Source organism: Nitrosospira sp. Nsp14, from assembly GCF_900113575.1.
Lineage (GTDB): Bacteria > Pseudomonadota > Gammaproteobacteria > Burkholderiales > Nitrosomonadaceae > Nitrosospira.
Window position 1 is genome coordinate 57,672 of sequence record NZ_FOPV01000004.1, and the last position, 57,671, is coordinate 115,342.

Annotated in this window: 49 protein-coding genes (2 of these 49 cut by a window edge); 32 read left to right on the forward strand and 17 right to left on the reverse strand. The window is 53.8% G+C overall.

What is annotated here, in order from left to right; translation table 11 throughout:
* The 12 genes from BM022_RS03700 to ccmI all read left to right on the forward strand — a co-directional run.
* Positions 1-462, forward strand: the final stretch of a protein-coding gene (locus tag BM022_RS03700; RefSeq protein WP_256208893.1) for a DUF5996 family protein. The gene continues 480 nt to the left of window position 1, outside the view; the window shows 462 of its 942 coding nt (coding positions 481-942); its start codon lies off the left edge, out of view; its stop codon occupies positions 460-462.
* A 180-nt stretch (positions 463-642) separates the two neighbouring features.
* Positions 643-1,083: a VOC family protein gene (locus tag BM022_RS03705; RefSeq protein WP_218146822.1), complete on the forward strand. Its 441-nt coding sequence runs from the start codon at positions 643-645 to the stop codon at positions 1,081-1,083.
* 78 nt (positions 1,084-1,161) lie between these two features.
* Positions 1,162-1,347 carry a hypothetical protein gene (locus BM022_RS15050; RefSeq protein WP_143079514.1) on the forward strand — a complete coding sequence of 62 codons (186 nt, stop codon included), beginning with the start codon at positions 1,162-1,164 and terminating at the stop codon, positions 1,345-1,347.
* A 24-nt stretch (positions 1,348-1,371) separates the two neighbouring features.
* Entirely contained in the window at positions 1,372-1,992 is a 621-nt protein-coding gene (ccmA, locus tag BM022_RS03710) for a cytochrome c biogenesis heme-transporting ATPase CcmA (RefSeq protein WP_091136990.1), read from the forward strand.
* Position 1,993: 1 nt separating this feature from the next.
* Complete coding sequence (gene ccmB / locus BM022_RS03715; protein ID WP_091136991.1) at positions 1,994-2,653, forward strand: heme exporter protein CcmB; 660 nt, start codon at positions 1,994-1,996, stop codon at positions 2,651-2,653.
* 189 nt (positions 2,654-2,842) lie between these two features.
* Positions 2,843-3,583 carry a heme ABC transporter permease CcmC gene (ccmC, locus tag BM022_RS03720; RefSeq protein ID WP_091136993.1) on the forward strand — a complete coding sequence of 247 codons (741 nt, stop codon included), beginning with the start codon at positions 2,843-2,845 and terminating at the stop codon, positions 3,581-3,583.
* The gene (gene ccmD / locus BM022_RS03725; protein ID WP_256208896.1) at positions 3,583-3,774 is read left to right on the forward strand and encodes a heme exporter protein CcmD; all 192 of its coding nucleotides are present in this window, start codon (positions 3,583-3,585) and stop codon (positions 3,772-3,774) included. The genes ccmC and ccmD overlap by 1 nt, the downstream gene beginning before the upstream one ends.
* Positions 3,761-4,210, forward strand: coding sequence for a cytochrome c maturation protein CcmE (gene ccmE, locus BM022_RS03730; RefSeq protein WP_091136996.1), 450 nt, complete (start codon positions 3,761-3,763; stop codon positions 4,208-4,210). The genes ccmD and ccmE overlap by 14 nt, the downstream gene beginning before the upstream one ends.
* Positions 4,211-4,323: 113 nt before the next feature.
* Positions 4,324-6,363, forward strand: coding sequence for a heme lyase CcmF/NrfE family subunit (locus tag BM022_RS03735; RefSeq protein ID WP_091136998.1), 2,040 nt, complete (start codon positions 4,324-4,326; stop codon positions 6,361-6,363).
* Positions 6,360-6,890 (forward strand): DsbE family thiol:disulfide interchange protein, encoded by a 531-nt coding sequence (locus BM022_RS03740; RefSeq protein WP_091136999.1) that lies wholly within the window; start codon positions 6,360-6,362, stop codon positions 6,888-6,890. Before BM022_RS03735 ends, BM022_RS03740 begins: the two co-directional genes overlap by 4 nt.
* 56 nt (positions 6,891-6,946) lie before the next feature.
* Positions 6,947-7,438: a cytochrome c-type biogenesis protein gene (locus BM022_RS03745; RefSeq protein WP_091137207.1), complete on the forward strand. Its 492-nt coding sequence runs from the start codon at positions 6,947-6,949 to the stop codon at positions 7,436-7,438.
* The gene (gene ccmI, locus BM022_RS03750; protein WP_091137001.1) at positions 7,435-8,763 is read left to right on the forward strand and encodes a c-type cytochrome biogenesis protein CcmI; all 1,329 of its coding nucleotides are present in this window, start codon (positions 7,435-7,437) and stop codon (positions 8,761-8,763) included. Before BM022_RS03745 ends, ccmI begins: the two co-directional genes overlap by 4 nt.
* Before the next feature lie 286 nt (positions 8,764-9,049).
* Here the strand turns inward: ccmI and BM022_RS03755 are convergent, their stop codons facing one another.
* Positions 9,050-10,075, reverse strand: a complete 1,026-nt coding sequence (locus BM022_RS03755; protein ID WP_091137002.1) for a COX15/CtaA family protein — start codon at positions 10,073-10,075, stop codon at positions 9,050-9,052.
* 67 nt (positions 10,076-10,142) lie between these two features.
* Entirely contained in the window at positions 10,143-10,586 is a 444-nt protein-coding gene (smpB, locus tag BM022_RS03760) for an SsrA-binding protein SmpB (protein WP_091137004.1), read from the reverse strand.
* A gap of 361 nt (positions 10,587-10,947) precedes the next feature.
* Between smpB and BM022_RS03765 the strand changes: the two genes are divergently transcribed.
* The 4 genes from BM022_RS03765 to guaA all read left to right on the forward strand — a co-directional run bounded on the left by BM022_RS03765 (position 10,948) and on the right by guaA (position 15,171).
* On the forward strand, positions 10,948-11,385 hold the full coding sequence (locus BM022_RS03765) for a type II toxin-antitoxin system RatA family toxin (RefSeq protein ID WP_091137005.1): 438 nt from the start codon (positions 10,948-10,950) through the stop codon (positions 11,383-11,385).
* A complete protein-coding gene (locus BM022_RS03770; protein WP_091137007.1) occupies positions 11,372-11,680 on the forward strand; it encodes an RnfH family protein in 309 nt (102 codons plus the stop codon). The genes BM022_RS03765 and BM022_RS03770 overlap by 14 nt, the downstream gene beginning before the upstream one ends.
* 305 nt (positions 11,681-11,985) lie before the next feature.
* On the forward strand, positions 11,986-13,446 hold the full coding sequence (guaB, locus tag BM022_RS03775; protein ID WP_091137008.1) for an IMP dehydrogenase: 1,461 nt from the start codon (positions 11,986-11,988) through the stop codon (positions 13,444-13,446).
* Positions 13,447-13,608: 162 nt separating this feature from the next.
* Entirely contained in the window at positions 13,609-15,171 is a 1,563-nt protein-coding gene (gene guaA / locus BM022_RS03780; RefSeq protein ID WP_091137010.1) for a glutamine-hydrolyzing GMP synthase, read from the forward strand.
* 62 nt (positions 15,172-15,233) lie between these two features.
* Here guaA and BM022_RS03785 read toward each other — a convergent pair whose 3' ends face one another.
* The 5 genes from BM022_RS03785 to BM022_RS03800 form a co-directional block, all read right to left on the reverse strand.
* Positions 15,234-15,653, reverse strand: coding sequence for a CBS domain-containing protein (locus tag BM022_RS03785; protein ID WP_091137012.1), 420 nt, complete (start codon positions 15,651-15,653; stop codon positions 15,234-15,236).
* 232 nt (positions 15,654-15,885) lie between these two features.
* Positions 15,886-16,197 carry a lmo0937 family membrane protein gene (locus BM022_RS16340; protein ID WP_371264290.1) on the reverse strand — a complete coding sequence of 104 codons (312 nt, stop codon included), beginning with the start codon at positions 16,195-16,197 and terminating at the stop codon, positions 15,886-15,888.
* Between the two features lie 81 nt (positions 16,198-16,278).
* On the reverse strand, positions 16,279-16,482 hold the full coding sequence (locus BM022_RS03790; protein WP_091137013.1) for a CsbD family protein: 204 nt from the start codon (positions 16,480-16,482) through the stop codon (positions 16,279-16,281).
* 48 nt (positions 16,483-16,530) lie between these two features.
* Positions 16,531-17,127 carry a BON domain-containing protein gene (locus BM022_RS03795; protein WP_091137015.1) on the reverse strand — a complete coding sequence of 199 codons (597 nt, stop codon included), beginning with the start codon at positions 17,125-17,127 and terminating at the stop codon, positions 16,531-16,533.
* A gap of 273 nt (positions 17,128-17,400) precedes the next feature.
* Positions 17,401-18,417 (reverse strand): sulfate ABC transporter substrate-binding protein, encoded by a 1,017-nt coding sequence (locus BM022_RS03800; RefSeq protein ID WP_091137017.1) that lies wholly within the window; start codon positions 18,415-18,417, stop codon positions 17,401-17,403.
* 198 nt (positions 18,418-18,615) lie between these two features.
* Between BM022_RS03800 and BM022_RS03805 the strand changes: the two genes are divergently transcribed.
* The 4 genes from BM022_RS03805 to BM022_RS03820 all read left to right on the forward strand — a co-directional run bounded on the left by BM022_RS03805 (position 18,616) and on the right by BM022_RS03820 (position 24,880).
* Positions 18,616-20,694 (forward strand): ATP-binding response regulator, encoded by a 2,079-nt coding sequence (locus BM022_RS03805; protein ID WP_091137019.1) that lies wholly within the window; start codon positions 18,616-18,618, stop codon positions 20,692-20,694.
* A gap of 479 nt (positions 20,695-21,173) precedes the next feature.
* Entirely contained in the window at positions 21,174-21,971 is a 798-nt protein-coding gene (locus BM022_RS03810; RefSeq protein ID WP_091137021.1) for a PEP-CTERM sorting domain-containing protein, read from the forward strand.
* Between the two features lie 75 nt (positions 21,972-22,046).
* A complete protein-coding gene (locus BM022_RS15895; protein WP_091137023.1) occupies positions 22,047-22,694 on the forward strand; it encodes a PEP-CTERM sorting domain-containing protein in 648 nt (215 codons plus the stop codon).
* Between the two features lie 254 nt (positions 22,695-22,948).
* Entirely contained in the window at positions 22,949-24,880 is a 1,932-nt protein-coding gene (locus BM022_RS03820; RefSeq protein WP_177191617.1) for a TonB-dependent receptor domain-containing protein, read from the forward strand.
* Positions 24,881-25,049: 169 nt separating this feature from the next.
* Here the strand turns inward: BM022_RS03820 and BM022_RS03825 are convergent, their stop codons facing one another.
* The 3 genes from BM022_RS03825 to BM022_RS03835 form a co-directional block, all read right to left on the reverse strand.
* On the reverse strand, positions 25,050-25,373 hold the full coding sequence (locus BM022_RS03825) for a DUF1840 domain-containing protein (RefSeq protein WP_091137026.1): 324 nt from the start codon (positions 25,371-25,373) through the stop codon (positions 25,050-25,052).
* Positions 25,373-26,380 carry an SGNH/GDSL hydrolase family protein gene (locus BM022_RS03830; RefSeq protein WP_091137027.1) on the reverse strand — a complete coding sequence of 336 codons (1,008 nt, stop codon included), beginning with the start codon at positions 26,378-26,380 and terminating at the stop codon, positions 25,373-25,375. Before BM022_RS03830 ends, BM022_RS03825 begins: the two co-directional genes overlap by 1 nt.
* A gap of 139 nt (positions 26,381-26,519) precedes the next feature.
* Positions 26,520-26,834 carry an ElaB/YgaM/YqjD family protein gene (locus BM022_RS03835; protein ID WP_091137029.1) on the reverse strand — a complete coding sequence of 105 codons (315 nt, stop codon included), beginning with the start codon at positions 26,832-26,834 and terminating at the stop codon, positions 26,520-26,522.
* A gap of 425 nt (positions 26,835-27,259) precedes the next feature.
* Between BM022_RS03835 and BM022_RS03840 the strand changes: the two genes are divergently transcribed.
* Complete coding sequence (locus BM022_RS03840) at positions 27,260-27,754, forward strand: cyclic nucleotide-binding domain-containing protein (protein WP_177191618.1); 495 nt, start codon at positions 27,260-27,262, stop codon at positions 27,752-27,754.
* Positions 27,755-28,002: 248 nt separating this feature from the next.
* Here BM022_RS03840 and BM022_RS03845 read toward each other — a convergent pair whose 3' ends face one another.
* Positions 28,003-36,711 (reverse strand): GH36-type glycosyl hydrolase domain-containing protein, encoded by an 8,709-nt coding sequence (locus BM022_RS03845; protein WP_091137030.1) that lies wholly within the window; start codon positions 36,709-36,711, stop codon positions 28,003-28,005.
* 685 nt (positions 36,712-37,396) lie between these two features.
* Here BM022_RS03845 and BM022_RS03855 point away from each other — a divergent pair.
* The 7 genes from BM022_RS03855 to smbP all read left to right on the forward strand — a co-directional run bounded on the left by BM022_RS03855 (position 37,397) and on the right by smbP (position 44,701).
* Positions 37,397-38,125 carry a Crp/Fnr family transcriptional regulator gene (locus BM022_RS03855; protein ID WP_091137034.1) on the forward strand — a complete coding sequence of 243 codons (729 nt, stop codon included), beginning with the start codon at positions 37,397-37,399 and terminating at the stop codon, positions 38,123-38,125.
* Positions 38,126-38,514: 389 nt separating this feature from the next.
* On the forward strand, positions 38,515-40,500 hold the full coding sequence (locus BM022_RS03860) for an AsmA family protein (RefSeq protein ID WP_091137208.1): 1,986 nt from the start codon (positions 38,515-38,517) through the stop codon (positions 40,498-40,500).
* A gap of 420 nt (positions 40,501-40,920) precedes the next feature.
* On the forward strand, positions 40,921-41,778 hold the full coding sequence (locus BM022_RS03870; RefSeq protein WP_091137036.1) for an SDR family oxidoreductase: 858 nt from the start codon (positions 40,921-40,923) through the stop codon (positions 41,776-41,778).
* 355 nt (positions 41,779-42,133) lie between these two features.
* Complete coding sequence (locus BM022_RS03880; protein WP_091137039.1) at positions 42,134-42,628, forward strand: SRPBCC family protein; 495 nt, start codon at positions 42,134-42,136, stop codon at positions 42,626-42,628.
* A gap of 17 nt (positions 42,629-42,645) precedes the next feature.
* Positions 42,646-43,119: a PAS domain-containing protein gene (locus tag BM022_RS03885; RefSeq protein WP_091137041.1), complete on the forward strand. Its 474-nt coding sequence runs from the start codon at positions 42,646-42,648 to the stop codon at positions 43,117-43,119.
* Between the two features lie 96 nt (positions 43,120-43,215).
* Positions 43,216-44,250, forward strand: coding sequence for a methyltransferase (locus BM022_RS03890; RefSeq protein ID WP_091137043.1), 1,035 nt, complete (start codon positions 43,216-43,218; stop codon positions 44,248-44,250).
* A 64-nt stretch (positions 44,251-44,314) separates the two neighbouring features.
* Positions 44,315-44,701: a small metal-binding protein SmbP gene (gene smbP, locus BM022_RS03895; RefSeq protein WP_177191619.1), complete on the forward strand. Its 387-nt coding sequence runs from the start codon at positions 44,315-44,317 to the stop codon at positions 44,699-44,701.
* A gap of 93 nt (positions 44,702-44,794) precedes the next feature.
* Here smbP and ligD read toward each other — a convergent pair whose 3' ends face one another.
* The gene (gene ligD / locus BM022_RS03900; RefSeq protein ID WP_091137046.1) at positions 44,795-47,335 is read right to left on the reverse strand and encodes a DNA ligase D; all 2,541 of its coding nucleotides are present in this window, start codon (positions 47,333-47,335) and stop codon (positions 44,795-44,797) included.
* 176 nt (positions 47,336-47,511) lie between these two features.
* A complete protein-coding gene (locus tag BM022_RS03905; protein WP_091137048.1) occupies positions 47,512-48,429 on the reverse strand; it encodes a non-homologous end joining protein Ku in 918 nt (305 codons plus the stop codon).
* Between the two features lie 197 nt (positions 48,430-48,626).
* Between BM022_RS03905 and BM022_RS03910 the strand changes: the two genes are divergently transcribed.
* Positions 48,627-48,959 carry a hypothetical protein gene (locus tag BM022_RS03910; RefSeq protein ID WP_256208901.1) on the forward strand — a complete coding sequence of 111 codons (333 nt, stop codon included), beginning with the start codon at positions 48,627-48,629 and terminating at the stop codon, positions 48,957-48,959.
* 443 nt (positions 48,960-49,402) lie between these two features.
* A complete protein-coding gene (locus BM022_RS03915; RefSeq protein WP_091137049.1) occupies positions 49,403-51,157 on the forward strand; it encodes an ABC transporter ATP-binding protein in 1,755 nt (584 codons plus the stop codon).
* 55 nt (positions 51,158-51,212) lie between these two features.
* On the opposite strand, the gene BM022_RS03920 is transcribed toward BM022_RS03915, so the two are convergent.
* Positions 51,213-51,629 (reverse strand): winged helix-turn-helix transcriptional regulator, encoded by a 417-nt coding sequence (locus BM022_RS03920; RefSeq protein WP_091137051.1) that lies wholly within the window; start codon positions 51,627-51,629, stop codon positions 51,213-51,215.
* Positions 51,630-52,133: 504 nt separating this feature from the next.
* On the opposite strand from BM022_RS03920, the gene gshA reads away from it, so the two are divergent.
* A complete protein-coding gene (gene gshA, locus BM022_RS03925; protein WP_091137053.1) occupies positions 52,134-53,798 on the forward strand; it encodes a glutamate--cysteine ligase in 1,665 nt (554 codons plus the stop codon).
* Positions 53,799-54,174: 376 nt separating this feature from the next.
* Positions 54,175-54,912 (forward strand): glutathione S-transferase family protein, encoded by a 738-nt coding sequence (locus BM022_RS03930; protein WP_091137054.1) that lies wholly within the window; start codon positions 54,175-54,177, stop codon positions 54,910-54,912.
* Between the two features lie 237 nt (positions 54,913-55,149).
* On the opposite strand, the gene BM022_RS03935 is transcribed toward BM022_RS03930, so the two are convergent.
* The 3 genes from BM022_RS03935 to BM022_RS03945 all read right to left on the reverse strand — a co-directional run.
* A complete protein-coding gene (locus tag BM022_RS03935) occupies positions 55,150-55,917 on the reverse strand; it encodes an FkbM family methyltransferase (RefSeq protein ID WP_091137056.1) in 768 nt (255 codons plus the stop codon).
* Between the two features lie 329 nt (positions 55,918-56,246).
* On the reverse strand, positions 56,247-57,227 hold the full coding sequence (locus BM022_RS03940; protein WP_256208902.1) for a rhamnan synthesis F family protein: 981 nt from the start codon (positions 57,225-57,227) through the stop codon (positions 56,247-56,249).
* Positions 57,227-57,671, reverse strand: the 3' portion of a protein-coding gene (locus BM022_RS03945; protein ID WP_091137215.1) for an alternate F1F0 ATPase, F1 subunit alpha. It continues 1,154 nt past the right edge of the window; the window shows 445 of its 1,599 coding nt (coding positions 1,155-1,599); its start codon lies off the right edge, out of view; its stop codon occupies positions 57,227-57,229. The genes BM022_RS03940 and BM022_RS03945 overlap by 1 nt, the downstream gene beginning before the upstream one ends.

Below are 57,671 nucleotides of genomic sequence, written 5' to 3' on the forward strand. Positions count from 1 at the left end.
GTGGACCAGCTTTTCAAGGAATTCCGTGCCCGCTTCATAGGGAAAGTCAGCCCCGTGCATTTTTTCTGGGGCGGATTCGATCTCGCCGTTACCCGTTTTTCCGGGCGAATCGCGCCCAAGCATCCGGGTGGCGCGCCTAATGTGGCGGCCCGAATAATGGAGGAAGCGTATTCTCACGAGGTATCCAGCGGAGGTTTTTGGCCTGGGACCGGTCTGGGTGAAGCTGCCTTCTATGCCTACGCCTACCCCGCCCCTGCGGGTTTCAACACCTATCCTGTTCAGCCCGAGGCCGCGTACTATCACGAGAAGCTCGGTGAATTCATTCTGCCTTATGAAGCGGTGCGCAAGGCGGATGATCCGGCACAGGCACTCCTCTCATTCCTTCAGACAACCTATGATGCCGCGGCCAACCTGGCGAAGTGGGATCGTGCGGCACTGGAGCGAAAACCCCTACAGAGCTAAAATTTGGCGTCGGAAATAACGGAAGTTGTGCGCCGAATGCAATTCAACCGGCAGCGATCCCGCAACCTCTTTCAGTGGCTCAACAATCACTTCAAACCATAACTTTCAACAATCACGGGCAGGAGCAGATATGAGCGTCCGACCAATACCCGAGGGCTACCATTCCATCACCCCTACCTCATGATTAATGGCGCGGCAGAGGCGATCGAATTTTACCGTCGCGCCTTTGGCGCGACGGAATCGTTTAAACTGGATGCGCCCGGAGGCAAGGTTGGACATGCGGAAATCCAAATCGGCGATTCCCGCATCATGATGGCCGATGACTGCGGAGGAGAAAGCCCATTTCGTAACCCGCAAACATCAGGTGGTTCGCCAGTCGGTCTGCACTTGTACGTCGAAGATGTGGACGCCGTCTTTGATCGGGCTGTCAGTGCGGGCGCAACAGTCATCAAACCGATGCAAGACCAGTTTTACGGCGACAGAACCGGCGCATTGAAAGACCCGTTCGGACACATCTGGTTTCTTGCAACCCAAAAGGAAGAACTGTCGCCCGATAAGATAAAACAACGCGCCGAGACCATGTTCAAGCAACATCACCCTGATACTGCGCCTGCTTCCTGATACAGGCCATACGCCCGTGAAGCGGCTACATTGCGGGCTCATACTGCCTCGGCTCTCGCGGTAATGACGGGTTGAGAGATGCCGAACCATCTGGTTCCCTGCCGCGCGGCCCCCCACGCAATTAGTCTGCGTGACGCCGTACATCTCCATGCCCCTGCCCGGACACAGGCTTATCCAACCGGCCGCATCCCCTTCCCTTCCCTTCCATTTGAGCATATCTCAAGCGCCACATCTGCGGGCATGGGCGATGCCGATACGCTATAATGCCGATTTTTTTGCGCCCCAAAAATGCCAACGCTGCAAGGAATCGACCTGACCTGCATTCGGGGCGACCGCAAGTTATTCAGCGGCATTCATTTTTCCCTCGACGCCGGCGGGCTCATGCAAGTGGGGGGGCCCAATGGCAGCGGTAAAACGAGCCTGTTGCGCATGCTGTGCGGGCTTGCAATCCCCGCTCATGGTGAAATTCGCTGGGGCGGGTCCGAAATTCGCTCTTTGGGAGGAGCCTACTACGCCGACATGACGTATCTTGGCCATTTGAGCGGCGTTAAGGATGATCTGACCGCACTGGAGAACCTGCGCATTTCCAGCGCGCTCGCCGGGACCGAAGTCGATGCTAGTAAGGCCCACGATGCGCTGCAGCTAATGGGACTGGGCGGCCGGGATTTATTGCCGGCCAAAGTATTGTCGCAAGGGCAGCGACGACGGGTAAACCTGGCGCGCCTGTTAGTATGCAACACCGTGCTATGGATATTGGATGAGCCATTGACAGCGCTCGACGCCGCCGCGGTGAAACTGATGCAAGGCGTAATGGAACGGCACCTGGAAAAGGGCGGCATGATCGTGATGACTACCCATCAGGAAATCGAGATAGCTGCCGCCGCGACTCAGCGGTTGCAACTCGCCTGAAATGTTTTTCCGCATAACCCAGCGTGACCTTTTGCTCGCCATGCGGCGGCGGTCGGATGTCCTCACTACGCTGTTCTTCTTCGTGATTGTCGTAAGTCTGTTCCCTCTCGGGGTGGGCCCGGAGATGAGCATGCTGCGCACCATGGCTCCAGGTGTGGTGTGGGTGGCCGCTCTGCTGGCCTCCATGCTGTCGCTGGGGCGGATGTTTTCCAGTGACCACGTGGACGGCACGCTGGAGCAGATGCTGCTCTCGCCTCAATCACTGTCACTGCTGGTGCTGGGCAAGGCACTGGCTCACTGGCTGGTAACCGGTGTTCCACTGGTGCTGATGGCGCCAGTGTTGGGCATCCAGTATGACTTGTCGGCGGATTCGCTTCTGGTGCTTACCGCCTCTCTGTTGCTGGGCACCCCGGTTCTGAGCCTGATCGGAGCAATCGGCGCCGCGCTGACGCTCGGATTGCGCGGCGGCGGCGTGCTCGTCTCGCTGCTCGTATTGCCGCTTTACATCCCGATATTGATTTTTGGCGCCGGTGCGGTGGAAGCAAGCGCTGCGGGCCTGGGGGCCGCAGCGCATCTGTCGCTGCTGGGCGCCTTCCTGCTCGCAGCGGTCGTACTGGCGCCGTGGACAACGGCGGTATCGCTACGAATCTCCATGGAGTAACGAAACGTCTGCTGGTTCTCGTCGCATGCCAGCGCGCAGGGAGTGGCCACAGGCCGTAACCGCGATTCTCATGTCGCAGCCACGCGGAGCTTCGAAAGAAACCAATTCTGAATTTGAGGTTTTTAGGTTAAAATTTGAGGTTACGCGCGCTTGGGGCGCAAAACCTCACAAGGAACTCAGTATTTAGATATGGCGATTAACTGGTTCAAGTATTCTTCCCCGGCAAGCTTCTACTTTCTCGCCGGCAAAATGATTCCGCTGTTTTCTGTCGCTGCTGTCCTGTTCTGCGTGGTCGGGCTTTATATTGGTTTTTTTGTCGCTCCCACCGATTTTCAGCAAGGCGAGGCTTATCGCATCATTTTCATCCATGTGCCGGCCGCGTGGATGTCCATGTTTCTCTATGTCGTAATGGCGGTATGGGCTGGTATCGGCCTGGCGTTCAATACCCGCCTTTCCTCCATGGTCGCGACGGCCATCGCCCCCACCGGCGCGATGTTCACGTTCTTGGCGTTATGGACAGGGGCGCTTTGGGGCAAGCCCATGTGGGGAACCTGGTGGGTATGGGATGCGCGACTCACATCCGAGTTGATTCTTCTGTTTCTCTATATCGGCTTCATGTCGCTGCAGGCGGCAATCGACGATCCGCGCCGCGCCGATAAGGCGGGGGCGATGATTGCGCTGGTGGGGGTCGTAAACGCACCCATTATCTACTTCTCGGTAAAGTGGTGGAACACGCTTCATCAGGGCGCCACGGTCAGTCTCACGCAATCGCCGAAAATGGCCACCACCATGCTCACCGGCATGCTGATCATGTCAATTGCATGCTGGATGTATGCAATTGCGGTCATCTTGATACGTACGAGAGCCATAATTCTGGAGCGGGAGCGCCATACCTCCTGGGTAGGAGAGCTACAAGGAGCAAAAAGCTGATGTGGACCAGCGTATCGCAATTCCTGGACATGGGTGGCTACGGGTTCTACGTATGGGGCTCTTATCTGGTTACGCTGATTTGCATTGCCGGCGAGCTGGTTCTGGTTTTTAACCGCAAGCGAACTTTGCTTAAACATCTCAGTCTCATTCATCAGTCAAACAAACAAGAGAAGAGAAATGAAACCGCGTAATAAAAAATTGGCCATTATCGCTTCGAGCGTGACTGCGCTGGGCGTCGCTTCCATACTCGTATTGAACGCATTCCAGAGCAACCTGGTATTTTTCTTCAGCCCCACCCAGGTAGCCAATAAGGAAGCGCCCCTGGGCAAGAGCTTCCGGATCGGCGGCTTGGTGGAAGAAGGCAGCGTCAAGCGCCAGACCGATGGCGTCACGGTAAATTTCGTTGTGACCGATACCGCAAAGGTCATCCCGGTTGTATATACGGGGATTCTTCCTGACCTGTTCAAGGAAGGCAAAGGAGTCGTGGCCCAGGGCAAGCTGTCGAATGATGGCATCTTCCGCGCCGACGAGGTACTTGCCAAACACGACGAGAATTATATGCCCCCGGAAGCGGCCGACGCCCTGAATCAAGCGGATAAGGCGCGCCAAACCGTACTGGTGCAATAGCGTCAATACTGCCGGCCTGGAGTTCAGGAGAACGTCTTCAATACCCGAACCGCCCTACTATGGCAGCCAGCAGTCAGCCCATTTCATTTCATCATCCATAGGCTTTAATCACCATGATTCCAGAACTTGGTAATTTTGCTTTGATCCTCGCCTTGCTGCTGGCGCTTATACAAGGTACCCTGCCCATCATCGGCGCAGCCCGTGGCATCCCCTCATGGATTGCCCTCGCCCGCCCGGTCGTGCAGGGACAGTTTGTGTTTATCGTCATCGCATTCTTCTGTCTTGCCTACTCGTTTGTTACCAGCGATTTCTCGGTAATCAATGTAGCGCAAAACTCGAATTCCAAATTGCCCCTGGAGTATCGCTTTGCCGCCACGTGGGGGTCGCATGAAGGTTCCCTACTGCTGTGGACTTTCATGCTGGCGTCCTGGTCGGTCGCGGTAAGCGTTTTCAGCCGCCATCTTCCCAATGATATGGTGGCCCGAGTCCTGGGCGTCATGGGGCTGGTGAGCGTCGGCTTTCTGCTATTCATGCTGTTCACTTCCAACCCCTTCGACCGCATGCTGCCCGGAGCGGCGGAGGGCAGCGACCTCAACCCCTTGCTGCAGGATCCGGGAATGGTTTTTCACCCGCCCATGCTGTATATGGGTTATGTGGGCTTTTCGGTCGCATTTGCTTTTGCCATTGCTGCGCTACTCAGCGGCCAGTTGGACGCAACCTGGGCACGGTGGTCGCGCCCGTGGACTACGATCGCCTGGATGTTCCTCACGATCGGCATCATGATGGGAAGCTGGTGGGCTTATTATGAGCTCGGGTGGGGCGGCTGGTGGTTTTGGGATCCGGTTGAAAACGCGTCTTTTATGCCCTGGCTGGTAGGCACCGCCCTGATACACTCGCTTGCAGTAACGGAAAAACGCGGTGGTTTCAAGAGCTGGACCGTGCTGCTGGCGATCTGCGCATTTTCCCTGAGCCTGCTTGGGACCTTCCTGGTGCGCTCCGGTGTGCTGACCTCGGTACACGCATTTGCAACCGATCCCAAGCGCGGCATTTTCATCCTGGCTTTCCTGGTCATCATTACCGGCGGCTCCCTCCTGCTGTTTGCCTTGCGCGCGCCGAAAATCGGGTTAGGCGGCAAATTTGAGGTGGTATCGAGAGAGTCGATGCTGCTTGCCAACAATCTTTTATTGATGGTCGCTGCCGGAAGCATTCTGTTGGGCACGCTTTATCCGTTAATCATGGATTCGCTTGAACTGGGCAAGCTATCGGTAGGCGCGCCCTACTTCCAGGCCGTATTCGTACCCTTGATGACACCGGCAATCTTCCTGATAGGACTTGGCCCGCTCGCGCGCTGGAAACAGGCAAGTCTGCCTGAACTCGCGGTGCGCTTGCGCTGGGCCTTCGGCGTCAGCGTCATCACCGCCCTGGTAGTCCCGTTCTTCATGGGTGAATGGAAACCATTCGTCAGCTTCGGTTTACTGATGGCGTTCTGGGTCATTGCCAGCGTCGTCGCCAGTCTGATCCATCGCCTTCGCAGCAGCGGCAAGCAAGGGCTGTTCGCAAAACTTGCGGCGCAATCGCGCAGCTATTACGGCATGCATGCCGCCCACCTGGGGATCGCGGTGTTCATTATCGGTGTCGCACTGGTCGGCGGTTATGAGACCGAAAAAGACGTACGCATGGACATTGGCGATACGGTCGAAGTGGGCGGCTACACATTCCGTTTCAACGGCGTGAAGAAGGGACCCGGACCGAACTACGTGGCGGATATCGGTAACGTGGACGTGTTGCGTAACGGTGAAAAAATGCGGGTGCTCGAACCCGAGAAACGCGTTTATAACGCCTCTGGAATGGCAATGACCGAAGCGGCAATCGATACCGGTATTTTTCGCGATCTCTACGTCGCCCTGGGCGAGCCGCTGGAGAATGGGGCATGGATCGTGCGTGTTTACCATAAGCCTTTCGTTGACTGGATATGGTTCGGGTGTATGTTAATGGCATTGGGCGGGGGTCTTGCCATTACTGATCGTCGTTATCGTCTCTCGGCAGGCAAAGAACGCGAGTTGGCCGATGACGAGAACGTTTCAGCCAAACCCGGCAAGGTCGGCAAGAAAGCCCCAGCGGCGCCCCTCATCGCAAGGAGCAAAAAGGCATGACGCGTTTCTTGCTGCCGCTGGGAATTTTTGTAGTGCTGGTAGGGTTTTTACTCGTGGGATTGAATCTCAATCCCCGGCAGGTGCCCTCGCCTCTGATCGGGAAACCTGCCCCTGAATTCCAGTTGCAGCAATTGCACCAGGCGGAGCAAACGCTGACATCCAAGGATAATCTCGGCAAAGTATGGCTGTTGAACGTGTGGGCCTCCTGGTGCGTCTCGTGCCGGGAGGAGCACCCCCTCCTGGTTGAGCTGGCAAAGTCCGGCATCGTTCCTGTTTATGGTCTCAACTATAAGGATCAGCGCGATGATGCACTGAGATGGCTAAAACAGTTTGGAGATCCTTACACTGTCAGCATCGTTGATCCGGAAGGCAGGACGGGGATAGATTATGGCGTGTACGGCGTTCCTGAAACTTACGTTATCGATAAGAAAGGTGTTATCCGGTACAAGCAAATAGGACCTGTGACAGTGGAAGCGCTGCAAACAAAAATCCTGCCGCTGGTTAAGGAATTGGAATTACAGGGATGAGTCTGAGGCTTTTATTTCCATCACTCAAAGATGACGGCACTCATAAGGGTGACAGCATGACGAAGGCGTTCTTCGGCGCAACGGGATTTGCATTTCTGCTCGCATTCCTCCTTGCGCTGACTCCGGTCTGGGCCAAGGAGGCCGCACCCGTAGCTGAGGACCCGGAGATCGAGAAACGCATGACTACTTTGTCCGAGGATTTGCGTTGCCTCGTGTGCCAGAACGAAACGATCGCGGCTTCGCGCGCGGATTTTGCCAACGATCTTCGGCGGGAAATTCGGGAACAAATGCAGGCCAAGAAATCGGACAAGGAGATTGTTGATTTTCTCGTCGCGCGGTATGGAGATTTCGTGCTTTATCGTCCGCCGGTTAAATCCACAACCTTACTCCTATGGTTTGGACCTTTCATTTTTCTTCTGGGCGGCGCCATCGCACTGCTCGTTTATCTCAAGCAGCGCCGCAAGCAGATCCAGGAACCACAGCTATCCGACCAGGAACTCAAACACACTGAAGACCTGCTGAAGGAACGCAAGGGTAACAACGCATGACATCATTCTGGGTAGTTGCCGGCGTATTTATCGTCGGCGCTTTAATGTTCGTCCTCCCTACATTGTGGAGCAAAAGGAATCGCGACGGCGGCGTGGCTCGCGACGCGACCAATATAGATGTCTATCGCGATCAGCTGGCTGAACTAGATAGCGATTTGCGCAGTGACATCCTCACACTGGAGCAATACGAGCAAAGCAAACGGGAGTTGCAGCAACGGATGCTGGAGGATATTCCTCAGGGAGAAACCATGGCAGCCACGCTTATGAGCGGTAATCGAAATGTTGCCACCATAACGCTGACGACCCTGGCCGTGCCATTACTGGCCGTTTCACTCTATCTTTGGCTTGGCAATACCAAAGCATTGTTGCCGCAACCCCAGGCGACGGAACATCCCGCCATGTCGTCAGCAGGATCAGCAGAAGGCGGTCATCCTGATTTTTCGTCCGTACTTGAAAACCTTATCGCCCGGCTCAGGGATCAGCCTGATGATATCGAAGGCTGGCTCATGCTGGGACGCACCTATGCCATGATGCAGCGTTTCAACGAGGCAAAAGAGGCGTATGAAAAAGTGCTGGCCTTGTCGCCGGACAACCCTGAAGTACTCACCGACTATGCCGATATTGTAGCGATGACGCACGACGGCAGCCTTGTGGGAGAGCCCTATGAGCTGATCAAGAAAGCCCTGCGCCTGGATGCAAGAAATCCGAAGGCGCTTGCGCTTGCGGGTACGGCTGAATTTGAGCAGAAAAAATACAAGGAGGCTGCCGCGTCCTGGGAAAAACTGCTCGCGCTTATTCCGCCCTCCGAAGCCGAATTGACGCAATCGGTCAAGGCCAGTATCGATGAGGCGAAATCGCTTGCCTCAGGCGGCAAAGGCGGCATGATTGCAAGAGCAATGGAACAGCCCGGTAGTCAGACTCCTCCTCCCGCAGAGAACAAGCCGGCGGGAGCCGCCGGTGCGGGGGCGGCGACGGCCACATCAGGCACACTTTCCGGCAAGGTCGCGTTGAGCCCCGCCATGGCCACAAAAACCTCTGCCAACGACAGCGTTTATATTTTTGCGCGCGCCAAGGCTGGTCCGCGGGCGCCATTGGCAACGCTGCGTCTGCAAGTCAAGGATTTGCCTGCAAGCTTTACGCTGAATGACTCAATGGCGAGGTCCGGCGTGCAGCTGTCGACTTTTCCCGATGAAGTGGTGGTAGGCGCCAGAATCTCGAAATCGGGCTCCCCGATGCCTCAAAGCGGTGACCTGCAGGGGCTCAGCCAACCAACCAGGGTCGGCGACAAGAATATCGACGTCGTCATTGATCAACAACTGCCCTAGATACCGCAAGAATCTCTGAACAAGCTCTCATGGAGGACTTGTTCAGACGTCCCCCTGATCGGGCACCTCCTCTCCTGAAGAATCTCGACGCATGGTTGGACCGCCCTGGTTAGCGTAGCCCAACCCGTATCTCAACCCTATCAGGATCGCAGTTTCCCGGCTTGTAGCAAACCCGTCCTCAAGTCATTCGTGCGTAGCCCCTGGCTGAACGGATCCTGCGCGGGGCAACAATGGTGTGCGACGCTGCGATCCGGCACCCAAGCAGCCTCAGGATTTAACCTGCGGATTATTGAGCGCGCAACTGGTGATTAACCCAGAGCGCTGCGGTGAACAGCAGCAGCGCACCAGCCTGGTGCGCCGCCGCCAGCGGTAGCGGCACCACCAGCAACAGGGTGGAAATGCCCAGACTTATCTGCACTGCCAGCATGACCAGTAACAGGGTGCATGCAAGGCGTGCCGATCCGGAAAGCGGTACGCTTCTGGATTTGAGCCAGAAAATCGGAATCAGAATAGCGAGTATCCAAGCGATCATACGGTGGTCAAATTGAACCGTCGCCATGTTATCGAAGAAATTCCGATACCACGGCTCCAGCATGAAGATTTCCGGCGGAACAAAATGACCGTTCATTAGCGGAAAAGTATTGTAGGCCAGCCCGGCCCGAATGCCGGCAACGAATCCTCCTGACAGGACCATGACGAATATGAGCACGGTCAGCGCGATGGAAAACTGGCGCAAACCTCTCAACCTGCTGTTTGAAAGCGCCGCGCCGGTTGCACCGGCGGGCTGCAACAACCCCAGCGCGACCCAGAACATGGCGGCATAGATCACGAAAGCGAGTCCCAAATGGGCGGTAAGCCGATACTGACTCACGTGGGGATTGTCCACCAGACCGCTCTTGACCATATACCATCCCATCGCACCCTGCAGACCGCCCAGCAAAAAGATTCCGGCAAGCTTAAGACCAAGAGGCCCATCGATTGCCTTTCTGATAATAAAGTAAAGGAAAGGGACAAAAAATGCTAATCCGATAACACGCCCCAACAGGCGATGGAAATACTCCCACCAGAAGATACCTTTGAATTCGTCCAGACTCATGCCAACATTTACTTTTTGATACTGTGGCGTCTGGTGATACTTTTCAAAAAGCTCTTCCCAATCGTTCTGGCCAAGCGGAGGAATGGTGCCGACCAGTGGTTGCCATTCGACGATAGAGAGCCCGGAATCGGTCAACCGGGTAACGCCGCCGACAACCACCATGGCAAACACCAGGGCACAGCAGCCTAATAACCAGGCGGCAATGGATTTATGCATGATGGGGTTGGGTTAACGAATTACCTGAACCAAAAAACAGCATGATTTCTCGCAGGTCGCCGACCTGTTATTTTCCTCTCATTAAACGTTGCTTATCGCGCGCCCATTCTTTCTGTTTCTCCGACTCGCGCTTGTCGTGCTGCTTCTTACCTTTGGCCAAGCCGATTTCAAGCTTGATTTTGCCGGCCTTATAATGCATATCCAGGGGAACCAGCGTGTATCCCGCGCGTTCCACCTTACCGATCAGACACTTTATTTCCTCCGCATGCAACAGCAATTTGCGCGTGCGAACCGGGTCCGGCACGATATGCGAAGAAGCGGTCAATAAAGGGCTGATATGGCAGCCGATCAGAAACAACTCACTTTTACGAATGATGACGTAAGCTTCCTTTAACTGCACTCTACCGGCGCGAATCGCCTTCACTTCCCAGCCTTCGAGCGTCACGCCCGCCTCGTATTTCTCCTCGATGAAGTAGTCGTGAAAGGCCTTCTTGTTCTGAACAATACTCATTTAAGGCACTCCCGAACAGGTCCTCGCATAACACTTTACTGCTAAAATAGGGATTGAAATACAAGGGGGGCCCCGCGGTGCCGTTCGTAACCAAGTCTATGATGCCAGGGCAGCGCGACTCAGCAAGCGTGACATTTTACCATAACCGCATCGGAGCGACGTTTCGGGTCTGGGTCCGCAAGGCTGACGCAGCATCAGCCATTCCCATTATGGCATTTCGCGCATTCCGTCCCGCAAGTCGCCGCGCCCGCGCAACTTGTCCAGGGAGGTCTCAAGGGGAGAAAAAGGGTGAGTTCCATGCGGGTTTCGTGTATTTTAACAACTTTCATTACTGCCTCGTCCGGTCGGGGCAGTTAATCTTATGGCTGACATCGAAAAATCGGTTCTGATCGGATATTCCGCGAGCCGGATGTTTGCGCTGGTGGACAAAGTCGAAGACTATCCCAAGTTTTTGCCATGGTGCGGCGGCTCATCAGTCGTTGCGCAGAACGAGATTGTGACGCATGCCACAATCGTGATCGACTATCACCATATCAAGCACAGCTTTACCACCGAAAACGTTCGAAAAAAGCCGGAACTGATCGAAATGACGCTGCTCAATGGACCCTTTCAAAATCTGGATGGCCACTGGCGCTTCATACCGTTAGCCGAAAACGCATGCAAAATAGAGTTTCGGCTGCATTACACCTTTGCGCACATTTTTCTGGAAAAGCTGGTAGGGCCAGTATTTTTCATGATCGCCAACAGCTTCGTGGAAGCCTTCATTCAACGCGCCGAAGAAGTTTATGGAAACTCATGAGCAAGGAATCGACATCGAGGTGGTCTATGCGTTACCGCAGCGCCAGGTGCTCAAGCGCTTACGGGTTGGCCCTCAAACCACGGCGGAGCAAGCCGTAGAGCTTTCCGGAATAAGGAGCCTGTTTCCCGAGATCGACCATTCAGTCAACAAACTGGGGATATTTGGCAAGGTCGTCAATCGGGATACAGTCTTGCGGGATCTCGACCGCGTCGAAATATATCGGCCCTTGATTAACGATCCTAAGGAGAGTCGGCGGCGACGGGCGGAAAAATTCCGGAATACGCAAAAGCGCTGATCTCGCGAGTCGCGAGATGGGATAGGCAAAAGGCGAAGACGTGATGGTCTGACCCATAGCTGATCCCTTTCCCAGAGCATGAGCACCCGACGATGCGCGCAAAGTACGTCGCTAGCGACGCAAGATCCAGCGGTAACATCTGTGCGCTCCGTGGTCCCATGTACACAGGCTAAGACCTGGGCAAGACGAAGAGCGCCTTATGATCATCTGCTTTTGCCAGCAAAGCGCTCGGTGGTGGCCTTGTTCACAGACTCCCCGTAAGTCCCGCGTTTGGCTATAATGCGGCTTTGTTAAGGATCGATATCATGCGAATGGTTGAGAAAGCTTTAACCTTTGACGACGTGTTGCTGCTTCCCGCCCACTCCGTGGTACTGCCGCGCAATGTTAGTTTGTCCACGCGACTCACCCGCAGCATCTCTCTCAACATTCCGCTGGTGTCGGCGGCCATGGATACGGTCACCGAAGCCCGCCTCGCCATTGCGCTTGCACAAGAAGGCGGCATCGGCATTATTCACAAAAACATGCCGGTGGAAGCCCAAGCCGCCCATGTAGCCAACGTTAAGCGTTTCGAAAGCGGTGTGGTTAAAGACCCCATCACTATTCCTCCCGACATGACGGTGCGGGATGTCCTCAGCCTCATCCGCAAGTACAAAATATCCGGCCTGCCGGTGGTCGAAGGCGCAAAAGTCGTCGGCATCGTCACCAATCGGGACCTTCGTTTCGAAACCAATCTGGATCAGCCGATCAAGAATATCATGACGCTGAAAGACCGTTTGGTTACCGTCAATGAAGGTGCTACACGCGAGGAAGCGATGGGACTATTGCACAAACATCGCCTGGAGCGTGTACTGGTGGTGAATAGCGACTTCGAGTTGCGAGGCCTGATTACGGTAAAGGATATTATCAAAACATCTGAACACCCCAGCGCGTGCAAGGACGATCTGGGGCGATTGCGGGTGGGCGCAGCGATGGGCGTCGGTGAAGGTAGCCACGAACGGGCTGAGGCCTTAGCCGAAGCGGGGGTGGACGTAATTGTGGTGGATACCGCGCATGGCCACTCGCAGAGCGTGCTGGACAGTATCAACTGGGTGAAGAAACGGTTCCCCGGTATCCAGGTGATTGGAGGAAATATAGCCACCGCCGCAGCGGCCAAGGCTATGGCAGACCAGGGCGCGGACGCGGTAAAGGTCGGGATAGGCCCCGGCTCCATCTGCACGACACGAATTGTTGCAGGAGTTGGGGTCCCTCAAATTACGGCTATTAAAAATGTATCCGATGCGCTGGAGAATACGGGAGTACCTTTGATCGCCGACGGGGGCATCCGCTATTCCGGGGATATTGCCAAGGCGATCGCTGCTGGGGCCAGTTCGGTGATGTTGGGTGGGTTGTTTGCTGGAACAGAGGAGTCGCCCGGTGAAATCGAGCTTTTCCAGGGCCGTTCCTATAAGATCTATCGCGGCATGGGTTCCCTTTCAGCGATGCAGCAAGGTTCGAGCGACCGTTACTTCCAGCAGGCGGAGCAGGATGCAAAGAAGCTGGTACCGGAAGGTGTAGAGGGCCGCGTTCCGTTCAAGGGCAGTGCAATCGCGGTCATCCATCAGCTCATTGGCGGCGTGCGCTCAGGCATGGGTTATCTCGGCTGCGCAACGATCGAAGAGATGCACGCCAAAGCGGAGTTTATCGAAATCACATCCGCGGGAATTCGCGAATCCCATGTGCATAACGTGCAGATAACCAAGGAAGCGCCCAATTATCACGTGGAATAGACGCATCGCTGGAGCTCATGGCGATGATAAGGCTCTCCTGGATCCGCCCCTGTCCGTCCTATCCAAGCTGCGGATTGTTCTCGTTGCTGGCAGAACAGCGGGGTCTCAACCCACGCTCGCGCTTGCCGCTGCCACGCAATAATAATTCCTGGTATCTGAAACATGCACCAAAAAATACTCATCCTCGACTTCGGCTCCCAGTACACCCAATTAATAGCCCGCCGCGTGCGGGAAACCTATGTGTACTGCGAGATTCATCCGTATGATATTAGCCCCCAGTTCGTCAAAGAGTTCGCGCCCAAAGGCATCATTCTTTCCGGCGGGCCAGCGTCCGTAGCAGAGGATGAAACGCCGCGGGCTCCACAAAATGTATTCGAGCTCGGGGTCCCCGTATTGGGCATTTGCTACGGAATGCAGACCATGGCCGCCCAGTTGGGCGGCGCAGTGGAGAACGCAACCGTGCGGGAGTTCGGCTATGCCGAAGTATGGGCACGAGGTGAAGTAGATTTGTTGCGGGATATTCGCGACCGTATCGATACGGAAAGAAACCAGGTCCTCGATGTATGGATGAGCCATGGCGATAATGTAACGGCCCTGCCCGCCGGCTTCGAAGTCATGGCAAGCAATGCCTCTACGCCGTTCGCTGCCATTGTGGATAAGGAGCGTAAATTCTACGGCATGCAATTTCACCCCGAAGTTACCCACACGCTGCAAGGCAAGGCGATTATCGAGCGCTTCGTGCACGAGATCTGTAGCGCCGGTTATGATTGGAACATGCCCGATTACCTGGAAGAAGCGGTCGGGAGAATCCGTTCTGAAGTAGGCACGGACGAAGTCATTCTTGGGCTGTCAGGCGGCGTCGATTCGTCCGTAGCCGCGGCGCTTATTCATCGTGCCATCGGCCAGCAGCTCACCTGTGTATTTGTGGACAACGGCCTTCTGCGGCTGAATGAGGCAAAACAGGTGATGGAAACCTTCAGCCGTAATCTGGGTGTGAAAATCCTTCACATCGATGCAAGTGCAGAGTTCCTCAAACACTTGCAAGGTGTCACCGACCCCGAAACAAAGCGCCGAATCATCGGACGGGAATTTGTCGAGGTATTTCAGCGCGAGGCCGCCAAAATCTCAAGAGCGCGCTGGCTGGCGCAGGGAACTATCTACCCCGATGTAATAGAGTCGGCTTGCGGTAAAACAAAAAAAGCGCATACCATCAAATCGCACCACAACGTCGGCGGCCTGCCGGATACGTTGCATCTGAAGCTCCTGGAGCCCTTGCGTGAATTGTTCAAGGACGAAGTGCGCGAACTCGGGCTGGCATTAGGTTTGCCGCACGACATGGTTTTCCGGCACCCTTTCCCCGGCCCCGGTCTAGGCGTCCGAATTCTCGGCGAGGTGAAGTACGAATACGCTGAACTGCTGCGCCGGGCCGACGCGATCTTTATTGAGGAGTTGCGTATCTCGGGCTGGTACGAAAAAACGTCGCAGGCTTTTACCGTCTTTCTACCAGTGAAATCCGTCGGCGTGATGGGTGATGGACGTACATACGAATACGTCGTAGCATTGAGGGCGGTTCAAACTGAGGATTTCATGACAGCTCATTGGGCCGAACTTCCCTTCACCCTGCTGGCAAAAATCTCCAACCGCATCGTCAATGAGGTGCGCGGTATCAACCGCGTAGTGTATGACATTTCCGGAAAACCCCCCGCTACCATCGAGTGGGAGTGAAAGCATCAGGAGATAAGGATAAAAAGGCATCCCAACCCGGGATGCTTTTCATGAGCACTTGCTCAGGATGGTCTTGAAATGTCAGAGAGCGCCTCGACGACGAGCTGAATATCCGCACTGTCCACTGCAAAATCGCCTAGCGATACAATTCCTACCAGACGCTGCTCCGCATCTACAACAGGCAATCGACGGATTTGATGATCGCTCATGATCCTGGCCGCATCTTCTACGGAATCGTCCTCGCTCGCCCATACTACCTCTTCTGACATGATTTCCCGGACCAGGGTGCTTGGATCCCTACCTTCTGCCACCGCCCTGATTGCTATGTCGCGATCGGTTATTACTCCCAGCAACTCTTCATCTTCCGCCACCGGCACCAGTCCGAAATCGCCATCTCGCATCTCCTGTGCCGCTTCTTCAATCGTAGCGTCGGGGCTGATTGTCTGCACATCCGAACTCATTACTTCGCTGATTTTTTGCATGCTAATCTCCTTGTAAATAAAATATCCGGATTGGACAAGCTGCAAACGAATTCTGTATGTCGTGTGAGAGATTGCGGGAAAATCACAGAACGCCGGACCGGCGAGATGAAAATGATGCTGTCTTGAAATGAATTCGATGCTAGCCCGCAAGGAATCTATTACGCCTGGGGGCTAGCATCGTGGAATCTTTATTCGCTACCGGGGGTTCGCGCCTGACTGATTCCCCCGCAGGCTATAGCGGCCTACGCCCGCTAATGATTCGAAGCAGGACCATCACGATGGCAATGACCAAAAGCACATGTATGAAGCCACCTATGGTGTAGGAACTTACCAGCCCCAATAGCCATAAGACGATTAAGATAACAGCAATTGTATAAAGCATGATATTCCTCTCTCTATGGCAGGTCTGAACATACACATTTCCCGCAAATGCTCCATCACGGGTAGCGTTATACTGGACACCATGAGCTGCTTTTGCTGGTCGTTCTCTCTCCTGGCTGATACGTCTTCTGAGTGGAGGGTTTCGAGGCGCGCTGCCTCGCATTCTTATCCCCGGTTCTGCCTGGGTCGGAAGGGGGCCGCATTGCGCGGCTTAGCCCCGCTTACCTAGGTAAAAGGATATACATCATCCTCTCTGGTTTCTCTCCCAGTTGCTGATCTGCTCCTCCGCTTCTTCTTTAGTAATGCCGTATTGCTCCTGGATCTGGCCCGCAAGCTGATCCCGCCGGCCTGCAATGGTGTCAAGATGATCGTCGGTAAGCTTGCCCCACTGCTCTTTCACTTTTCCCTTGAATTGCTTCCAGTTTCCTTCTATCTGATCCCAGTTCATTTGCATACTCCTTATAGATTGAACAAGTAAGTAACGGAACTATTTGTATTATTTCTTCACGCTCAGTTCATTCATGACATCCTTGACCCCTTCGGCGCTTCGTGCGACCTGTACTGCGCGGTCAATCTGCGCCTGATCCTTTACGAAGCCGCTGAGTTGGACTACGCCATCGCGAGTGACAACCGCAATATCGCCGCTATCGACATTCGACTCGGCAACTAGTGCACCTTTTACCTTGGTCGTAATGATTCCGTCATCTATTTTCTCGCCTACCGTGGTCGGGGTTTTTAGACTCATTTTGTTATCCACGTTCTTGACGCCCTCTACTCCCTTAGCTACGGAAACGGCGCGGTCAATTTGAGCCTGAGTGTCAACAAAACCGCTTAGTTGAACCTCACCTTTATTCGTCTCGACCTTTATATCCAGACCTTTGACTTCCGCGTCGGCAAGCAGCGCGGACTTCACTTTTGTCGTGATAGCGCTATCGTCGATTGTCGTCCCTACCGTGGTTTTGGCCTCAGGGGCTCCGGCCTGAGGGGCCTCCCCCGGTGCCCGCGCCTTTTCCTCGGATTTACCGCAAGCCGCGAGAGACAGCGCACTGGCGAGCGTTATGGCCACAACGAGTGATTTATTTTGAATATTCATGCTTTTTTTCTCCAGAGTAGATTGAATAAGAGTTGCCAATGGAGTTGCCAATGGCACGCAGCTAAAGGCGTATTCATGCTCTGCTCCACATCGACTGCCTACGGTTACAATAATCCCTCTTCTTGCGCAATGGCTCAGTGCGCTGGCGCACATAAATGGGAATGGGCTGGATTGGACGATGCCGTTCGCAAATCGGCCGTCCTCAAATGACAACGGCGCGGAACGGGCCCGAAACTTTAGCCCGATCTGCGCCGCGAGTATTACAAACGATTATTAGAGATTCGAGATTCGATTTACCTGTATCTGATCGACAATGCCGCCATCATCAAAATGGGTGGCTTGCGCTGCCTTCCAGCCCCCGGAGATTTCATCAATCGTGTACAACTCTATCGGCGGAAATTGCCCCGCGTACTTGGCAGCCATTTTTTCATCACGGGGACGGTAATAATGTCTTCCCGCGATGTCTTGAGCCTTGGTGCTGTAGAGGTAGTCTATATATGCCTTGGCCACCTCCCGCGTCCCGGGCTTTTCAAGCATGCCGTTCACCACGCTAATCGTCGGTTCGGCCAGAATCGACATCGAGGGAACAACCACCTCGAATTTATCTCCGCCCTTTGCATGAACTACTTGATGAGCCTCATATTCCCATGCCAGTAGTACATCGCCCGCATCACGTGTGACGAAGGACGAAAGCGACTCATGGGTGTCGGAATTGAGCACGTTGGCATTAGCAAGCAGTTTCCTGACGAATTCATATGCGTGGCTTTGGCTGCCACCGGACCGCTTGAGGGCATAACCCCATGCAGCCATATAACTCCAGCGAGCACCATCCGACATCTTCGGATTCGCCGTAACCACCTCGACGCCGGGAAGCGTGAGATCACTCCAGTCCCGCAAATTCTTGGGATTCCCTTTACGCACCAGGAACACGATAGTAGACGTAAAGGGGGTATTGTGTGGAAGGAGATTCTGCCAGTGAGGTAATGTGAACCTAGTGCTTGCCTGAAGTGCCTCAGCATCGTACGACACAGCGAGCGCAACCACTTTTAGCCCATCGACGGACACCCGCACGGGCACACCGGATGTCATTTTAGCTTGCTTGACGGTAACGTCGACACCCGTGCGTGCCCGCCAGTGTCGTTCGAACGCGTCATTCAAGTCTTGAAACATTTTGGACGTAGGGTCCGAATTGCTGCCTTCGGAGAGACTGTGCAACGCAGCAACAGCGCCACCCAGACTGAGCAGCATAACGATAACTGCAACAGCAAGACGTAAGCGATATGAATGCATGTGTATGTCCTCCAACTCTGACAAAGACAGGAGCACAATTTAACACTCGATTATTTCATCGGTATTGCGTAAAAATGAAGAAATCACGTTCGCCCGCAACCCAGCTCGGCAGTTAGAAATACATGGCGCTTACGCAGGGGCGGCGTATAAAATTTAATAGCCACCTGTTAATGGAATAGCAAATCGAGGAAGCGCGCTGTGAACATAAAAAAGGTCACTAATTTTTCCACTATTGCCCTCATATTGCTGTTGACCAGTATCGGCATGCTTGTATTTCACTCCTTGAGCATCCGCGAAGATATCTATCAAAGCGCGCGCCATCGTTTCGAAGCGCTGCTGGTGGCTGAAGAGATGCTGCATAGCTCGAATGATCTGACCCGCATGGCGCGAACCTACGTCACGACAGGCGATCGCATCTATAAGCGTTATTTCATGGAAATACTTGAAATTCGCGCTGGCATACGACCGCGACCGCTGAATTACTCTCCCGCGTACTGGCATCTGATGGCGGCCGGGAAACTGAATGCCGTCCAGCACGGGCCGGCTGTCTCCCTGCTGGAGCTGTTTCGTCGCGCGCGGCTGAAAGATGAGGAATTTGCTTTGCTGGAGGAAGCCCTGCGGAGGTCAGATGAATTGGTAAACCTGGAAAAGCGCGCCTTTGCAGCGTTCGAAGGGTTGTATGAAGACAGTGCGGGCAATTTTACCGTGCGGGGAAAACCCGACCGGGACCTTGCAATCGAGATAATGTTTGGCAGCGAGTACCTTGCCGAGAAGGCAGGGGTTATCGAACCCGTGCAACAGTTTATGGATTTATTTAGCGGACGAATGCAGACTCAGGCCGATTCAGGGCTGGCGCGGCTTGAGCAACAGATCATGACCGAGATGATCCTCATCTTTATCGCGCTGCTTGCGACCATGGGCATCATATTCTACACCCGACTGGGCATCCTGCAGCCTCTGGCTGAACTTGGCAGTCAAGTAGCAGGCGTCACCCGGGGGATTCTCCCGAGTCGCTATGGCAAAGCAACAAGTAATGAACTGGAGAAGCTGAGCGAAGCATTAGCTTTGGCGGACGCGGAGAAACAGCAACTTCTTGAGAAAGAACGTATTGCCAAAAACGAGGCTGAGCGCGCCAGTCAGCTTAAGGACGAGTTTCTGGCCACCCTCTCACATGAATTGCGTACCCCGCTGAATGCGATTCTGGGTTGGTCGCAACTCATCCTGAGCGGGAGCATGAAAGAGGACGACGTCCGCCGCGGGCTCGAAACCATCGAGCGCAATGCCCGTTCTCAGAACAAGCTCATCGAAGATCTATTGGAGATGAGCAGCATTATTTCTGGAAAAGTCAGGCTTGATATGCAGCAACTTGATGTTGCCAGCCTGGTGGATACGGCAGTGGAGTCGGTCAGGCCGACGGCGCAGGCAAAAGGTGTAAGCCTGCAAAAGACCATCGCTCCACACGTCGGAACGATAACAGGTGACCCGAACAGGCTCCAGCAGGTGTTCTGGAACCTGCTTTCAAACTCGATAAAATTTACTCCCAAAGGGGGAAAAATCACCGTCCTCGTGGGTTGGTCGGGCCCCATGCTGGAAATCAGGATTAACGACTCGGGCCTGGGCATCTCGCCGGAATTCATACCTTATGTCTTCGATCGCTTCAGACAGGGAGACGCCTCGCTTACTCGACAGTATGGCGGGCTTGGCCTGGGGCTCGCCATTGTCAAGCAGCTGGTGGAACTGCACGGTGGAACAGTTCGAGCGGAAAGTTCAGGCGTCGGCAAGGGATCTTCCTTTATCGTCAATCTTCCGCTCGTTATTAGCGACGATGCAAGAAACGACCCTATACCTCGGTTGAAAGAATTGGGCAGTGACAAAAAAACCGAGTTATCAGGCAAAAAAGTTCTTGTGATCGACGACGAGGCGGACGCACGGGAACTGATCGGCAGGATACTGACCTACTGCAAGGCCAGGGTGATTACGGCGGCCACGGCGAGGGAAGGACTGGAGCTTCTGAAGAGGGAAAAACCGGACGTGATAATAAGCGACGTCAGCATGCCCGACCAGGATGGTTATGAGTTCATCAGCGAGGTAAGAAAGCTATCCCCGGAGAATGGGGGCAGCACTCCCGCCGTCGCCCTTACTGCATTCGCGCGCGCTGATGATATGGCAAAGGCCATAAGTGCCGGATATCAAAAACACCTATGCAAGCCGGTTGATTCGCATGAGCTGATCATTGCCATCAATCAGCTGGTGGAGGCTACAAAAACTCAGGATTAACCTGGTCCCCAACCAAAACCGGAACTGCACAGTAATAGCCCAGTAACCACTTGCCGGCTCCAATCCGCAAGCCGTGCCCTTCAGAAAACCGGCACAAGTCACTTTGTGTCACTTGTGTCACATGTCGCAGCTGATCCGGCACCAACCATCAGAACATATTCCGTCTAAGTCCATCTCGAAATCTAACAATCCAGCTGTCGCCAGATCACAGGGCGCGCATGTTGCCCGGCCATGTGCCCTCTTGTTACCTTTCGCTCAACCCTGACACTTCTGCCATGTTACTTATGTGTCATTTTTTATCGTGTGAAACTGCGACAATCTGTCACATGCGACAAATTGTCGCATGCGGCAATATGCCGCATTGATCAATTACCATGATTCATGAATACTCTCCGTCGGCCTTACGAGTCGCTCAATATCATCTATGCGACGGTGTTATTTCCTATTTAATTCCAATCGACGGGAGTTTAACGAACAGCATGAAAAAAACTTTAAGATATGCATTGCTTCTCGCTGGTATGACTTCATTGCCCGTGATGGCCCACGTGGGCTATAGCGGGCGCAACTTCGGAACATTCAGCGATGCGTCTGCAACATCTACCTTATCCGGGCAAGGGGTTACCGGCAATTACGGCTGGATAGACGGCACGGACGCCGACTATGGTGACGCTCACAAAACACTGGCCTACCGATTTACGCTGCTAAACCCGACTAATGTAACACTCACGTTTCATCAAGCAACATCTCAAGTGACGGACCACAGCGGAAACGTTTCCACGTCCATACTGGGGCTGATGCCCGGGTTTTCTCTTTATCAAGGGCTTGCGCATTTGGCTCCGATGGGAGCCGATTACGACTCTTCCGATATCTCGAAGGCACACCGCCCCGCTAATACCGAAGGTGCATTCAGGGCGCTTAACGACTGGAAGATCGGAAATGAGCCCGACGCCGTCAACGGCGTACCGGCCGCGCTGAGCTTTTTCAAGTATATCGGTCACGCCTATGACGGCACAGGCTCCGGTTCAGATGGCGTCGCCGACGGCAAGGTTTCCCACACTTTCACTAACCTTGCAGCCGGGGACTATTCGGTATTCATGGGTGGTTCTGATTATTCCGCTCAGGAACTCTCGAACCCCAATCTCCTGAGCAAGTACGGGGTCACTGCAACCCTGGTGGCGGGCGTCGTACCGGAGCCGGAGACCTATGCTATGCTGATAGCGGGCCTAGGCCTGATGGGCGCTGTCATCCGGCGGCGCAAATTGACAACCGCAATTTAACGCTTAGACGATAGGGCATTTTGTTTTCTTCCCGATGATCGAAGATCGGGAATTTATTTCAAGGAGAGAGTTACCATGACTAGATACGATAGAACGCTCGGACTTGCTGCGCTCGGTTCCTTGGCATTGAGCCTGACGTTCGCAACAGTACCTTCGGCTCATGCGCAGGTTAACGTTTTTGACGGCAAGAATTTTGCGATCGATTATGGCGTTTCAAGCGGCGGTCCCGACAGCTTTTATTCGCTTTCCCACGCCGACGCCACCGGCAGCGCCACGGGTGTAGAGGTAGCGAACCTTTCGGGCTGGAAAATCGACACCATGGGCGATAAGGTCACGCTCACCTGGAACAAGGGTGACGATTTCATGAATGCGGGCACTCCTGCGTTTCTAGGATTCAAGATTTCCGACACCGCCAACCAGCTGCCAGACTTTCTCGGCGCCTCGGTCACGAATACCGCTTACACGCCCTCAACATATGGCAACCTGATAGAGGGATTTACGCCATCGCAGGTGACTTTCGATGCGAACAATATCTACGTCAACCTGAATACGTCCATGTGGCATGAAACGCCCATGGCCAGTATGGGTGATCCCTATCGCGATACAATAGCCCTGTCTGTGACCGCTGTTCCCGAACCGGAAACCTATGCAATGCTGCTTGCCGGTCTGGGCCTCATCGGCGCAATGGCTAAGCGCCGCGCTCGCAAGAACTTATCGGCGTAAGCTCTTCCCTCCGGCACGAGAGCCCCTCCCGGCGGTAAGGGGGGCTCTCTCGCGTCATTCATCAAGGCAGCCGCCTCAAACCACCTGATATGCAGGTTCGCGATTTTCCGTCCACACGTCCCTTGTGCGCTCCCACCTCTCGACATCCACTTATACATTCTTGCATAGCGCTCGCCCTATTAAGCGGTTCGGCTGCCGGGCAAGAAACTCTGCGTGAGGTAAATGTATCTGCCACTCGGGTAAAGGAACCGCTGGTGGAAAGCGAATCGCTCAAGTGGAACCCCCGTCCCTCGAGCGATGCGGCTGAGTATCTCCGCCAGAAACCCGAATTCTCGGCGGCCAAAATTGGCGGTACCGCCGGAACCATTTATCTGCGTGGACTAGGTGGACCCCGCCTTGGCATCGTTATGAACGATAGCCTGGAAGTATCCGGGGCTAATCACGGAACCGATCCCGCCACATCCTATATCCAGCCGGATGCCCACGATCACGTGACTGTGGTAAAGGGGCCAAACAGCGTACTCTACGGCTCCAGTATGGGTGGTCTCGTGATTTTTAACGAAACCCCGAAAAAGTTCGAGAAACCCGGCGCGCAAGCCCGGCTGGTTGGCGGCCTGGGAAGTTTCGGGCGTCGCGATTTGACAGCCGATGCAACGGTAGGAAGCCCCCTGGCTCAGTTACGGGGAGTCGTGAACTTTACGCGGGGCGATAACTATAAGGACGGTTCAGGCCAGGAATTCTTCTCTTTTTTCAAACGGGACTCAGGACGGGTAATCGCTACGTTTACGCCAACCAAAAATATCAGTGCTGAATTCAGCGCGGAGCAGGGTGACGCGCAAGTCGCTTTCCCGGCCTTTTCGCTAATGGGAGATGGGATTCAGTTCAAGCGGGAAATACTGGGGTCCCGCTTCGTGATAAAAGATATCACAAGCAAGTTCCGGAAGCTGGAGGCACAGTTTTACGACCGGAACCTCGACCACCACATGGACAATTTTACCCTCAGGCCCGTCACGGTCCAAATTCTGAATCCCGACCCGCCCGGGCCATTAATTACAAATACCAGTCGCAGGTCGTTGATGCAAATCTACCGGGGGCGATCAGCCCGAGTCGCCGCGACATTCGATTTGACAGATACGACAGAGGCGGTCATCGGCTATGAGCATAGGGACGAAAAATTTGTAGGCAACAATAGCACAGCGGGAACCTTCTGCAATTATGGTCAGATCCCTCCCTGCACAACCAATAATGTCTTCTCCCGCTTTTATGACCTCCATACCGTCAATAATTCAGTATTCTCAGAGGTAACACATCTGTATGACCCCGAAACGACCCTTAAATTTGGATATCGCCGCGATTATTTTCATACCCGTGCCGGAGAACTCCGCGACTTCCTCGGCAGCACCATCTTCCCGACTTCCAATGGCTCGCGCGACGATATCGCCAATAGCGCTTTTGTGCGCCTGGAAAAAGAGGTTTTTCCCGCAGGGATGGCATTTGTAGCCTTTGCTAATGGCGAGCGCCCGGCCAGTAACATCGAACGTGCGAGCTTCGCCGGGTTCGATCTGAAAAAGGAAAAGAACCGGGAAGCGAATATCGGTTTGACGGTGACCCGGCAGACGTGGCAAGGATCCATTACCTCGTTTTTTAGCCGCATCGACGACTACATACTGATCTATCAGGGGATTCGTTCGGAGAACGTAGACGTACATCGTGTCGGCGTTGAACTCGATTTCACCAAGCAGCTCACGCCTTTCTGGAGATTGTTCGGCAGCATGGCGTGGATTAGAGCCCAGAATCTGACTGGACATGGGAGCGGTTCGGTACCGCTTGCCCAAACGCCACCGCTGGACGGCCGGTTCGGTGTAATATACGAGCAAGGAACCTTTGCCGCGACTTTTGCAGGACGCGCGGTAGCCGCACAGACACGCATCGATCCCGGCTATGGCAACTCCCTGGGTATTGACAACCCTGATCCCACACCCGGCTTTGCCACCGCCAACATGTCCATGACATGGAAGCCGGTCAAGCAGACCCAGTTGAGTCTGGGTATAGACAATATTTTCGATCTGACCTATTACGAACACCTAAGCCGACGGATAGGGGATGTGCCGCCCGGATTCGTTAATTTTGGACGTCTGAATGAACCGGGACGTGCATTCTGGTTCAGAATAGTACTGAATATGTGAAGAAGTCCGGCGCGATACATGTCGCTGCCGGACCCGCGGGTGTCGTCTTTCGACGAGGGGGGCGATTTGGACACCCACGGTGATTGTACCCTTCGGGCGAAATTCATCCGTTCGCTGCTTCACATAACGTCGCGATTACTGACCCCCCTACTCCGGGAGCTTACGGACCCTACAGCTTATCCCACATCACATCACGATGCTTCTTCGCCGCTGCGGTAAGCAACTCGATCAGTGGTAGGGCCCGGTAAGCCAAGCTTACCTCGTTATCGTTATCCCGACCTTGGGCTGCGGTATCGCCTCCGGACTGCGCGGCGCCGGATATTTTTCCAACCTCAAGCGAGCGCTTTAAGCGTTCCAGTGCCGCTGGCACATCATCTGCCTGAATCGCGCTGGGCACCGTACCACTGTGGCCCGTCATCTTAAGCAGCTGCTGGGCCACGTCGCCAAACATGATGATGTCGGCGTACGCATCGGTTTTGAACGCTACCAGCATCAGGCGGCTCCCCGTCTCCCCAAGGAATCATGCTCAAACCTGCGGCGCGTGTGTGCTGCAACACCCATGAGAGCCAACCCCATCATCAGCATCGCCGCAATTTCAGGTTCAGGCACGGCCGCAGCGAACTCTGAAGCAAGAATGCCGTGCGCTCGGGTAGTCGGATGGAAGTCATCCCAGTAAAGATGAGCATTAGGATTCCCGCAGGGAATGGATAGCGACGATAAACACTCATCTTGCGGATTGACAAATCCATAAGCGGCGGGATTTGCCACAACGCTGCTTAAAAAAGAGAAGGTATCAAAGCGAAAAATATCTGCTTCGGGAACGCTTGAGCTTATGGTATTCAGTTGAGTGGCTAACTCATTGTTAAAAACTATAGAAAAAGCCCGAGCCTCGGCCCGCACCGCATCGCTCTCTCCTGCGATAAATGGAGTAAGGCTCAGGTCAGGCAGATTGGGCACGAGAAAATGCTGAGCACCTGCTGCAGCGAGCGCGCTCACATATCCCCCGATGTTTTGCGCTGCGGCAACCGGAGAATCGCTCGTCAAATAGTCGTTCGCCCCGCCCCAAATGAAATACAAGGCATTCGGATCGGCTTTGCCCGACGAGTCGCGGGTATACATCTCCAGTTCCTGTTTCATGCCCGGGAGTTCAATCACGCCGCCGGGATTGAAGCCGCCGTTCTCTCCCCCGCTACCCGCCCCTGCCACCGCATAGCTGCGGAAATTCGTGCTCGTGACTCCTGCGGGAAAAAGAATTGCCGCCAGTTGTTCTGAAGCAACCGGGCCGTTGGATATCCGTCCGTCATCATAGGGGGGGCAAAAATGAAAGGGATCACAATTATTTCCGAGTATCTTGTACAGGCTCGTCACAGCCGAAGGGCTGTCGCCCGCGTCGCTCAAACTGTCTCCGAACGCGTATAGGCTGGTAAACGGCGCGGCCCAGGTATTGGCGCCTGAAAGTAGCCACACGGAAACCGCGACCAAGGTCATCCGAACGTTCATGATATGCCTCCATTCTTGATGTTATTGGGACCGCCGGTGTAACCAATCAGCCAAGGTGCGACGTGCTGCATATCTCATTCCCGTAAGTGCGGACTGCTTTTGCTGCGGCCCGCGGCACCGTTCAAACTCAAGTGATCGATCAGTCCCGGTCGCTAATCAGATATCCTATTAAGATGCCTACGCCAATCGCTAATCCGATGGTCTGCCAGGCATTTTCATGAACGTATTCATCGGTTGCCCGTGCTGCGGTTCTCGACCTGTCGATTACCGAATCCTCAAAATCTTCCAGATATTCCCTAGCCTGCTTCAAGTTCTCTTCGATCTTGGTGCGCAAAGCTTGGGCCGTCCCACCACTTTCGTTGCTCACTGATTTCATTAATTCTTCGGTATCCGAGATTACCGAATGGAAATCCTTGATTAGCTTGTCCTTGCTATCTTTAACAATTCTCGCCATTACGTCCTCCAATAAAAATAAATCTGCCCGCACTGTTCGATGTCATGAGATCATCGGTATTCTTTGATCCCGTTCTTCTATTTGTTGTTGACGCACCGAGTAATGGAGTAAGTTGGCATTGTGACAGGAAATAACTGATCAATAATATCGATTACTTCCAGCGGCGCCACTCCGTCCACCCGCTCTACCCCGTAGAATATTTGTTCTCTACTGCTCAGTCTGTCTGCCAGCGCACATACAGCCATTCAAGCGAGGCAGTACTCTGTAGTCTCCTGCGTCGCTGGTGTCCTCCTGATGGCCAAGGCCGTTACTCTCTTGATGCCGGTTGAGATGCATCCGAGATTCGTTACCGGGAATTGTCAGGGCTCTTGAAGTGGATAAAGCCTGACAGTTGACCTTCAATCCAGATCAAACCGAGGAAGGGAATGTCGAACTTACATACTGCGAAGCAAAACCTTTTTTTAGCTGCCCTGCCGGAAGCGGATTATGAGCGGCTCAGATCCTGCCTTGAGCTCGTGTCGCTCCCTGAAGGCTGGACAGTTTATGAACATGGGGGGGAATTGGACCTCATATATTTCCCTACCACCAGCGTCATTTCCCTGTTTGCTGCCGTCAGGGGTATGGAATCGACTGCGATAGCGGTTATCGGTAACGAGGGCGTCTTCGGCATTTCCATGCTGATGGGCCGAAAAAACACGCCCAGTCTGGCAATGGTTGAGACAGCCGGATATAGCTATGTGCTGCGGGCGGCCCATCTTAGACGCGAGTTCGAGCTAGGCAGCCCGCTCCGCTGCTTGCTCCAAAGTCACACGCAGAGCTTGATGACGAGAATTGCCCAAAGCGCGATCGCCAACCTTACGCCGGCTTTTAAAACCAAAACCGGTTTGCCTCTCGTCTGCTCGACCAGCCCTTCAGCCTGAGTAACGCAAAAAACGCATGAGACGGTTTTTATGTGTTACCTGCAAGAAGGTTGCCTTAATTCCAGGGGACGTCGGGTAAAGCTCTCATGCATGGATTCCTCTTCGGGAGGTAATGATGACGAAGGTTTGCTCGCTATCCCCCCTAAAACCGTTACGCAGTATAAAGTAACGGAAAGCAGTTGATCGAAGGGCACAAATCCGTTTCTTCTGCCGGCTTTCCCTTCACCCAAATCTTGCGCGGCTCCCCCCTACTCAGCCGTTTCCCCTTCCGCCGCCCCAATCCGAACCTCGACAGCATGAGAAACCCGATCGTCGACGAGTGAAACGAAATTGTTGGACTGATCGACTCCATCAATGGCAATACCTGCCTTGCTCATTCCACCAGCCCGGAGAACGGTGATATGGTAGGTTGTTTCCTTATAGCGGTAATCCAATGTAAACCTGTCCCACTCACTCGGCAGGCAAGGTTTGAGGTGCAGCTTTCCGCCTTCCAGCATAACGCCTAGGAGCGTTTCAAGCATCAGGCGATACAGCCAACCGGCGGAACCGGTATACCAGGACCAGCCGCCACGGCCGACATGAGGTAAAACCGCATACACATCGGCTGCAACGACGTACGGTTCAACTTTGTAAACGGCCACCGTCTCTTGCGTACGCGTATGGTTGACCGGGTTGATCATGGCGAGCAGCTTCCATGCGCGCTCCTGGTCGCCCAGCATCGCGAACGCCATCGTCGTCCATACTGCAGCATGAGTATATTGACCACCGTTTTCCCGCACTCCCGGCACATAGCCTTTTATATAACCGGGATTCAAGGGCGACTGATCGAACGGCGGGTCAAGAAGCTGAATAAGTTTCGCGTCGCCCCGGACGAGATGCTGATTTACCGCCTCCATGGCCTGGCGCTGGCGCTCCTTGGGGGCGGCCCCGGACAATACCGACCAGCTCTGCGAAACCGAATCGATCCGGCATTCCTGGTTGGTGGTGGACCCGAGCGGCGTACCATCATCGAAATAGGCTCGACGGTACCAGTTGCCATCCCAGGCATGCTGTTCAATGTTGGCCTGTAAAATCCCGGCCTCCTTTTGACAGCGCCCGGCAAAGGTTGCATCCCCATGACGGGTGGCCAGCTCTGAAAACTGAATGAGGATGTCATAGAGAAAAAAGGCCAGCCAGACACTCTCGCCACGTCCATGAAAGCCGACCAGGTTCATGCCATCATTCCAATCTCCGGTACCCATCAATGGCAGGCCGTGTTCGCCAAATCGCAAACCATGCACAAGGGCGCGCACGCAGTGCTCATATAATGTGGACGTTTGTCCGGAATGAATCGGAAGGTCGTAGTAGGATTCTTCATCAGCCGCGACAGGACGGCCTTCCAGGTAGGAAACGGTCTCATCCAGCACTTCTATATCGCCGGTCGTGGCAACATAACGACACGCCGCCAAAGGCAGCCAGAGATAGTCATCCGAACATCGGCTGCGGATGCCCCGCCCACCCGGCGGGTGCCACCAATGCTGGACATCTCCTTCAACGAATTGACGCGACGCGGCCCGGAGAAGATGTTCCCGCAGAAGCGCTGGCTCAGCGTGTACCAGCGCCATTACATCCTGCAACTGATCGCGAAATCCAAACGCACCGCCCGACTGGTAATAGCCGCTACGTCCCCACAGGCGGCAGGCCATCACCTGATAGACCAGCCAGCCATTCATCATTACATTTACAGATGGATCAGGCGTCTCAACTTGGACCGCCCTCAAGGTGTGCTCCCAATAGCGGTGTACCGCCTCACGAACCTCTTGCGCAACCGCTTGGCCGCGAAAGCGTTGCGCAACCTTTAAAGCATCTCCTGCGTCAGTTCCGACCCCTAAACGGAATACGATTTGGCGCGTTTGGCCGTCGAGCAACTCAAACGCAACTCTGATAGCGCCGCAGGGATCAAGCCCTGGTCCTACGCGCCCGGAGAGTTTTTTCGCCGCCATCGCAGCGGGATCGCTTAATTTTCCATTGCGCCCGATAAATTCCGTCCGGTCGCCGGTCACGCTTCTTTCCTCGTCGTCCACATCGAAAAAAGCAACACGGCCGTTAAACTCGTTGTTGTATGGATTGCGCGCAAGCATTACGCCGCTGTCCGCGTCGATTTCGGATACGACATGCATTCGGCCTTTCTCGGGCAAGTCCCCCAGCACCCATTCAATACATCCGGTTGCGGAGATTTTGCGCGATCGGCCGGATTCATTATGCACAGTCAGCACCGCAAACTTCACCGGCGCCTCCGTCGCGACATAAACCAGCAGCTCCGAGCGAATTCCCACTTCGGTGTGCTCAAACGCGCTGTAGCCGAATCCATGCCGGATAACATATGGTGTCTCGCCTCGCTTCGGCAGTGGGCACGGCGACCAGAAATAGTCGTTTTCTTCGTCCCGTAGATAATATGCTTCCCCCCCGTGATCGCACACGGGGTCGTTGTTCCATGGCGTCAGCCGAAACTCGTGCGCATTGTCACACCAGGTATACGCTTGCCCGCTTTCAGAGATCACTGTCCCGAGCTGCGGGTTGGCAATGATATTTGCCCATGGCGCCGGTGTCGTCTGGCCCTGTTCCAGCGTGATCACATATTCACGGCCATCCCTGGTGAAACCTCCCAGTCCGTTGAAGAAAAGCAGTTCCCGATGCGGCAGCGGCGGTCCTTGTCCGGGAGCGGGTCGCCGGCTCTGCAATGATCTGGGGCGCGCCTCCGGCAACTCCGTCGGTACGCGACGGGTTAACTGCTCATTCAAACTGCCCTTGCTGTCAAGAATGATCACACGCGCCACCGTCTGCAGCAAAATACGGTCTTCGGGAGCGATCTGCTCCGCGCGGCGGAGAAAAATGCCACCGGGGCGGTCGAGCAAATGGGCCTCGGCGCTGCCGGCCACGAGCCCCATGATATGGTCATGCAGAACCTGGCGATAACTTGAATGATCTTCGTTCCAGATCACCAGATCAACAGCGAGACCCTTAACCCGCCAATAGGCGTGCGCCTGGATCAACTGGCGCACCAGTTGGATGCTGTCCGCCTCGCTAACCTGCAGCAGGACGATTGGCAGATCGCCCGAAATCGCGTACCCCCACAACCCTGACTGGCTGCGCTGGTTTTTGCTCAGGACAGCTGCTTCGGCCCGTAGATAGGTATTGGCGTACAGCACAGAGCCAGCCAGCCTGCCATAGAGTTGCGCATCGGCTTCAGTTGCATTGAGCTGGCGCAACACGACTAAACTGTGCGTCCACGCAAGATCGAAAACACGATTTTTCAAATGATGATCCTGATATTTTTCCACCAGATGCATCACGGCATGGCGAGAGTCGCCGGCCCCAGTGACGATATCTATCGTCGCCGATTCGCCCGGGTCGATGGTTACGAGCTTGCGAATCGCCACAATAGGATCCAATACCGAGCCTGCGCTGCCAGAAAGCGGCGCCGCATCAGTCAAGGCGCTGGGTGCGGATACATCGTTTCCCCTGCCGATAAAAGCCTTGCGGTCAGTTTCGTACGAGACTTTTTCCGTTTCCACGCCATGAACGGTCATGAGATGCAGCATCCACGGCACCAGGTCCGTATGCGAACGCGGGCGCCGGCTGCAAAGGATCGCATGCCGGTCGGCCAATATCTCGGTTTGCACAAAAAGATTACCGAAGGACGGCGCTTGAGCGTCAGCCGAAGGCGGCGCAAGCACTACCTCGGCATAGGATGTGATCTCGATCGACCGCCGGGTCCAGGCCCGGTTGGTGATACGCACACGGCGTATCTCTATGTCATCTTCCGGCGACACCGTGATTTCGGTATGAGTGTCAAAGTCAAGGTCGCGTCGCCGGAACTCGACCCTCCCTTCAGAAAAGACCACCCCGTACCGCTTAGGCTCTTTACACGTGGGCTGGTACGTGTTTGACCAGAACTCTCCAGTTGCCACATCGCGGAGATAACAGAAATTTCCCCAGTTATCGCGCGTGCTATCCTCCCGCCACCGCGTTACCGCCAGATCCCGCCAACGGCTTCTTCCCCCACCGGCATTCGTTACCATGACGTGGTAACGGCCGTTTGAAAGAAGCTGCACCTCGGGCACCGGCGTATTTGCGCTCGAGAGCAGTCGCAACGGCATTTCCGGAAGCTCTTTGACCACTTTCACATCCGGTAGCTCGGCGGCAGGGGTGCGGATAACGGAAGCCTTCGGAATCCGCTCCTGGAGCAATAGCATCGTTGCTCGGAACAAAGGTTCAGCGGTAAAGCGTCGTTGCATCGGTTTGTCGAGCAACAGATATGCCAGCGACAGCAGGCTCATGCCCTGATGATGAGCCATAAATGAACGCACCACGGCGCGCGTTTCGCCCCGCCTTAAACGCGACGGCGTATAATCGACGGCCTCATAAAACCCGAATCGGCCCGCTATGCCGTCGGCCGCCATCTGCTGAAGGTTATCGCATGCGGCTTCAGCTTCGACCATCAGCGCCAGGACGCAAGCGTATGGCGCCACCACCAGATCCTCCCCCAAGCCGCGCTTGAGCCCCAGTCCCGGAACACCAAATGCGCGATACTGATAGTTGAATTGAACGTCTACAGCGTTATACCCTGATTCGGAGATACCCCAGGGAACGCTGCGTTCCTCTCCATAATCGATCTGCCGCCTGACCGCCGCCTTACAGGTCTGATCGAGCAACGTATTATCGAAGGTGGGCATAACCAGCAGCGGCATAAGGTATTCAAACATCGAACCACTCCAGGAGAGCAATGCCGCCTCGCCACCATAGGTAGTTAGCAGTCGCCCCAGCGCAAACCAGCTTTCCTGTGGAAGTTCCCCTTGTGCAATGGCCACAAAATTGCACAGCCTCGCCTCTGACGCGAGCAGATCATAATAACTTTGATCGAGGCGATGCTCGCCGACGTTATAACCAATGGCAAGCTGCCGTTGTGCATGATTAAACAAGAACCCATACTTCATCTGCGCCATTTCACCCGACTGAGACGCCAGGCGCTCAATCGTGGCCACCCAGTCCCGCGCCAATGGGCTGCTCTGATCCGCAAGCTGTCGTAGCGAAGGCATGCCCGAGGTTTGCGTGGCAGCATCTTCGTCCGCCGTCGCGGCGGTCAATAAATTCTGAGGCAGAAGATCGATCAATTCGCTCAGGGCACTTTCGCATTGCCTGTTCAATGCCTGTGCCCATTCAATCGCCTCGCTCCCGGCGGTAGCCGACGGCTGCCCGGAAAGCTCGCGCAAAATGTCCCTGGAGCAACTGGCAAGCCAGTCGAGATCAGCACGCGCGCTGGCGATGGTGATGAGACGAACTCCCGTTGCAGTTACGAGGGCTTGTTCGAATTGAGCCAGGGATGGCACCGCTCCCGACCCAGCCTCTTCCTGGAGAATCCGGAACGTTTCGCCCAGTCCCAAAAATACTTGTTCCCGAATAACCGGCGTATCGATTATTTCCAATAGGCCGGCCCTTAATGTAAGCAGATGGCCCGCGAGGTTACCGCTGTCCACCGTTGAGACGTAGCGCGTCAACGGGGCTTTGGTCTGAGTGTCGTACCAGTTGTAAAAATGGCCGGCGTACCGTTCCAGGGTTTCCATCGAACGCAAGGTATTTGTCGTTCGCTCCACCAACTGTCCCGTGCTGATGTATCCAAAGTCATAGGCAGCAAGATTCGCCAGGAGAGACAAACCCATGTTGGTGGGCGATGTCCGATGCGCAACGGTGGCGACCGGGTGCTCCTGAAAATTATCGGGTGGCAGCCAGTTTTCTTTGGGGCCAACAAAGGTCTCAAAAAAATACCAGGTTCTGCGTGCAATCTGCCGTAAAAAGAGGATCTGCGCGACGTTCAACTCTGCCGCCCGTGGCCGCAACGGCTGACTTACCCACCAGGCGATAACCGGGAAACCTGCCCACAACAATAGTAATGGCATTGCGACAATCAACGTTAAAGGCGCTGAAACTGCTATTGCCGTGGCTGCCCCCAAGGCAATAGCAGGTGCGATCCACATGGTTCGAAACGTATTGGCGACGCCAGCGCGCCGGGTCTTAGCCACCGCCGATTCGGACTCCCGTTCGACTGCGTGCGAGGGCGTCCACTCCAGCAATCGGCGGCGGGTGATAAACAGTCGCACATGGGTACGCCATATTGCGTCGAGACTGAAATAAGCCTCATACGGCAGGGAAGCCAACGCGAATATAGCCTGGCCAAAATTCCGTTTTGCCGTGCGCGAGGAGATAATGAGATGCTGTCGCCAGGGAACTTCAAGCGGCTTGCTCGACAAATCTGAAACAACTGCTGTCACTGCCGGAAGGGCGAGCACGAAAATTACCACGCTGGTCCAGAACGCTGGCTCCGGTAAGATGATCCATCCGAGCAAGACCAACAGCACCAGGGCGACCGGCACCAAGCTGCGACGAAGATTATCCATCAGCTTCCATCGCGACAATGCCGATAAAAGATTAGGCTGATAATCACCGTGCGCGCCGGGTACGCGCCATAGCAGCCAGCTTGCGAGTTGCCAGTCTCCGCGTATCCATCGATGGCGCCTGCTGACATCAGCACGATAACTGAATGGGAACTCTTCGTACAACTGAACGTCGCTCAACAAACCCGAGCGGACGTAACAGCCCTCGAGGAGGTCATGGCTCAAAATGCGGTTCTCGGGAAAACGGCGGCAGAGTGTGCGCTCGAAGGCGTCGATGTCATAAATTCCCTTGCCTATGAACGACCCTTCGTAGAACAGATCCTGATATACATCCGAGACAATACGGGTATAGGGATCGATGCCAGCCTCTCCGCCAAAGAGGCGCGCGTATTCCGACCGGTTTGTGCTGGAGAGGTTCACCCCTATCCGTGGCTGCAGAATTCCATACCCCTCGGTAACACGGTCAAAATCTCCTTCTGCACAAGGGAGATCGAGCCGTGGCCGGTTTAAGGGATGAGCCATTGCACCCACCAATTGATGAGCTGTCTCGCGGGGCAACTGCGTGTCGGTATCGAGGGTGATGACATACCTGACTTCCGATAACACCGCTGTGTTGCCGACGATTGCGGAAAACGCATCGCTCCCTCCCCCACGCAAAAACGCGTTCAGGTCGGCAAGTTTCCCGCGTTTGCGCTCGTGGCCCATCCAGGCCTGTTCGTGGGGATTCCATCGACGCGGACGATGAAACAGGAAAAATGGATCGCCGCTATCGCCCGTGGGGCGCGCTCCTTTCTCCGCACTGTCATCCGCGCCCGCACGGTGGGCATATTTTTTATTCAGAGCCTCGATACTTGTTTGCGCAAGCTGCAATAAGGAGTCGTCTTCCGGAAGCTTTTCCTGGGCCGCGTCGCGAAAATCACTCAACAGGGCGAAAGAAAGATTGTTGTCCTGATTTGCCAAGAATTTAACTTCAAGCGCCTCGACAAGCCGGCTCACCTCCGACTCGTTGGCAAGGATGGTTGGGACCACCACCAGTGTCCGAAATTCGGGCGGGATTCCCTTGGCGAAATCCATACGCGGCAGCGAATGGGGCGTCACCAGCAGAGAAGAGAGCCAATTGACCAGCGCTATGGCGACTTGACTCATCGCGAATAATGACAAAACCGCCAGCAAGCCCAATAGCCAGCCATTCGCGCCCTCCGCCTGCGCTTCCACGACGAGGTTTAGGGTCAACGGTAGCGTGATGAGCGCGATTGCACCAAGGTAACTGAACAACGGGTAGCGCCGGGCTATCCTGAAAAACCGCTCTGATACCGGGAGCTGAACCGGTACCGCCGTTTCAAGGATGGGCAATCCCGAGTCAACCAGATAAAAACCGACGTGCGCCCTCGCATTCCCGTGCCCGCTTGCCTCGGCCTCGCGCGCCAATCGCAGGGCTTCACGCGCCACGTCAACTTCCGATAATTGACTTGTCCTAGCCAAACGCTCTACAGCGTGCCGGTAGCGATCACGGCTGGAAAAATCCATGCGCCCATAAACCCCGCCCGGATCCTCACGCAACGTTCGTTCGACAATGCTGATGGCTTCTACAAATTCGCGCCAGTCGATTGCGCCCAAGGTGCGCAAACTATGAATGCTGTTCGAAATGGAAACCTGATCGGCCGCTTGCTGCTGATTCCCGAGTTGCACCATCTGATCGATGGTCTGGTTTGATTCCGCAAGCCTTTGCTCGATCCACGTTAACGGAAGCGCCAGGGAAGGGCCCTGTCCCTGCAAGCGACGCGCCAGTTCCGAAATAAAAGAGGTCGTCATTGGAGGATCAGACCGGGCCATATCGGCGATGATGAGCACCAGGCTCTTCGGATCTTTGTCTGCGACGCGCGTGATCTCGTCAGCCCAGCTATCGGCGAGACTACGATCTATTCGTCCGGCGGCGACACGTACGCCGACACGGCGGAGATTCTCAATCAATGACAACCTTAGCATGATCGGGATCGCCCATAATTCCCCCAGTCGAAGGTTGGCGACCCCCTGATATGCCGCGATAAAACGCCTCAGACTCTCCGTGTCCACCCTTCCATCGCCGTGCGAGACGGCCTGAAGAGCAATGTCATAAACTCGCGGCAGGCCTGCGGAGGTGCCATTTGCAAGGAGCGGCAATTCGCGGCTATAACTCTTGGGGAGGTGCCGCTTGGCGAGGCGGATCTGCTCCTCGATCAGATAGAAATTGTCGTACAGCCACTCGCCGGCGGGGGTTAGCAGCTGATCAGCCGCGGCGGCTTCCGTTAGCACCCTGCCAATGGCGAATAACTTGCTCTCATTCTCATCCAACCGGGCCAGGAGCTGATCCGTCCCTCGGCCAGACGACAACTCGTGCGAGGCCGCAAGGATCCCGCCGTACAACTCCATCTGATCGGCGCTGAATAACTCGGACCGCAGGGGCAACTCTTCCCTGATTGGCACGCGTTGGGTGCGAAAACCACGATAGCGGGTCGCGAAGCGAAGCAAAAGCTCAGAAACAGTCATGCGCCCCAGCCTTGAAGTCGATTATTCCCCTGTACTAAACTAGTGATAATGATCGTCCCGACGTTGGTCGAAGAATACGTGGAACGCACCGACGTCCTATTGTCGTCATGATCTCAGAATACACTAGCACGCTATAACGACCGCAGGTCCAACCTTTCTCGGCTGCGAATCGTATGGAATATGAATAAAAAAGGAAGAGGAGATGTTGGATATTGTCGAGCTCTCTCTTGTAAGCACGATTTTTTGCGAAAGGAGTGCCGTTTCGCCGATCTCCACCGCATCATTATCCAAGTGACACGAAAGAACAACCAAGAACTGCATGCCATTCCGTCCTGCGCCGCCTGTCTCATGGCTAATGATATGCCAAATTGCGGCATTGCGAGCGCATTGTTGCCGCGCCCCAGTGGGTTCGCTCGGCAGTGGCCCCGTAACCGCTTGCCGAAAGCTTGCTGAAGATATTAAAAAACCGGCTCATCAGTAGTATGTACGCTACCGCACAAAAATGCTGGCATATTAATGGAATACTTGAAAAGCTATCCATAGCCAAAAAAAATTTCACGGGAATACATGCTATTATAAGTTTGGATGGGAACCAGCCCGGTGAGGAATGGGAGCGCCGGGCACATGCAGACTTTCGATTATTGTGCCCCCAGGCTGCGCTTATTTTTACAGATTTCTGTATCGAATGCTAAGCTCTCCCCCACATCAGCCCAACCAGAACCGACTTCTCGCCGCCCTTCCGGTAGCCGAGTTCGAGCGTCTGAAACCCCATCTGGAGCTGGTCCATCTGCCGCTTGGCGACGTCTTATGCGAGTCGGGCGGACGACTGTCTTACGTCTACTTCCCCATTTCTACCATCATCTCCTTGCACTATATACTGGAGAATGGCGCATCGTCCGAAATCGCAGGAGTGGGCAATGAAGGCATGCTCGGCGTTTCCCTGTTTATGGGCGGCGAGAGCACCCCGAGCTGGGCCACTGTGCAAACGGCTGGGCATGGCTATAGGCTGAAGGCGGCGCTGTTGATGCAGGAGTTCAACCAGGGAGGATCCGTGCAGCGCCTGCTGTTGCGTTACACTCAGGCGCTCATCACGCAAATCTCTCAAACAGCGGTGTGTAATCGCCATCACACAATCGAGCAGCAGCTCAGCCGCTGGCTGCTGCTAACGCTGGACCGACTGAATTCCGAGGAACTCATCATGACCCAGGAATTGATTGCCAGCATGCTAGGCGTTCGTCGCGAGGGCATTACCGAAGCCGCGGGCAAGTTGCAACAGGCGGGTATTATTCGCTACCGCCGCGGCCATATCACAGTGCTTGACCGGAGCGGATTGGAAAAGCATGTGTGCGAATGCTATGAAGTCGTAAGAAAAGAATTTGAACGACTTATACGCGACGTGGGAAACGTCCGATAGACTGGGCTATTTGGGCGCTATGAATAAGCCCGATAAGCTCTGTCTGAGCTTAGCAGATCAAATTGGCGCAGCATAACCTGAGCCCACCGCATCGGCTCAGGCCGCCGTATCACTCCCCCTCCTGATCTCGATCTCCCTCGCCGTATAACCCCCTGGATGGAGAGGCTTCTGCAACATCACTCCCCTTCCTCCATATACAGTTTGCGGCCTGGAGAGCGGAACACCTTTCAATCTTATCGGATTTCTCTCATTTATTTATCGTATCAACCTACTTATATGCATCTTGAGAATGAGAATGAATATGTGTGCTGACGTACCGAACGGTCGCAGTAGCAGAAGTATGATTGTGTTCACTTCTGATGCTTTGCACACCGAGGTTTATGCTGGCCATGCGAGCTCGTACACGAAGGTTACTGCCAGTCATTGGCATTTTATTTCTGCTCATTGTCATACTCGCAGTCTGGTTCGACTGGAATATGATCAAACCGTACGCGGAACGGCAGGTCACTGAGAAGACCGGTCGGGAATTCGTAATTCGAGGTGACCTCGATGTCAGCTTGTCGCTCAACCCCTTGATTAGCGCGGAGGGAATTTCGCTGGCGAATGCCGAATGGGGTACCGAACAGCCAATGCTCGACGTTGGCAAAGCGTCGTTTCGGATCAGCCTGTGGGATCTGATCCTTGGAGATATCGTGCTCCCGGAAGTATCGATTTCCAGTCCAAAAATCATTCTGGAAAAAAGCGAGGACGGGAAGCGGAACTGGGACCTGAAAAAGCCGGAAGAAGAAGTCGAACCGCCAAAAATTGGCAGGCTGGCCATCGACGATGGCAAGCTTATCTTTCGAGACCCAAAGACCAAGACGGATGTGCATGTAACCATATCCACCAATTCCGGGGTGGCAGGGGGCGAAATGCCATTGAACGTAGCTGCGGAGGGCACATATGCGGATTTGACTTTTTCGGCTCAAGCCCTGGGCGGCGAATTGACCTCCCTGACGGACAAGACCATCCCCTATCCTATCAAAGCGCGGGCGGAAATAGGAACGACGCGCGCAACGGCGGAGGGAACCATTACCGGGCTGCAGGAATTGGCGTCCATGAACCTGAGCCTAACCATTGAGGGCGACGATATGTCCACCCTCTACCCGATAGCGGGCATCGTCTTCTTCCCCTCCCCGCCCTATCGTATTTCCGGAAACCTCACACATCAAAAAACCGAGTGGGCCATGAAGGGCTTTTCGGGGGAGGTAGGCAGCAGCGACATGGGCGGTGATCTGGTTTTCGATACCGGGGGTGAACGGCCGATGCTGCGCGGCGAAGTAATATCGAAAGTTCTCGACCTCCACGATTTAAAGGGCACGATCGGCGCCAGAAAGGCTCCTCAGCCTCAGGATAGCCCGCAGGAGAAGCTAAAGAAGAAAGCTTCCATCGAAGCGCAAAAAGATCGCTTGCTACCCGATCAGGAGTTCAGGGTGGATCGGCTAAAGGCGATGGACGCGGACGTCAAGTTTACCGGGGAGTCGATTCGTAACGAGGATTTGCCGGTCGAGCACGTCGTTACCCATCTCAAGGTCGACAACGGTCTCATGACCATCGACCCCCTCGACTTCGCGGTCGCAGGTGGAAACATCGTAGGCTCGGTAACGATAAACGGACGCGAGGAGATCCCGTCTGGGGAAGCCAGGATCGATATGAAGCGGCTCCAGTTACCCAAACTTTTGCCCAAGGTCGAGCTTACCCACGGGAGCGCCGGCTTGATAGGGGGTGCAACCAGGATAAAAGCGCATGGCAAGTCCGTGGGCGGCCTGTTGGGATCGGCTGACGGACGCTTCTCGTTAATCATGTCGGGCGGTCAAATAAGTAACTTGTTGCTTGAGATTATTGGGCTCGACGCAGCCGAGGTGATCAAATTCCTCTTTGCGGGCGATAAAAACGTCCCGGTTCGTTGCGCCGTCCTCGATTTCGCCGTCAGCAAAGGCGTAATGACCGCCGAAAGTTTCGTTATCGATACGGCAGATACGAATATCCTTGGCGAAGGTCAGATAAGCTTGCTCGAGGAAACCATCAAGATGAAGCTGTCGCCGGAGCCAAAAGACGTCAGTATATTAAGTCTTCGCACGCCTGTTCATATCACCGACACGTTCAAAAACCCCACGATATATCCCGACAAAATGCTCGCCATCCGCATCGGTGCGGCAGCCCTGCTCGGCGCGCTCGCGACTCCGTTCGCCGCGCTGATACCGTTGATCGAGACAGCTCCCGGCGAAGATGCCAACTGTAAGGCACTCATCGCGTCGGTGAAGCAACCGCTGAAAACAAAAAAGGAAAATAAGAAAAAAACCGAAGCCAAGAAACCTGTATTCAAGGAGCCATAGCAACGCATCAGCCTTTCCTTGTGCCAGGGACTTGCGTGGAAGCAGTAATCGTTGTATTGCGCGAAGTTCTTTTTTAAACGGCCGGTCGCGCCGTTAGGTTCGATCAATTAATTCTGAAAAGGAGGCACACCACGCCACGAGGCGACAAGTCCGCTTATACCGACAAGCAGAAACGTCAGGCGAAACATATTGAAGAAGGGTATGCGCAAAAGGGCGTTCCTGAGGATGAGGCAAAGCGGCGCGCCTGGGCTACGGAGAACAAGCTGGCGGGGGGCGGAAAAAAAATCGGGATCGGACAAGGAATCTAAAAAACACTGAACGACGGTTCTGATCCCGTCTCGTTGCATTTTCACGTTTCCCGATAACGAATCGCCATTCTGGCCACATCCATTGTTTATCGATATTAATGAGGGGTTAATCATGGAGAAAGAGAAAAAAATTCCTGAACAACATCAAAAACGACAACCGGGGATCGAGACCGAGATGACGCCCGAGCCCGACTCAACCGTTGAAGGATATAAAGGCAGCGGCAAGCTGGAATCAAAGGTCGCGATTATCACGGGTGGAGATAGCGGCATCGGCCGCGCTGTCGCAGTTGCGTTCGCGAAGGAAGGCGCAGACATCGTTGTGGTCTATCTGAACGAGCACGGCGACGCAAACGATACCAAAAAGGAAGTCGAGCAATGCGGAAAAAGATGCGTATTAATTGCGGGCGACGTGGGCAATGAAGACTTCTGTACCGAGGTCATGGCAAAAACGCTCTCGGAGTTCGGTCATATCGAGATTCTGGTCAATAATGCGGCCGAGCAGCATGTTCGGGAAGACATCATGGATATCGATAATACCCAGCTTGAGAAAACTTTCCGCACTAATATCTTCTCCATGTTTTACATGGTAAAGGCCGTGCTGCCCCGCCTGAAAGAGGGGGCGCGAATAATCAACACTACCTCCGTCACTGCGTATAAAGGCAGCGCCCATCTGCTCGACTATTCCGCCACCAAAGGCGCGATCGTGGCGTTTACACGATCATTGTCATTGCAATTAGTCGAGCGCCAAATTCTGGTGAATGCAGTCGCGCCGGGTCCCATATGGACCCCATTGATTCCTTCCACGTTCCCGCCCGAGAAAGTCGGCAAGTTTGGGGAAAATGTTCCAATGAAACGGCCGGGCCAGCCTGACGAAGTCGCGCCGTGTTATGTTTTTCTCGCTTCGAAAGATTGTTCCTATATTTCAGGTCAGGTCCTGCATCCCAATGGCGGCAATATTGTAAATGGATAGGGAAAAAGGAATGTGCCGTCAACGCGCGAACGATGTAGGAGACTGGCCGCGGAGTTTTAACATCCCCCTTCTTGGGCGCAGCCCGGCACCAGCGGCTAAAGCAAAAAAGCTTCCGTCCTTGTTCCGTGTTGCCAGGCCTCTGGTGAACGAAGGCGAGCAGGTCGCGTTCTGCCATGGTACGGGCGTTCAGAAAGATATCCTCTTCCCGCACGAGGATGACTCAGGTAAGCTATGATGCTCCACTGTTGTATCAGGTCAGCGCCAGTGAGGGTGCCGAAAAAAAACGAAATCGCATCTTTACCCGGCCCGAAGTTTAACCTTTAGCCCTACCGGCTGACAAACAGGGGCACCAAGTATGTTCAGTTTAGGCGCCAAGGAACCTGTCATAGCGAAGGCGAGCGTTCTGGTCGAATGCTCGCCTTGCGATATATTCAAGTATGTGGGTGATGGTTTCTTCGAGAATTATCCCAAATGGTCGCCGGAAGTCGTGGAACTTGAATCTCTCAGCGCGGGGCCTGTGAAATTAGGCACCCTTGCGAAGCAGGTCCGTATTGATCAGGGGCGCCGCACTGAAAGCAAATTCAAGATCGACGTGTACGAGCCAGGCAAGCGCCTGAGCTTTGCCGGGGTATCCGATCCATTCCGTTGTGTTTACGAATTACGTAATCTCGATAAAACGACTGAACTGACCTTTACATTTGAGCTGAGCGAAATTCAAATGTTCATGCGCCCTTTCGAGAAACTGATTCGCGTGGTGATTCAGGAGGGCGCGGAGCGCACGGTGAGAAATCTGAAGCGTTTAATTGAATCGAATAAACAGACGGCGAAATCCTCAACCCCGTCCCGTTAATATCCAGGAGAAAAAGAATGACCTTTGTGGTGGAAAAAGACCCAGGACTGATCCCCCAGATCTTGTCCCAGATCCTGGACAGTTCGGTGAACGGCATCACGCTCGTGGATCCGGATCAGGAAGACCTGCCCATCGTTTATGCGAATCGACAATTCGAGGCGATGACCGGATATTCTCAGCAAGAGATCCTTGGCCGCAACTGTCGTTTTCTTCAAGGAAAAGACCGGGAGCAGGAAGCCCGTTTTGCTATGAAGCAAGCCATCGAAAAACAACAACCAATCGAAGTCACGATCCGCAACTATCGCAAGGATGGGGAGCTTTTCTTCAACCATTTAAGCCTCACCCCGCTTTTCGACAACGACGGGAGGCTCATTTATTATTTGGGCATTCAGTATGACGTGAATCGTAACAGGGAGATGCTATCCAAATTCAGCCTGCAGCAGGAAGCCGATACACGGCGCTTGCTGTCTTCGCTCCTTCCGCGGCCATGATATTGCGTCCAGGGAATCACACGTTTCCCACACCAATTGGCCTGAAGCCCGGGAATTCTGTGTAGCCACCGAATCAATCAATAAAAGAGGATTTTTATGGCCCCGCAACCACCCGTAAAGATAAACCAACCCCGAGGAGACGACCGGCCTGTATGGGATGTCATATTCGCGGTTTACGGATACCCGGCGCTGCTCATCGCCCACCGACTGAAAGTGTTCTCGCTGCTCGAACAGCGGTCACGCACGCTGGCCGAGATTTGCGCGTCACTGAACATCAAGAGAAGGCCGGCGGAGGCAATCTTATCGACTGCCACGGCATTGGGCTTTCTTTCCCTGCACGACGGGCGCTACTCCCTTACGCCGCTTGCGGAAGATTATCTCCTTGAAAAGAGCCCTAGCTACTTTGGTTTCTTCTGGGACATGATGATCGATAATTCCGAGGCATTTTCCTACGCCGGGCTGGAAAGGGCAGTGCTTACTGATTCGCCCCAGGCCTACGGCGGTGGAGATATTTACAAATCCCATGAAGAACAGGCCGAGTTGGCGCGAAAATTCACGCGCGGCATGCACAGCATCAGCATGACGCTCGCCTCCGCATGGCCAAATGCGATAAACCTTGCAGGGCACCGGCGAATGCTCGATATAGGCGGAGGGTCAGGCGCTCATTCGATAGGCGCGACGCTCAAGGTAAAGGATCTGCAAGCAATCGTTTTGGACCTGGAGCCGATCTGCGAAGTCACCCAGGAGTTCATCGTTCAGTATGGCCTGCAGGATCGCATCCAGACACATGTCGCCGACATGTGGAATGATCCATTTCCGGACGCCGACCTGCACTTCTATTCCAACATTTTTCACGATTGGCCTGCCGATAAGTGCAAATTCCTCACCGATAAAAGCTTCGCAAGCCTGGGATCAGGAGGACGCATTATTATTCACGATGTGCTCTATAACGATGAAAAGACCGGACCTTTCGCACCCGCTGCCTATAGCATGTTAATGATGGGCTGGACAGAGGGAGAGTCGTATTCCGGTCTCGAGTTATCAGCGATGTTGAAGGCTGCCGGTTTTCAGGACACGCAGGTGTACCCAGCCTTCGGCTACTATAGCGCGGTGACCGGCGTCAAACGCTAGGCCTTCAGGTCTTCTACTCAAGCGGATATCTGACTTATCTCGGTTAAAGATCATGAGCGATTCAATGAAAACATACCACCCGAGCTGCTGGATGATTCTGGTTGCGGTCGCGGCCTGCCCTGCTGTGGTTCAGGCCGAAGAAGATCACGGTGAAAACGCCAAAAAGCATCTGGAACAGGCGGTTGAGAGCGGCAGGAAGGGCGATGTGAAAGGAGTGGGCAGCCATACCCAGGAAGCAAAAAGGGAACTGATCGAAGAGAATAAGGAACATCCATACACGCACCTGCAGAAGCCGATATATGGCGAGCATGAGAAGGCCGAACACGACAGGGAGGTTTTTGAAGAAATGGATCTCGCCATCGAGGAAGCGGAAGAAGGCGATGTAAAGGATGCTACCGAAGCTGCGGAGAGAGCCTCCTGGCATTTACTGGAAAAGGATAAATCAAAGTAAGCGCTGCGGATCCTCGCATATTTCCGCCCTGGCATCTTCACCCATCCGACCCCTCGCGGAGTTCATCGAAATAGCAGCTGCGGGATACACAAATTAATTCTTTGCGGTTTCTTTCGGCGGCTTGAATCCCAACGTTTTCATCGCCGGCACGATCGATTGCTTTGCCGCCTCGTAGTCGGCCCATGGGAGGTTGCCTTTGTCCAGCCGTTCGTGAATGTTTGAAACAGACCAGCGATCGGCGCTTGTTAGCGACTCGAGCTCTTCCCACGCCAGCGGCACGGACACGCCCAATCCCGGCCGGGCGCGCACTGACCAGGCGGCTACAGTGGTAGCGCCAAAACCGTTGCGCAGATAATCGATGAAAATTTTTCCCACGCGGTTCCGGGCGCCGCTTTTCGCGACGAACCGCCCAGGTATGGTTGACGCGAGATGCTGAACGACCGCCTGGGAAAAACCCTTTACCGTATCCCAGTCACGTAACCGCTTGATCGGCACAACGACGTGCAAGCCTTTACCACCGCTGGTTTTCAAAAAGGACTTTAGCCCGAGTTCGTTGAGGAAGATGGAGACAAGTTGCGCGGATTCCTGAATCAGGCCCCATTGCACTCCATCTCCCGGATCTAGATCAAATGTCATTCTGTCTGGCTTGTCGATAGCGTCTTTTTTTGCGTTCCAAGTGTGAAACTCAATGACATTCATCTGCGCCGCAGCCAGCAAGCCATTCGCAGTCGCTATTTCAAGCAATGGGGGATGCTCCGGATCCAGGGCGGGATCAAGCTGGTCTACACCTTGCATGTTTTCCTTTTCCCAGTGCTTCTGAAAAAACAGTTGCCCGGAAATTCCTTCCGGAGCACGCACGAGAGAGACCGGTCGTCCTTTTAGATGCTCCAGCATCAACGGCGCAACCAAAGAGTAGTAGCGTATGAGGTCGATCTTGGTTAAATGTGTCGAGGGGTCGATTACACGCTCCGGGTTCGTTACCTTCAATGAGGACAGCCTTGAGGTCACTTGCGCCGGTTTTGCGTCGGAGGCATGCATGGGCTTCTCCTTGATAATGGCTTCCGGTTTCTTGTCTGATCGGAGTCCTCGAAAAACCGAGTGGCGAATGTGGCCATCCCGTGTCCATTCTCCAAAGGAAACTTCAGCAACCAGTTCCGGCGAAACCCAATGCGCTTTTTTATCAATGCCGGCCGCGTTCACGAAGGGGCAGTGGCTGGTGCCCACGGCGTCCAGTCTGGTCTTGAGATTATTCAGCGATTTCTCAGTGAAGCCAGTACCCACGTTTCCCGCATACTGAAGGGTTTTGTCTTCGTCATAAAAGCCAAGCAGCAGCGAGCCGATACCCGTTCGGGAACCCTTGGGGTCAGTGTAACCGCCAATGATAAATTCCTGCCGTTGTGAGCACTTCAGTTTTATCCAATCGGAAGAGCGGCGCGATACATAAGCCGAAGTTTTGCGCTTGCCAATCACGCCCTCCAGCCCGAGGCGGCAGGCAGAGGCGATTAAGTCGTCGGCCGGCACGTCGAATACTTCGCTGAAGCGTATCTGGCGTGGGGAAGAAGATTTTAGCAGCGAATACAGCAACTTTCTGCGTTCGATCAACGGGACGTGTCGCAAATCGTATCCATCGTAGAACGGTGCGTCAAAAAGATAATAGACGATGTTCTGCGTTCTCGCGCTATCAAACGCGTTTTGCAAAGCCTGGAAATCCGGCAAGCCTTTTTCATTCAATACTACAATTTCGCCATCTAGCCATCCCGGCTTTAAACCCATGTTCTTCATTGCCTTAACAAGATTGGGCAACTTATGCGACCAGTCATTTCCATTGCGCGTGAAAAGCCGGACCGCGCCGTCCTCTATCCGCGCCAACATTCGATACCCGTCCAGCTTGATTTCGTAAACCCATCCTGATGGATCATTCGGTGGTCCGTCCACCAGTGTGGCCAGTTGAGGCTGCAGGGTGGCCGGAAGCCTGGCTTTAACCGCGCCTTCAGGTAACCCTGGGGATTTTCCGGGGCCGCGGCCCCGGCTCCTTATGCCGGGCACGGCAGCTGTCCGCTCCTCCGGCGACGGAAGAGTCGCGACGCTCTCCGGCATTTCATCCACCACGCTGAAGTCGCTGGACGGACGCACGTACTCGTCTTTTTCCTTGATAAGCAGCCAGGCTTCCTGCTTCTCTTCCTGTTTTTTGCGCATACGGACCAGTGCCCAGTGGCCTTTCAGCTTGTGGCCACGCAGCTCGAATTTCAGCTTGCCATCCCGATATCCGCGGCGCGGATCTTCAAGAGGAAGCCATGTACCCTTATCCCAAATAATGACCGTGCCAGCACCATACTGACCGGGTGGAATTTCCCCTTCAAAGCTGTTGTAAGATATGGGATGGTCTTCCACATGGACGGCCATGCGTTTGTCCTCGGGATCAAAGCTCGGACCTTTTGGAACAGCCCAGCTTTTCATCGCGCCGTCGAGCTCCAGCCTAAAGTCGTAATGCAGCCGGGTCGCCCAATGCTTCTGTATGACGAATGACAAGACGTTCTTGTCCCGGCTGATGATGGGCTCAGCACCAGAGGGCTCGGACGTAATAGAAAAATTACGCTTTGCCCGGTACGTTTTTAATGAATCGGGCTTTGACATGTTTAGCAATCCTCGGACAATTTCCTCCTTGGGCACGCGTTGAAAATGCGGCGCTTACTGCCCGCCCCCGGAAACTGGCGAGGCGCGGAACCGCGTGTTATGGTAATTGGGAGGTGAGACGCGAATATTGCCCGTTTACCCCAACCGCGGTAAACCCGGGGCTACGAATGCTTTTATTAAGCCCGACGCTTATGCGCGCCCTTGGCTGCGGCCTCCGCACGATCGGGGCCGGTCTTCGCGGATTTTCGGCCAAGTGGCTTTTCGCGCTCTTCCTTGCCCCCTCCTTTCTTCAGGCTGCGCTGGAGCAACTCGGTAAGATCGAGAATTTGTGCGCCGCTCCCCCGCCCTTCGGACTCTTCCGGTTGGATCACGGTTTCAATATCGCCGGTCTCGACCTTCTCATGCACAAGTTTCATGACTTCAGTCTTGAATGAATCGCGAAAGTCTTCGGGACGCCATTTTCCGCTCATATCCATTACCAGTTGCTCCGCCATTTTCAATTCTTTTTCGTTGATGCCGGCCTCCTCCGCTCCCTCGGGTGGAAAGCTCAAATTTTCCCAGCTGCGAATTTCGTCGCCCCATCTCAGCAGGTTAAGCACCAGCGCCGGCCCGGACGGCACTAGCGCCGCCAGATGCTGTTTGGTTTGGATAACCACTCGCGCTATTCCCACGCGGCGCGTCTTCAAAAGCGCTTCGCGGAGCAGTGCGTAGACCTTCGCGCCTTTATTGATCGGCACGATGTAGTACGGGCGCTCCAGATAAACGAAAGGGATATCGGTCGCCGGAACAAACATTTCGATCTCGATGGTTTGGGTCGTTTTTGGATAGGCAGCAGCGATCTCTTTCTCGCTGAGAATGACGTAATGTCCATCCTCATACTCTATTCCCTTCACAATATTTTCCCGTTCGATCTCCTTCCCAGTTTTTTTATTGACTCTCTTGTAGCCAACCGGGTCCATCGTGCGCTTGTCGAGCCAATCGAAATCCAACCCCTGTTCAGAGGTCGCGGAATGCAGGGCTACGGGGATGTGCACCAATCCAAAACTGATCGCGCCCTTCCATAATGCACGGCTGCTAGCGGTAGAAGTGGCCATCACGTTTTACTTCACAAAAATACATTCACGATGGGAAGCGTTCATAAGAAATAGAAATAGAAATGACAACAAGGGCGTGAACCATTTTGCACCCTGCCCGTCCGGTTGTATGTGCGATGACGCACGAATGCCCACGCCGCTTGTGAGTTCCGCTTGTATGTTCGCTTGTGTGTTCTTTCGTACGGAAAGCTCTGCGGATGAATGAGAGGATGGGGTTTGTTGGCGCGGTAATGGTAGCGTTACCGGTTGTTGAGGCATTGGTGAAATCAATACCGCGCCTATCATCAGGAGAGACCGAGAATATGGATTATTTTTCCCTACTGCAGTGGCCGGCAATGATCATCAACGTACTCGCAGTCTGGCTGCTGACTTATCAATCCAAGCGCAAGCGGCATGCTGGATTCGTCTGTTCCCTGTTCAGCAATGCCTTATGGGTGGCATGGGGATGGCATGTTCAGGCATTCGCTGTGATTGGTCTCCAGTTCGCCCTGGCCACGCTCAATATTCACGGTGTTCGAAAAACAGATTAAAATTAACTGTACGTTTAACTGTACGTTTTCATAACCCTCAACCTCCTTCAGCTATAAGCGCTCGATTTGCCGCAACACGACGGGTGGTATTGTGGGCAAGGAGTGCCAATTTAAAACCACTTTAAAGTGGTATAATGTCTTGAATCGACCGCATTCCGATAAACAGTCCTCATTGCGTGATAGCGCCAGCCTCAGCCATAAACGCCTGCCACTTCTGGCTGGGTGGAGCATCTGTCCACTTCAATTCAACCGCCCCAGCTAGAGAATTGCGTCGCGGCGCACACTAACGCGCATCATTAATTTTTAACCAAAACCAAAATGGGGCGGGCGAAGTTAAAGCTTGCGGTAACCCGTGTTATTCGGGTTTTGAGCCGACCTGATCCGCGACTCGGCCTCACCAGCAATTTTAGGATATGATTATCGATTCTGTGCTGACCTAGGCCATGCGGACCCTCTTTACCTATTGCATGCTTTTTCCCCGGCGGACGGCCTACGTGCTGGTTGCTCTGCTGGCGGCGGGTATTGCTGAAGGACTCAGCCTGACCGCGTTGCTCCCGCTGCTTTCAATTGCGGTAGGGGATACGGCGAATTCGGATATCGGAAAGCGCGTCGTGGAAGCGCTGAACAGCATAGGCATCGTCCCGACAATCGGCATCATGCTGTCGATCATTGTCGGCGGCATGATAATCAAGAGTCTCATCCTGCTGGTTGCCAATAGGCAGGTTGGTTATACCGTTGCCCATGTAGCAACCGCCCTCCGTCTCGAACTAATCGATGCGCTGCTCGCAAGCCGGTGGCAATATTACCTGCGGCAACCCATGGGTTCGCTGGCAAATTCAGTTGCAACCGAGGCATACCGAGCTGCCAACGGTTTTGAACATAGCGTTACCGTGCTTGCGCTGGCGGTACAGGTGGTCGTATATGGGACCGTTGCCATGTTCGTTTCATGGCAGGCCACGCTCACCTCCTTCCTCGTCGGTATCGTGATGCTGAGGCTGTTAAACGAGCTGATACGCGCCACCCGCAGGGCAGGTACCAAGCAGACTCACCTTCTGCGCCATTTGCTGACGTATCTCTCCGATGTACTCGGTTCGGTAAAATCGCTTAAAGCGATGGCGCGGGATAATGTTGCGGAGGCAATCCTGCGGGACCAGACCAGGCAGATTGAAAAAGCCACGCGACGTGAGATCATGGCGCGGGAAGCATTGATGGCTTTGCAGGAACCTATTCTTGCCACGCTCATGGCAACCGGCCTGTATCTCGCTCTGGTGATGTGGGAGCTTTCGTTGCCGGCGGTGATGGTAATGGTCTTCCTCCTCACCCGGCTGCTGAGTCTTCTCAATAAAACCCAGCGGAAATACCAGAATCTTATGGCCCAGGAAAGCGCCTACTGGTCGCTGCGTACCGCGATCGACGAGGCGCGTGCCGCCGCAGAGCGAACCACGGGAACGCGCCAGCCCACTTTCCAGAAGGGAATCAGCTTGCGGCACATCTATTTCGATTACGGCACGCGGCCCATATTCCAGGATCTCAACCTCGAGATTGCAGTCCATTCATTTACTACAATTGCGGGACCATCCGGCGTCGGGAAAAGCACGATGCTGGACCTCCTATGCAGTCTGGCTGAACCCAAGTCAGGAGAAATCCTCATCGATGGCGTGCCTCTTCGCGAGATCAATCCGCGCGACTGGCGACGCATGATCGGCTATGTGGCGCAGGAAAATGTCCTGCTTCACGATACGATTCTCAACAACATCCTGGTGGGTGCGCCTGATCTGGTGGACGCCGACGCGGAGCGCGCGCTGCGCCAAGCTGGCGCGTGGGATTTCGTGAGTGCACTCCCTGATGGGGTGCATACTGTTGTCGGAGAAAGGGGAGGATTGCTATCCGGGGGGCAGCGGCAACGTATAGCCATTGCCCGCGCACTGGCCCATCAGCCACTTTTTCTGCTGCTCGACGAACCGACGAGCGCCCTTGATCCAGAAACCGAACGTCTGTTTTGTGAAACGCTCCGGAATCTGGCGCAAAACCTCACCATTGTGGCCGTATCCCATCAGCCCGCATTAATAAACGCAGCTGATAATATATATACCTTGTCAAAAGGAAAAGCAGAGCGGTGGCAACCCTCTGCAGAAACCGAACAGGCTTCAGCCACTCTGCCCCTATCCCGAGTGGAGGCGACTTCAGGTTTCCGTTAAACTGGCGGTGGCTACAAGCCCCGGGCAGTTCGCTGAATCTACCGCAACCACCCGCCTACCCCATACCCAGCGACAAGCGTATTTCAGCGATTACTTCTTCGGGATTCCGTTCAAACTGTTTAATCAACTGATCGTGCCCGTTGTTGACCACCTCATGTTTCGCGCCCCAGCGCAACAGCTCAAGAATCACGGGGATCAGATCTGTCCCTTTTTCCGTAACAGTATAGGCTATCTTGCAGCCATTATTTGGGTCATAACGCCGTAAAATCATGCCTGCCGCCTCCAGTTTTTTCAACCGGTCGGCAAGTATATTGGAGGCGATTTTCTCCGGCGACGTCAGGAATTCCCGAAAATACCGCTTGCGTTTTAAAAGAATGTCCCGCAGGACGAGCAAGGTCCACTTGTCGCCTAATATATCGAGCGCGCAACTGACGGGACACGAGGAGCGGTGGGACAAGGTCTGTGCAAGCATTGGAATAGTTTAATGAATATGGTTGCATTTTGCAACCCGCTATCCCGGCCTCATTTTAATAACCGCGATCGGACGGACTCCGCTCCCCCTCGAGCTCCGAATCCGTGATTCCTGCGAACGATCGAATCTTTTACGTCGGCTGCGAGGAGGGCACACCCCCCTTCTTTTTTTAGAAAATCATTGAATGGCGAGTAACGAATGAAAAGGCTTGTTGATCATAAACGACAGTTTCGGTTGCATTTTGCAACTTGCTGGGTTAAGCTTTTTCCAACTTGCTTATTGCAAGTATTATTGCAGGCGTTTGGAACAGGTTTCGTTCCAGGACGATCTGCCAGGCAGATGATGGGTATTTGGTGTAAAACCTTACTGATTCGGGATGTATGGGCACAAACTTTATAAGACTCCTTCTGGTCGACAGGATGGGGGAACGACGTTTGCAGGATCCGGATCAAATGGTTGTTTTTCTCTAAAGCGTTACCGACTGCCAGTGGATAGGGGGTAAAAATGTCGAACAAATTACCTTGCGACCGGAATCGAGCTCGCATCAGCAAATCACTCCAGCCTTTGTTACGGCATGGTTTAAAAGGCTGCGAAAAAGAAGGCCTTCGCATTACTCGGGAGGGAACCATATCGCCAACTCCCCACCCTGTGCAGCTAGGGGCTGCCTTGACGCATCCGAATATCACCACCGACTATTCCGAAGCTTTGCTTGAAATGATCACACCAGCATTATCAGATGGGGGTGAAATGTTGGGTTTTCTGACGAACTTGCATAAATACGCCTGTGCCAACATTAACAACGAACTGCTGCTAGCGGCAAGTATGCCAATCGGGGATCTGCAAAACTCGGCAATTCCTATCGCCAGCTATGGCTCATCCAATATAGGGAAGATGAAGCATATATACCGGCAGGGCTTGAGCTATCGTTACGGCCGCTGTATGCAAGTCATCGCGGGCATCCATTTTAACTACTCGCTTCCCGAGTCCTTCTGGCCCGAATACCAGCACTTCATGAAACAGGCGGACGATCTGCAATCCTTCAGGACTCACGCGTATATGGGGATGATCAGAAACCTGCAAAGGTATGGATGGCTCATTCACTACTTATTCGGCTCGTCCCCGGCTGTCAGCAAAAGCTTTGTGGATAGCCGTAACTCTTCTTATTCGAACGCGTTGGTGAAATTTGACCAGACGTCCTATTATAAGCCCTTTGCGACATCCTTAAGGATGAGCGAGATCGGGTACGTAAATCCCGTTCAGGCATCGTTTCATGTTTCCTTCAACAGTCTTGATGAGTACGTACGCGACCTGAGCAGGGCCACATCCATGCCCTATCCCGATTATGAAAAAATCGGCACCAGAGTCGGCAGCCAATACCGCCAACTGAATACCAATCTCCTCCAGATCGAGAACGAATACTACACCTCAGTCCGCCCAAAACAACCGACCATGCCAAATGAACGTCCGCTGCGGGCATTGAGGAGCAGGGGCATTCAATATATTGAAATACGATCCCTAGATATCGATATTTTCGAGCCGATCGGGATTTCACTTCAAACCACGCGGGTTCTTGAAGCGCTTAGCCTGCTCTGTTTATTTCAGGGAAGTCCCGGGCACGACAGGAAACAACATGAGGAAATCAATTTTAATGCACTCGCTGTAGCCAACAGCGGACGAGATCCGGCGTTGAAATTGGTCGATGAAGGAAAGGAAATTCCTCTGCGGGACTGGGCATTAAAACTCGGTGAGCAAATGCAGGAAATATGCGAAGCGCTGGACGAAGGCGATGAAGAGAAACCTTATGCCAAGGCATTGCTTAAGCAGATCGAAGTTATCCGTCACCCGGAGTTGACTTCTTCGGCCCGGATGCTCGCAACGATGCGAGACCAGAAACTGTCGGTTACAGACCTGGCATTGCAAAAATCCCGTGAGCATACCGCTTATTTCCAGAAGGCCCCGTTAGATACATTGGTAAAAAGAGATTTTGATTTAAAGGTCCAGAACTCGCTGGAGATACTGGAGCGATTGAATAACGCTCCGCAAATACCTTTCGATCAGTTCCTTCAAAACTACTTTTCCGGCGACGCCAAAGCTGGGGACATAGCGCCAAATAAATCGCAAGATGCGCAGGGTTCGGTAACCGCGGCTGCGGCCGGCATCACTCGATGATAAATCGTAAGCCAACTGAACTTGTCTTGATCCTCAATGATTGGCTCTCGCCAAGACTTAAAACGACTCGGCTTTGCCACGATAAAAGCATATCCCCCTACTTCGAACGCCGGATTCTTGCAATATGTTTTCTCGTCAAACCGGAAGGGCAACCTATAAATGTGGAAAAACGGATGTGAACTCCGAGGTGGATTGGATCAGTGCTCGCGACACCGAACCGCGCGAGGTGTGATTGACTCACTATCCGTTGACAAGCTTGCGAAACAAATTACGTGCATTACAGAGCTGTAACTGTCAATTTGCAATCTAATAGATTAAACTTAGTCGCTTGTTAATTGCAAGCAAATTAAGACTAAATAATCTAGGGGAGGCCTTAGTGCTCATACTGTATCAACTGGAACGTACTTGGGGTATTCCGAATCTCAGTCATTTCTGCTGCAAGACAGAAACATACCTGAGGATGGCGGACATCAAATATACGGTAAGACCCACGCTTCCGTTGTTTGCGCCAAAGGGAAAGCTGCCTTATATTGAGGATGGAGATTTCAAACTGGCCGACTCGCGCTTCATCATACGGCACCTCAAAACCAAGTACCACGATCTCGACCAAGAGTTGAGCCCGACAGAGTTAGCGCACTCGCTCGCTATGCAACGCCTGCTTGAGGAGCATCTGTTCTGGGCCACAATGTATTCGAGGTGGCAATATACAGACGCGAATTGGCAAGTAAATAAAAAAGCGATTTTCAGCGTGCTGCCACCGATCGTTCGCGATTTTGCCGCCATCTTTTATCGCCGTAGAATCCAGAGGCAGATTTTGGGGCATGGCACGGGGCGACATAGCCCCGAAGAGATCTTTGAACTCGGTATGCAGGACATTGATGCATTGTCCGCGTATCTCGGCGACAAAAGCTATTTCATGGGCGATAAACCAACCGGTCTCGATGCCAGTGCCTTCGGGTTTCTGATCAATACTCTGGGTTGCCCGATCGAATCCCCGCTCAAGGAACATGCCCTGTCGAAGGCCAATTTGCGAAATTATGTCAATAGAATAAAACTGGAATACTATGCGGACTTGCAGCCGTCTGGCAAGGCGGCTGAATATACCCCAAAGTAGATTTTATACGGCGGCATGTGAAGAACCGCTGTGCCAGCCGTGCCAGCCGTGCATAAAGGGTTTATGGGCCAGTTGCCGATCAGCCTCGTGGCGATTCAAAACGACGATTGCGCCTTGGGGCGGGTACGAACCTGGACGCAACGGCATGACGGTAACGACGTCAGCCACGTTTTACCGTACCGTGCTCTCAAAGCCATATCGTGTTTCTGGGCCGGTTTGGCGTCAGCGGCTCCTTCCCTATTTTGCGGATATGAAACACGTTTCGCCCCAGTTTCTGGTCGTCTTGAATTTTACTTTCAAGCCCGCTTGTTTCATCAGGCTTACAGCTTCCTCCTGCTCCTCGGGCGTGCCCAACTCGACGATGACTGATTTGAGAGCTGGGTTTTTCAGCACGTTCTCCGCCCCCTTGATAATAGGGATTTCTATGCCGTCTACATCAATCTTCATATAGTTGGGATAGGGAAATCCCCATTTCGCGCATAAGTCATCAAGGGTTACGCCAAAAATCCCCTGAATATGAGTCGCGGCCACTTTCATATTTTTTAGATCTTCCTTTCCGAACTGAGAACGGTTTCCCCCTCCGTAAAATTTGGGGATATACAGTTTCGAAAATCCCTCTTCGCCAGATACAGCCACGCAGTATGAAGTAATATTTTTCTCGAGCTTGTTCAGGTATATATTCTTGTTCAATAGGTAGTAATTGGCGCACTGGGGCTCAAACGAATATACCTGGATGTCATTCCCGTACTTCTTTGCCGGATACAGCGAATATTGACCAATGTTCGCGCCGAGATCGAAAAAACAGGATCCAGGCTCGAAACTGTCAAGCCAGTCCAGTGTATCGGGCTCCTTGATTGAGTACGTTTTTGCCCGTTGCAGAGTCCGGAAGTTATCTATGGCGATACGTATCGACTGGCCTTTAACATTTATCTTTGTATAACCGCCTTTTAATCCATAAAGTGCCACAGCCAAACCGGAAAGAATATCGGTAAAAAAAGAGGACATGAAGTTGCCAGCAGTAGATTTGATGAGTGCAGGGAAAGAGAAAATGAGCGGGTAATGTCGAAGGATATACGGTTTTGTTATCAACGCCTAAATATTTTATGATGTCCGTAGAAGACACATATCTAAAAAACCATCGGATTGGAGAACGCGCGCTGTTCCGCCATTACGATCATATTTTGGTCACACGCGCGGCAGTTTCAGTCAGAATGATTTAGGGAATGTCTGAACAAGCCTTATAGGCCACGGTCGGCTTTGCATCGTATGACAAAATGAGTCGATCTGCTCAGTACGAGCCAGGAGGCCAAGAAGCGCACGCGATACACCGAGCATTAACCCGGTGGAACAACCCAATCGTTCAGAATATCAAGATCGTAAGAAGAACCGCTCTCCGCGAGCACCGCGCCAATTTCTTCAAGAGACACTCCCCTCCGCGTAAAAACGCTTTTTTTCAAAAACGGAAACTTGAACTCGGTAATAAGCGGCTTCCATAAATGGAAGGTCGATTCTATCCAATTCACGGGTCGTTGATGATAATCAGCCCGCGCCAGCACCGTTTCCAGATCATAAAGCGCCGACAAACGAAATCGGCGTCCAAGAAGGCGCGAAAAACCCACCTCATATTTTCGGATGATGGCAATCTTGAGTTCGAGTGTATCGACCCCGCGGAAAAACTGGGTGAACTCTTCTGACAGGAAGACATTTTTTTTACAATAAATAAAATAGGATTGAAGATGCGGATGGAAAAGAAATGATTCCGTCATCCCAACCAGATCCGCATTGCAATTGTTGACCCGCTCGATAATGTCGCTGATGCAGAAAAGCGGACCAAGAACACTATCATTAGCCAGCAAAAGACCGGAGTGAAACTTGTATTCAGCATATTTTTCCAGACCCGTCTTCCATCCGTAAAAATCATAACCCTTATTCTCCCGGTTCATGATCCTTATGCAACATCGCGACAATTTTTCAAGGTCCGCATCCCGAATAGCGTCGCTTGAACTGATGAATACGATATTGAATCCTGCATGCGCGAGTTCATCGAGATAATGGTGCACGTTCTTTCTTACGATGCTTTCGGGATCGTAGCTGCAAAAAAAACATACTGGTTTATCATAATCCGGGGATATTGAACCGTCTCCATAAAACCTGATCACCGGTGTTGCCTGCCCTGCCCTCCCTGCAAGCAGGTGAAAAGCAAGATCGTAAACGTACTGAAGGTCCTTGAATATTGCCTTTAGTTGCCATTTTATCGGCCAGTTTGGGGCCAAGAGTGAAGGCAGCTTGTCCGGTCTTTGCGGGGATACCTTCATCAGTCTCGGCCAATGTTAACAGGATCGTGAAGGTCCTGCTTTCGATCGGAGTTTTCGGTTTTCAGTAAAGTCGCGCGCCTAAAACCAGCAAGCGCCGCGCGTACATGCCGCAGTATCGATTCCCTGTCGTCATCGTCGAAGTTTTCTGTGCTACCGATATGTGCCCACAACCCGGTTGGCATATCTAATGCCGCTTTCCTCACCGCCTGCTCGGCATCGGACATCCGGTCCGCTGGGATATTGTCGAGGAGTCGAGCGGCAAGCGCGAACAGCAGAACGATTTGTTCAGGGACGGAGACCGGAGCAGACTCCGGTTGCTTGAGGCATGCGCGAATCCGGCGACCGTGTTCGATGATCGCACGCGTATCCTCCTTGAGTCTCGCGCCAAACCGTGCAAAAGCCTCCAGTTCTTCGAATTGCGCATAATCCAGCTTCAGATCACCC

Bases quoted from the DNA above. Each gene is read 5' to 3' on its own strand.
- BM022_RS03705 (WP_218146822.1), top strand. From the start codon at position 643: ATGATTAATGGCGCGGCAGAGGCGATCGAATTTTACCGTCGCGCCTTT.
- BM022_RS15050 (WP_143079514.1), top strand. From the start codon at position 1,162: ATGCCGAACCATCTGGTTCCCTGCCGCGCGGCCCCCCACGCAATTAGT.
- ccmA (WP_091136990.1), top strand. From the start codon at position 1,372: ATGCCAACGCTGCAAGGAATCGACCTGACCTGCATTCGGGGCGACCGC.
- ccmB (WP_091136991.1), top strand. From the start codon at position 1,994: ATGTTTTTCCGCATAACCCAGCGTGACCTTTTGCTCGCCATGCGGCGG.
- ccmC (WP_091136993.1), top strand. From the start codon at position 2,843: ATGGCGATTAACTGGTTCAAGTATTCTTCCCCGGCAAGCTTCTACTTT.
- ccmD (WP_256208896.1), top strand. From the start codon at position 3,583: ATGTGGACCAGCGTATCGCAATTCCTGGACATGGGTGGCTACGGGTTC.
- ccmE (WP_091136996.1), top strand. From the start codon at position 3,761: ATGAAACCGCGTAATAAAAAATTGGCCATTATCGCTTCGAGCGTGACT.
- BM022_RS03735 (WP_091136998.1), top strand. From the start codon at position 4,324: ATGATTCCAGAACTTGGTAATTTTGCTTTGATCCTCGCCTTGCTGCTG.
- BM022_RS03740 (WP_091136999.1), top strand. From the start codon at position 6,360: ATGACGCGTTTCTTGCTGCCGCTGGGAATTTTTGTAGTGCTGGTAGGG.
- BM022_RS03745 (WP_091137207.1), top strand. From the start codon at position 6,947: ATGACGAAGGCGTTCTTCGGCGCAACGGGATTTGCATTTCTGCTCGCA.
- ccmI (WP_091137001.1), top strand. From the start codon at position 7,435: ATGACATCATTCTGGGTAGTTGCCGGCGTATTTATCGTCGGCGCTTTA.
- BM022_RS03755 (WP_091137002.1), bottom strand. From the start codon at position 10,075: ATGCATAAATCCATTGCCGCCTGGTTATTAGGCTGCTGTGCCCTGGTG.
- smpB (WP_091137004.1), bottom strand. From the start codon at position 10,586: ATGAGTATTGTTCAGAACAAGAAGGCCTTTCACGACTACTTCATCGAG.
- BM022_RS03765 (WP_091137005.1), top strand. From the start codon at position 10,948: ATGGCTGACATCGAAAAATCGGTTCTGATCGGATATTCCGCGAGCCGG.
- BM022_RS03770 (WP_091137007.1), top strand. From the start codon at position 11,372: ATGGAAACTCATGAGCAAGGAATCGACATCGAGGTGGTCTATGCGTTA.
- guaB (WP_091137008.1), top strand. From the start codon at position 11,986: ATGCGAATGGTTGAGAAAGCTTTAACCTTTGACGACGTGTTGCTGCTT.
- guaA (WP_091137010.1), top strand. From the start codon at position 13,609: ATGCACCAAAAAATACTCATCCTCGACTTCGGCTCCCAGTACACCCAA.
- BM022_RS03785 (WP_091137012.1), bottom strand. From the start codon at position 15,653: ATGCAAAAAATCAGCGAAGTAATGAGTTCGGATGTGCAGACAATCAGC.
- BM022_RS16340 (WP_371264290.1), bottom strand. From the start codon at position 16,197: ATGCGAGGCAGCGCGCCTCGAAACCCTCCACTCAGAAGACGTATCAGC.
- BM022_RS03790 (WP_091137013.1), bottom strand. From the start codon at position 16,482: ATGAACTGGGATCAGATAGAAGGAAACTGGAAGCAATTCAAGGGAAAA.
- BM022_RS03795 (WP_091137015.1), bottom strand. From the start codon at position 17,127: ATGAATATTCAAAATAAATCACTCGTTGTGGCCATAACGCTCGCCAGT.
- BM022_RS03800 (WP_091137017.1), bottom strand. From the start codon at position 18,417: ATGCATTCATATCGCTTACGTCTTGCTGTTGCAGTTATCGTTATGCTG.
- BM022_RS03810 (WP_091137021.1), top strand. From the start codon at position 21,174: ATGAAAAAAACTTTAAGATATGCATTGCTTCTCGCTGGTATGACTTCA.
- BM022_RS15895 (WP_091137023.1), top strand. From the start codon at position 22,047: ATGACTAGATACGATAGAACGCTCGGACTTGCTGCGCTCGGTTCCTTG.
- BM022_RS03825 (WP_091137026.1), bottom strand. From the start codon at position 25,373: ATGCTGGTAGCGTTCAAAACCGATGCGTACGCCGACATCATCATGTTT.
- BM022_RS03830 (WP_091137027.1), bottom strand. From the start codon at position 26,380: ATGAACGTTCGGATGACCTTGGTCGCGGTTTCCGTGTGGCTACTTTCA.
- BM022_RS03835 (WP_091137029.1), bottom strand. From the start codon at position 26,834: ATGGCGAGAATTGTTAAAGATAGCAAGGACAAGCTAATCAAGGATTTC.
- BM022_RS03840 (WP_177191618.1), top strand. From the start codon at position 27,260: ATGTCGAACTTACATACTGCGAAGCAAAACCTTTTTTTAGCTGCCCTG.
- BM022_RS03845 (WP_091137030.1), bottom strand. From the start codon at position 36,711: ATGACTGTTTCTGAGCTTTTGCTTCGCTTCGCGACCCGCTATCGTGGT.
- BM022_RS03855 (WP_091137034.1), top strand. From the start codon at position 37,397: ATGCTAAGCTCTCCCCCACATCAGCCCAACCAGAACCGACTTCTCGCC.
- BM022_RS03860 (WP_091137208.1), top strand. From the start codon at position 38,515: ATGCGAGCTCGTACACGAAGGTTACTGCCAGTCATTGGCATTTTATTT.
- BM022_RS03870 (WP_091137036.1), top strand. From the start codon at position 40,921: ATGGAGAAAGAGAAAAAAATTCCTGAACAACATCAAAAACGACAACCG.
- BM022_RS03880 (WP_091137039.1), top strand. From the start codon at position 42,134: ATGTTCAGTTTAGGCGCCAAGGAACCTGTCATAGCGAAGGCGAGCGTT.
- BM022_RS03885 (WP_091137041.1), top strand. From the start codon at position 42,646: ATGACCTTTGTGGTGGAAAAAGACCCAGGACTGATCCCCCAGATCTTG.
- BM022_RS03890 (WP_091137043.1), top strand. From the start codon at position 43,216: ATGGCCCCGCAACCACCCGTAAAGATAAACCAACCCCGAGGAGACGAC.
- smbP (WP_177191619.1), top strand. From the start codon at position 44,315: ATGAAAACATACCACCCGAGCTGCTGGATGATTCTGGTTGCGGTCGCG.
- ligD (WP_091137046.1), bottom strand. From the start codon at position 47,335: ATGTCAAAGCCCGATTCATTAAAAACGTACCGGGCAAAGCGTAATTTT.
- BM022_RS03905 (WP_091137048.1), bottom strand. From the start codon at position 48,429: ATGGCCACTTCTACCGCTAGCAGCCGTGCATTATGGAAGGGCGCGATC.
- BM022_RS03910 (WP_256208901.1), top strand. From the start codon at position 48,627: ATGAATGAGAGGATGGGGTTTGTTGGCGCGGTAATGGTAGCGTTACCG.
- BM022_RS03915 (WP_091137049.1), top strand. From the start codon at position 49,403: ATGCGGACCCTCTTTACCTATTGCATGCTTTTTCCCCGGCGGACGGCC.
- BM022_RS03920 (WP_091137051.1), bottom strand. From the start codon at position 51,629: ATGCTTGCACAGACCTTGTCCCACCGCTCCTCGTGTCCCGTCAGTTGC.
- gshA (WP_091137053.1), top strand. From the start codon at position 52,134: ATGTCGAACAAATTACCTTGCGACCGGAATCGAGCTCGCATCAGCAAA.
- BM022_RS03935 (WP_091137056.1), bottom strand. From the start codon at position 55,917: ATGTCCTCTTTTTTTACCGATATTCTTTCCGGTTTGGCTGTGGCACTT.
- BM022_RS03940 (WP_256208902.1), bottom strand. From the start codon at position 57,227: ATGAAGGTATCCCCGCAAAGACCGGACAAGCTGCCTTCACTCTTGGCC.